This is a genomic window from Streptomyces sp. NPDC101118 (genome assembly GCF_044759445.1).
Taxonomy (GTDB): Bacteria; Actinomycetota; Actinomycetes; order Streptomycetales; family Streptomycetaceae; genus Streptomyces.
In genome coordinates, this window is the sequence record NZ_JBIVZG010000013.1 from 93937 (window position 1) to 150361 (window position 56425).

General features: G+C 73.1%; 50 protein-coding genes, 3 tRNA genes and 1 pseudogene (1 of these 54 cut by a window edge). 30 read left to right on the plus strand and 24 right to left on the minus strand.

Annotation, left to right across the window (positions count from 1 at the left end):
- Nucleotides 1–192 precede the first annotated feature (192 nt).
- Nucleotides 193–861, plus strand: coding sequence for a rhomboid-like protein (locus tag ACIQUQ_RS21400; RefSeq protein ID WP_403978060.1), 669 nt, complete (start codon nt 193–195; stop codon nt 859–861).
- 163 nt (nt 862–1024) lie between these two features.
- Here the strand turns inward: ACIQUQ_RS21400 and ACIQUQ_RS21405 are convergent, their stop codons facing one another.
- From ACIQUQ_RS21405 to ACIQUQ_RS21445, 9 genes are all read right to left on the minus strand, one after another.
- A complete protein-coding gene (locus tag ACIQUQ_RS21405) occupies nt 1025–1831 on the minus strand; it encodes an HAD family hydrolase (RefSeq protein WP_403668326.1) in 807 nt (268 codons plus the stop codon).
- Nucleotides 1828–3105, minus strand: coding sequence for a serine--tRNA ligase (gene serS / locus ACIQUQ_RS21410; RefSeq protein ID WP_403978063.1), 1278 nt, complete (start codon nt 3103–3105; stop codon nt 1828–1830). The genes ACIQUQ_RS21405 and serS overlap by 4 nt, the downstream gene beginning before the upstream one ends.
- Before the next feature lie 571 nt (nt 3106–3676).
- Nucleotides 3677–4612, minus strand: a complete 936-nt coding sequence (pheA, locus tag ACIQUQ_RS21415; RefSeq protein ID WP_399944251.1) for a prephenate dehydratase — start codon at nt 4610–4612, stop codon at nt 3677–3679.
- A gap of 42 nt (nt 4613–4654) precedes the next feature.
- On the minus strand, nt 4655–5917 hold the full coding sequence (gene efeB, locus ACIQUQ_RS21420; RefSeq protein WP_403978066.1) for an iron uptake transporter deferrochelatase/peroxidase subunit: 1263 nt from the start codon (nt 5915–5917) through the stop codon (nt 4655–4657).
- 5 nt (nt 5918–5922) lie between these two features.
- Nucleotides 5923–7971: a copper resistance CopC/CopD family protein gene (locus tag ACIQUQ_RS21425; RefSeq protein WP_403978069.1), complete on the minus strand. Its 2049-nt coding sequence runs from the start codon at nt 7969–7971 to the stop codon at nt 5923–5925.
- A gap of 22 nt (nt 7972–7993) precedes the next feature.
- Nucleotides 7994–8479, minus strand: coding sequence for a copper chaperone PCu(A)C (locus ACIQUQ_RS21430; protein WP_403978072.1), 486 nt, complete (start codon nt 8477–8479; stop codon nt 7994–7996).
- Entirely contained in the window at nt 8476–9126 is a 651-nt protein-coding gene (locus ACIQUQ_RS21435; protein WP_403978075.1) for an SCO family protein, read from the minus strand. The genes ACIQUQ_RS21430 and ACIQUQ_RS21435 overlap by 4 nt, the downstream gene beginning before the upstream one ends.
- Nucleotides 9127–9208: 82 nt before the next feature.
- Nucleotides 9209–9946 carry a YcnI family protein gene (locus tag ACIQUQ_RS21440; protein ID WP_403668308.1) on the minus strand — a complete coding sequence of 246 codons (738 nt, stop codon included), beginning with the start codon at nt 9944–9946 and terminating at the stop codon, nt 9209–9211.
- Between the two features lie 108 nt (nt 9947–10054).
- Complete coding sequence (locus tag ACIQUQ_RS21445) at nt 10055–10849, minus strand: hypothetical protein (RefSeq protein ID WP_403978078.1); 795 nt, start codon at nt 10847–10849, stop codon at nt 10055–10057.
- Nucleotides 10850–11068: 219 nt separating this feature from the next.
- Between ACIQUQ_RS21445 and ACIQUQ_RS21450 the strand changes: the two genes are divergently transcribed.
- Nucleotides 11069–11512: an ATP-binding protein gene (locus ACIQUQ_RS21450; protein WP_403978081.1), complete on the plus strand. Its 444-nt coding sequence runs from the start codon at nt 11069–11071 to the stop codon at nt 11510–11512.
- 101 nt (nt 11513–11613) lie between these two features.
- On the opposite strand, the gene ACIQUQ_RS21455 is transcribed toward ACIQUQ_RS21450, so the two are convergent.
- Complete coding sequence (locus ACIQUQ_RS21455; RefSeq protein WP_403978084.1) at nt 11614–13080, minus strand: aminopeptidase P family protein; 1467 nt, start codon at nt 13078–13080, stop codon at nt 11614–11616.
- A gap of 114 nt (nt 13081–13194) precedes the next feature.
- On the minus strand, nt 13195–14610 hold the full coding sequence (locus ACIQUQ_RS21460) for a PP2C family protein-serine/threonine phosphatase (RefSeq protein WP_403978087.1): 1416 nt from the start codon (nt 14608–14610) through the stop codon (nt 13195–13197).
- Between the two features lie 513 nt (nt 14611–15123).
- Between ACIQUQ_RS21460 and ACIQUQ_RS21465 the strand changes: the two genes are divergently transcribed.
- Both ACIQUQ_RS21465 and ACIQUQ_RS21470 read left to right on the plus strand, forming a co-directional pair.
- Nucleotides 15124–15816, plus strand: a complete 693-nt coding sequence (locus tag ACIQUQ_RS21465; RefSeq protein WP_403978090.1) for a bifunctional DNA primase/polymerase — start codon at nt 15124–15126, stop codon at nt 15814–15816.
- Between the two features lie 175 nt (nt 15817–15991).
- Complete coding sequence (locus ACIQUQ_RS21470; protein WP_403978093.1) at nt 15992–16549, plus strand: hypothetical protein; 558 nt, start codon at nt 15992–15994, stop codon at nt 16547–16549.
- Between the two features lie 182 nt (nt 16550–16731).
- Here ACIQUQ_RS21470 and ACIQUQ_RS21475 read toward each other — a convergent pair whose 3' ends face one another.
- The 3 genes from ACIQUQ_RS21475 to ACIQUQ_RS21485 all read right to left on the minus strand — a co-directional run bounded on the left by ACIQUQ_RS21475 (nt 16732) and on the right by ACIQUQ_RS21485 (nt 19390).
- The gene (locus tag ACIQUQ_RS21475) at nt 16732–17721 is read right to left on the minus strand and encodes a DUF5926 family protein (protein ID WP_403978096.1); all 990 of its coding nucleotides are present in this window, start codon (nt 17719–17721) and stop codon (nt 16732–16734) included.
- 131 nt (nt 17722–17852) lie between these two features.
- A complete protein-coding gene (locus ACIQUQ_RS21480) occupies nt 17853–18485 on the minus strand; it encodes an ATP-binding protein (RefSeq protein WP_399944287.1) in 633 nt (210 codons plus the stop codon).
- Between the two features lie 74 nt (nt 18486–18559).
- Nucleotides 18560–19390 carry a glycerophosphodiester phosphodiesterase gene (locus ACIQUQ_RS21485; RefSeq protein WP_403978099.1) on the minus strand — a complete coding sequence of 277 codons (831 nt, stop codon included), beginning with the start codon at nt 19388–19390 and terminating at the stop codon, nt 18560–18562.
- Between the two features lie 196 nt (nt 19391–19586).
- Here ACIQUQ_RS21485 and ACIQUQ_RS21490 point away from each other — a divergent pair, with 196 nt between their 5' ends.
- From ACIQUQ_RS21490 to ACIQUQ_RS21515, 6 genes are all read left to right on the plus strand, one after another.
- Complete coding sequence (locus ACIQUQ_RS21490; protein WP_403978102.1) at nt 19587–21065, plus strand: S1C family serine protease; 1479 nt, start codon at nt 19587–19589, stop codon at nt 21063–21065.
- A gap of 101 nt (nt 21066–21166) precedes the next feature.
- Entirely contained in the window at nt 21167–22072 is a 906-nt protein-coding gene (locus ACIQUQ_RS21495; protein ID WP_403978105.1) for a LysR substrate-binding domain-containing protein, read from the plus strand.
- Between the two features lie 91 nt (nt 22073–22163).
- Nucleotides 22164–22736, plus strand: coding sequence for a cysteine dioxygenase (locus ACIQUQ_RS21500; RefSeq protein WP_403978107.1), 573 nt, complete (start codon nt 22164–22166; stop codon nt 22734–22736).
- The gene (locus ACIQUQ_RS21505) at nt 22736–23791 is read left to right on the plus strand and encodes a YeiH family protein (RefSeq protein ID WP_403978110.1); all 1056 of its coding nucleotides are present in this window, start codon (nt 22736–22738) and stop codon (nt 23789–23791) included. Before ACIQUQ_RS21500 ends, ACIQUQ_RS21505 begins: the two co-directional genes overlap by 1 nt.
- Nucleotides 23792–23971: 180 nt before the next feature.
- Nucleotides 23972–24925: a trypsin-like serine peptidase gene (locus ACIQUQ_RS21510; protein WP_403978113.1), complete on the plus strand. Its 954-nt coding sequence runs from the start codon at nt 23972–23974 to the stop codon at nt 24923–24925.
- A 63-nt stretch (nt 24926–24988) separates the two neighbouring features.
- A tRNA-Ser gene (locus ACIQUQ_RS21515) sits at nt 24989–25076 on the plus strand.
- A 61-nt stretch (nt 25077–25137) separates the two neighbouring features.
- Here the strand turns inward: ACIQUQ_RS21515 and ACIQUQ_RS21520 are convergent.
- Nucleotides 25138–26607, minus strand: coding sequence for an MFS transporter (locus ACIQUQ_RS21520; RefSeq protein WP_403978116.1), 1470 nt, complete (start codon nt 26605–26607; stop codon nt 25138–25140).
- Between the two features lie 383 nt (nt 26608–26990).
- Here ACIQUQ_RS21520 and ACIQUQ_RS21525 point away from each other — a divergent pair, with 383 nt between their 5' ends.
- The 9 genes from ACIQUQ_RS21525 to ACIQUQ_RS21565 all read left to right on the plus strand — a co-directional run bounded on the left by ACIQUQ_RS21525 (nt 26991) and on the right by ACIQUQ_RS21565 (nt 35542).
- The gene (locus ACIQUQ_RS21525; protein WP_403978119.1) at nt 26991–27311 is read left to right on the plus strand and encodes a DUF6344 domain-containing protein; all 321 of its coding nucleotides are present in this window, start codon (nt 26991–26993) and stop codon (nt 27309–27311) included.
- A gap of 361 nt (nt 27312–27672) precedes the next feature.
- Entirely contained in the window at nt 27673–27990 is a 318-nt protein-coding gene (locus tag ACIQUQ_RS21530) for a hypothetical protein (RefSeq protein ID WP_399944316.1), read from the plus strand.
- 180 nt (nt 27991–28170) lie between these two features.
- Nucleotides 28171–29334, plus strand: coding sequence for an acyl-CoA dehydrogenase family protein (locus ACIQUQ_RS21535; RefSeq protein ID WP_403978122.1), 1164 nt, complete (start codon nt 28171–28173; stop codon nt 29332–29334).
- A gap of 17 nt (nt 29335–29351) precedes the next feature.
- Complete coding sequence (locus ACIQUQ_RS21540) at nt 29352–30356, plus strand: bifunctional MaoC family dehydratase N-terminal/OB-fold nucleic acid binding domain-containing protein (RefSeq protein WP_403978328.1); 1005 nt, start codon at nt 29352–29354, stop codon at nt 30354–30356.
- Nucleotides 30356–31393, plus strand: a complete 1038-nt coding sequence (locus tag ACIQUQ_RS21545) for an acyl-CoA dehydrogenase family protein (protein ID WP_403978125.1) — start codon at nt 30356–30358, stop codon at nt 31391–31393. Before ACIQUQ_RS21540 ends, ACIQUQ_RS21545 begins: the two co-directional genes overlap by 1 nt.
- The gene (locus tag ACIQUQ_RS21550; RefSeq protein ID WP_403978128.1) at nt 31390–31773 is read left to right on the plus strand and encodes a MaoC family dehydratase; all 384 of its coding nucleotides are present in this window, start codon (nt 31390–31392) and stop codon (nt 31771–31773) included. Before ACIQUQ_RS21545 ends, ACIQUQ_RS21550 begins: the two co-directional genes overlap by 4 nt.
- Nucleotides 31770–32936, plus strand: a complete 1167-nt coding sequence (locus ACIQUQ_RS21555; RefSeq protein ID WP_403978131.1) for a lipid-transfer protein — start codon at nt 31770–31772, stop codon at nt 32934–32936. Before ACIQUQ_RS21550 ends, ACIQUQ_RS21555 begins: the two co-directional genes overlap by 4 nt.
- 132 nt (nt 32937–33068) lie before the next feature.
- On the plus strand, nt 33069–33590 hold the full coding sequence (locus tag ACIQUQ_RS21560) for a SigE family RNA polymerase sigma factor (protein ID WP_403978133.1): 522 nt from the start codon (nt 33069–33071) through the stop codon (nt 33588–33590).
- Nucleotides 33591–33889: 299 nt separating this feature from the next.
- Complete coding sequence (locus tag ACIQUQ_RS21565; RefSeq protein WP_403978135.1) at nt 33890–35542, plus strand: long-chain fatty acid--CoA ligase; 1653 nt, start codon at nt 33890–33892, stop codon at nt 35540–35542.
- 49 nt (nt 35543–35591) lie between these two features.
- Here ACIQUQ_RS21565 and ACIQUQ_RS21570 read toward each other — a convergent pair whose 3' ends face one another.
- From ACIQUQ_RS21570 to ACIQUQ_RS21580, 3 genes are all read right to left on the minus strand, one after another.
- Nucleotides 35592–36230: an antibiotic biosynthesis monooxygenase gene (locus ACIQUQ_RS21570; protein WP_403978138.1), complete on the minus strand. Its 639-nt coding sequence runs from the start codon at nt 36228–36230 to the stop codon at nt 35592–35594.
- 13 nt (nt 36231–36243) lie between these two features.
- Nucleotides 36244–40077: a PAS domain-containing protein gene (locus ACIQUQ_RS21575; protein ID WP_403978142.1), complete on the minus strand. Its 3834-nt coding sequence runs from the start codon at nt 40075–40077 to the stop codon at nt 36244–36246.
- Between the two features lie 125 nt (nt 40078–40202).
- Nucleotides 40203–40622 carry an SSI family serine proteinase inhibitor gene (locus ACIQUQ_RS21580; protein WP_403978144.1) on the minus strand — a complete coding sequence of 140 codons (420 nt, stop codon included), beginning with the start codon at nt 40620–40622 and terminating at the stop codon, nt 40203–40205.
- Nucleotides 40623–40857: 235 nt separating this feature from the next.
- Here ACIQUQ_RS21580 and ACIQUQ_RS21585 point away from each other — a divergent pair.
- The 10 genes from ACIQUQ_RS21585 (at nt 40858) to ACIQUQ_RS21630 (ending at nt 50466) form a co-directional block, all read left to right on the plus strand.
- Nucleotides 40858–40948: transfer RNA gene (locus tag ACIQUQ_RS21585), tRNA-Ser, on the plus strand.
- A 346-nt stretch (nt 40949–41294) separates the two neighbouring features.
- A tRNA-Arg gene (locus tag ACIQUQ_RS21590) sits at nt 41295–41370 on the plus strand.
- A 116-nt stretch (nt 41371–41486) separates the two neighbouring features.
- A complete protein-coding gene (locus ACIQUQ_RS21595) occupies nt 41487–42359 on the plus strand; it encodes a DUF2797 domain-containing protein (protein WP_403978147.1) in 873 nt (290 codons plus the stop codon).
- Nucleotides 42360–42436: 77 nt separating this feature from the next.
- Nucleotides 42437–42775 carry an antibiotic biosynthesis monooxygenase family protein gene (locus ACIQUQ_RS21600; RefSeq protein ID WP_403978150.1) on the plus strand — a complete coding sequence of 113 codons (339 nt, stop codon included), beginning with the start codon at nt 42437–42439 and terminating at the stop codon, nt 42773–42775.
- Between the two features lie 73 nt (nt 42776–42848).
- Nucleotides 42849–43721: an amidohydrolase family protein gene (locus ACIQUQ_RS21605; RefSeq protein WP_403978331.1), complete on the plus strand. Its 873-nt coding sequence runs from the start codon at nt 42849–42851 to the stop codon at nt 43719–43721.
- Nucleotides 43722–43789: 68 nt separating this feature from the next.
- The gene (locus ACIQUQ_RS21610) at nt 43790–44542 is read left to right on the plus strand and encodes a response regulator transcription factor (RefSeq protein ID WP_403978153.1); all 753 of its coding nucleotides are present in this window, start codon (nt 43790–43792) and stop codon (nt 44540–44542) included.
- 68 nt (nt 44543–44610) lie between these two features.
- Nucleotides 44611–46125 carry an ATP-binding protein gene (locus tag ACIQUQ_RS21615; protein ID WP_403978334.1) on the plus strand — a complete coding sequence of 505 codons (1515 nt, stop codon included), beginning with the start codon at nt 44611–44613 and terminating at the stop codon, nt 46123–46125.
- Between the two features lie 25 nt (nt 46126–46150).
- A complete protein-coding gene (locus ACIQUQ_RS21620) occupies nt 46151–47434 on the plus strand; it encodes a glycosyltransferase (RefSeq protein ID WP_403978156.1) in 1284 nt (427 codons plus the stop codon).
- Nucleotides 47431–49611: an ArnT family glycosyltransferase gene (locus ACIQUQ_RS21625; protein ID WP_403978159.1), complete on the plus strand. Its 2181-nt coding sequence runs from the start codon at nt 47431–47433 to the stop codon at nt 49609–49611. The genes ACIQUQ_RS21620 and ACIQUQ_RS21625 overlap by 4 nt, the downstream gene beginning before the upstream one ends.
- Nucleotides 49612–49842: 231 nt before the next feature.
- Entirely contained in the window at nt 49843–50466 is a 624-nt protein-coding gene (locus ACIQUQ_RS21630; RefSeq protein ID WP_403978162.1) for a TetR/AcrR family transcriptional regulator, read from the plus strand.
- Between the two features lie 30 nt (nt 50467–50496).
- On the opposite strand, the gene ACIQUQ_RS21635 is transcribed toward ACIQUQ_RS21630, so the two are convergent.
- The 4 genes and pseudogenes from ACIQUQ_RS21635 to ACIQUQ_RS21650 form a co-directional block, all read right to left on the minus strand.
- On the minus strand, nt 50497–52284 hold the full coding sequence (locus ACIQUQ_RS21635) for a caspase domain-containing protein (protein ID WP_403978165.1): 1788 nt from the start codon (nt 52282–52284) through the stop codon (nt 50497–50499).
- Entirely contained in the window at nt 52281–52670 is a 390-nt protein-coding gene (locus ACIQUQ_RS21640) for a hypothetical protein (RefSeq protein ID WP_403978168.1), read from the minus strand. The genes ACIQUQ_RS21635 and ACIQUQ_RS21640 overlap by 4 nt, the downstream gene beginning before the upstream one ends.
- A 69-nt stretch (nt 52671–52739) precedes the next feature.
- Nucleotides 52740–54323, minus strand: a pseudogene (locus ACIQUQ_RS21645) (MDR family MFS transporter); the annotation flags it as partial.
- Nucleotides 54324–54349: 26 nt separating this feature from the next.
- Nucleotides 54350–54769, minus strand: coding sequence for a MarR family winged helix-turn-helix transcriptional regulator (locus ACIQUQ_RS21650; RefSeq protein WP_403978171.1), 420 nt, complete (start codon nt 54767–54769; stop codon nt 54350–54352).
- Nucleotides 54770–54923: 154 nt separating this feature from the next.
- On the opposite strand from ACIQUQ_RS21650, the gene ACIQUQ_RS21655 reads away from it, so the two are divergent.
- On the plus strand, nt 54924–55127 hold the full coding sequence (locus ACIQUQ_RS21655) for a hypothetical protein (RefSeq protein WP_399944411.1): 204 nt from the start codon (nt 54924–54926) through the stop codon (nt 55125–55127).
- 33 nt (nt 55128–55160) lie between these two features.
- Here ACIQUQ_RS21655 and ACIQUQ_RS21660 read toward each other — a convergent pair whose 3' ends face one another.
- Entirely contained in the window at nt 55161–56093 is a 933-nt protein-coding gene (locus tag ACIQUQ_RS21660) for a hypothetical protein (protein WP_403978174.1), read from the minus strand.
- A 60-nt stretch (nt 56094–56153) separates the two neighbouring features.
- Nucleotides 56154–56425, minus strand: the end of a protein-coding gene (locus tag ACIQUQ_RS21665; protein WP_399944415.1) for an RNA polymerase sigma factor SigF. It continues 568 nt past the right edge of the window; 272 of the gene's 840 nt are visible here — the last part of the coding sequence; its start codon lies beyond the right edge, outside the window; its stop codon occupies nt 56154–56156.

Genomic DNA, 56425 nt, shown 5'->3' on the forward strand with positions numbered 1-56425 from the left:
CGGGGGGCCCCCCTTCCGGCGGGGCGCCCCGGGGCCCCCCGCCAACCCGGGGCCCCCCCCCCCCCCCGCGGGGGGGGGGGGGGGGGGGGGGGGGCGGGGGGCGCCCCCCCCCCCCGCCCCCGCGGCCCGGGGAGGTGACCCTCCCCGTCTGCGTACCGGGCGGAGCACAGGGTCCGGAGTGATGATCGGATCATGACGTCTCACTCCGGACCCGAACCGTCCCGGCCCGTGCGGTCCTGGATCCGGTCCTCGCCCGGTACGCACGTATGGCTCGCGGTCATCGCGTTCACCAGCCTCGTCGTGGTGATCGTGCCCGACCGGACCGAGCACTTCCTGCTGCACCGTCACAGCAGCAACATCCACGAGCTGGTCAAGCACCCGGTCGAGGCCCTGGTCGGCAGCGCCTTCTGGATCGAGAACCCCGCCTCACTGCTGCTGTACGCGGTGCTCTTCGAGATCTTCCACGCGAACGTGGAACGCTGGCTCGGCACCCTGCGCTGGCTCGTGATCGTGGCCACCGCCCACGTCGTCGCCACCCTGGTCAGCCAGGACGTGGTGCTGATGGCCATCCGGGACGACCGCGCCCCGCGCAGCATGGCCCACGTGGTCGACATCGGAGTGAGCTACGGACTCGCCGCCGCCGTCGGCGTCCTGACGTACCGGCTGCCCGGCCCCTGGCGCTGGTTCTACCTCGTCGGGGCGGTCGCCTTCTTCGCCGTACCGCTGCTGACCGGCGGCACCTTCACCGACCTCGGCCACGCCATCTCGCTGGCGATCGGCCTGCTGTCCTGGCCGCTCACGCGCAGCCCTGCCCACCCGCACCCGGACATCCTCGCGCGCGAGGACGAGCCCGCCCCCTGACGGGCGCCAGGGGGCCGGTGGGGCCCGGAAATTCGCTGGTACGTACGGGCCGCCGACGGCAGAGTGAAACCCGCGGGGGAACGACCCGGGTCCGGGGCAGCCGCTTCGAGCGCGCCGCAAGGCGCGGGCGGCCCCGGACGCCGGTGAGCGCGTCCGGTCCGGGTCAGGCGGCGCCGAGCAGGCGCTCCAGCACCACCGCGATGCCGTCTTCCTCGTTCGAGGTCGTCACCTCGTCGGCGACGGCCTTGAGCTCGTGGTGCGCGTTGGCCATGGCCACGCCGTGCGCGGCCCAGCCGAACATCGGGACGTCGTTCGGCATGTCGCCGAACGCGATCGTCTGGTCCTTCTTCACACCCAGCCGCCGGGCGGCCAGCGAGAGCCCGGTGGCCTTGGTCAGCCCCAGCGGGAGGATCTCCACCACGCCGGGACCGGCCATCACGATGTCGACCAGCGAGCCCACGACCTGCCGTGCGGCCGTGGCCAGCGCGTCGTCGTCCATGCCGGGGTGCTGGATGTAGAGCTTGTTGAGCGGCGCCGTCCACAGCTGGGCCAGGTCGTCGAGGAACACGTGCGGGAGGGGACCCTCCTGCACGCGGTAGCCCGGACCGACCAGCACCTCGCCGTCGATGCCGTCCCGGCTGGCCGCCAGCGCCACCGGGCCCAGCTCCGCCTCTATCTTGGCGAGCGCCAGCCCGGCGAGCTGCCGGTCGAGCGTCACCGAGGTGAGCAGTTTGTGCGCGCCGGCGTCGTAGACCTGCGCGCCCTGGCCGCACACCGCGAGCCCCTGGTAGCCCAGGTCGTCGAGGATGTGGCGGGTCCAGGGCACCGAGCGTCCGGTCACGACGATGTGCGCCGCGCCCGCCGCGGTGGCCGCGGCGAGCGCCTCGCGCGTCCGCTCCGAGATCGACTCGTCGGCCCGCAGCAGGGTGCCGTCGAGGTCCGTCGCGATCAGCCGGTACGGGAAACTCACTTGGAGATCGGCTCCAGGAACTCGCGGCCGCCGAGGTAGGGGCGGAGGACCTCGGGCACCCGCACCGAGCCGTCGGCCTGCTGGTGGTTCTCCAGCAGCGCGACGATCGTGCGCGGAACGGCGCACAGCGTGCCGTTCAGCGTCGCCAGCGGCTGGATCTTCTTGCCGTCACGGACGCGCACCGACAGGCGGCGGGCCTGGAAGCCGTCGCAGTTCGAGGCGGAGGTCAGCTCGCGGTACTTGCCCTGGGTCGGGATCCACGCCTCGCAGTCGAACTTGCGCGAGGCGGAGGCGCCGAGGTCGCCGGTGGCGACGTCGATGACCTGGAAGGGCAGCTCCAGGGAGTTCAGCCACTGCTTCTCCCAGGCGAGCAGCCGCGCGTGCTCGGCCTCGGCCTCCTCCGGCGCGATGTACGAGAACATCTCGACCTTGTCGAACTGGTGGACGCGGAAGATGCCGCGGGTGTCCTTGCCGTAGGTGCCGGCCTCGCGGCGGAAGCACGGGGAGAAGCCGGCGTAACGCAGCGGCAGCTTCTCGGCGTCGATGATCTCGTCCATGTGGTACGCGGCGAGCGGGACCTCGGAGGTGCCGACCAGGTAGTAGTCGTCCTTCTCCAGGTGGTACACGTTCTCCGCGGCCTGGCCGAGGAAGCCGGTGCCCTCCATCGCGCGCGGGCGGACCAGCGCCGGGGTGAGCATCGGGATGAAGCCGGCCTCGGTCGCCTGGGCGATCGCGGCGTTGACCAGGGCGAGCTCCAGGAGCGCGCCGACGCCGGTCAGGTAGTAGAAGCGGGAGCCGGAGACCTTGGCGCCGCGCTCGACGTCGATGGCGCCCAGCGCCTCGCCCAGCTCCAGGTGGTCCTTCGGCTCGAAGCCCTCGGCGGCGAAGTCGCGGATCGTGCCGTGGGTCTCGAGGACGGTGAAGTCCTCCTCGCCGCCGACGGGCACGTCGGGGTGCACGACGTTGCCGAGCTGGAGGAGCAGTCGCTTGGCGGCCTCGTCGGCCTCGTTCTGCTCGGCCTCGGCGGCCTTGACGTCGGTCTTCAGCTGCTCGGCACGCTTCAGGAGCTCGGCCCGCTCCTCCGGGGAGGCCTTGGGGATGAGCTTGCCCAGCGACTTCTGCTCGTTGCGCAGTTCGTCGAAGCGGACGCCGGAGGACCTGCGGCGCTCGTCGGCGGAGAGCAGTGCGTCGACGAGTTCGACGTCCTCTCCACGGGCGCGCTGCGAGGCGCGGACACGGTCAGGGTCTTCACGGAGCAGCCGGAGGTCAATCACCCCACCAGGCTACCGGCCTGGGCTTCCGCGCCGGACACCGATATCACGCTGCGTGTCGCTATGTCCTAATTGCCGTGAATGGAAAACTGGGGGCGTGTGGCCGGAACCGATCCCTCCGCCGACGTCGATAAAAGGGTGCCCTTTCCTCGAAAAGGGGCGGGACGGGACGCGGGGGTGGCGGCCGCCCGGCTGCCGGACCCCTTGGGAGGAGCGGGCCGCCGGGACCTGGTTGTCCACAGGAATTCACAGGAAGGGTGCGTTATCCACAGGCTGTGGGGGTGGGCTGTGGATGTGAATTGCGATCTTTCTCCAGCGCTTCGCGAGCCGAAGGAATCTCGGCTCAAACCCCCATCACACACTCATTCGGGTGGGAATGGCTCGCCCCAAAGAGTTGATCAATGGTGCGAGGGTGACGGCGTTCATCTCCCGGGAGCCGGGACGCCACCCGGCTCCGTCGGCCGATTTGTCGACGATGTCGCGCTCGGATGTCGACTTGTCCCCAGGTCGAGAAGCTTCCCTGTGGATAACTCTGTGGACAATCCTGTGGGTGGGGACGGCGCCGCCGGACCGGTCAGGCGCGGCCGTCGAGGCAGCGAGTCAGCCAGTCCGAGGCGGCCGTGAAGTCACCGTCCGAAGTCCCGGGCCGCGGCGCGCGCACGTCGGCCGCCGAGACGCCCGCCCGTGGGTACGACCCCAGGAAGCGGACGTTCGGGCAGATCCGCTTGAGGCCCATCAGCGCCTCGCCGACCCGGCGGTCCGAGATGTGGCCCTCGGCGTCCACCGCGAAGCAGTAGTTGCCGATGCCCTCGCCCGTCGGCCGGGACTGGATCAGCATCAGGTTCACCCCGCGCACCGCGAACTCCTGGAGCAGTTCCAGCAGGGCGCCCGGGTGGTCGTCGCCGAGCCAGATGACCACGGAGGTCTTGTCGGCACCGGTCGGCGCCGAGGGCCGGGCCGGCCGTCCCACCAGGACGAACCGGGTCTCGGCGTTCTCGGCGTCGTGGATCTCGGTGACCAGTGGCTCCAGGCCGTACGTCGCCGCCGCGAACTCGCCCGCGAAGGCCGCGTCGTACCGGCCCTCCTGCACCAGCCGCGCGCCGTCCGCGTTGGAGGCGGCCGACTCCCAGACGGCGTCCGGCAGGTTGGCCCGCAGCCAGTTGCGGACCTGCGGCTGCGCCACCGGGTGCCCGGTGACCGTCTTGATCTCGGACAGCTTCGTGCCCGGCCGGACGAGCAGCGCGAACGCGATCCGCAGCCGCACCTCGCGGTAGATCATCAGCGGCTCGCCGGCGGCCAGCTCGTCGAGGGTCGCCGTCACCCCGCCCTCGACCGAGTTCTCGATCGGGACGAGCGCCGCGGCAGCCTCGCCGTTGCGCACCGCGTCGAGCGCGGCGGGCACCGACACCATGGGGACGAGCTCCCGGGTGGCGGCTTCGGGCAGCGTGCGGAGGGCGGCTTCCGTGAAGGTGCCCTCGGGACCGAGATACGTGAAGCGGGTGGCCGACATGCGATCAGCCTAGTGCTCCCCGTGACCGGCGGCCGGAGCCGTTCACGCTTCGAGAAGCCGCTGGCCCACGTACTCACCGGGCTTCGGGCCGCCCGGTACCGCGTACAGTCCGCTGGCCTCGTGCCGGACGAACGCCGACAGGGCGTCCCCCCGGTCCAGCTTCCGCTGCACCGGCACGAAGCCGCGCAGCGGGTCGGCCTGCCAGCAGATGAACAGCAGGCCCGCGTCCGGGGCACCGTCGGCCCCGATCCCGTCGTGGTACGAGAAGGGCCGGCGCAGCATCGCCGCGCCGCCGTTCTGCTCCGGCGCCGAGATCCGTGCGTGGGCGTTCGACGGGATCACGGGCTTCCCGTCGGCGCCGATCCGGTCCAGCTCCATCTCGGTGGTCTCCGTGCCGCCGGTCAGCGGCGCGCCGTCGGCCTTCTTCCGGCCGATGACCTGCTCCTGCTTCGCCAGGGACAGCTTCTCCCAGTCGTCGAGCAGCATCCGGATCCGCCGGACCACGGAGTACGAACCGCCCGCCATCCACGCGTGCTCGGCCGGCCCCGGACCGGCGGCCGGCACGAAGACCCGGCGGTCGAAGTCCGGCTCGGAGGGCTTCGGGTTGCCCGTGCCGTCGATCTGTCCCATCAGGTTGCGGGCCGTCATCGGCCTGCCCGTGGCACCGGGGGAGCGGTTGAAGCCGTTCATCTGCCACCGGACCGAGGCCGCGTCCCCGGCGTCCTTCTGGATCGCGCGCAGCGCGTGGAAGGCCACCAGGCCGTCGTTCGAGCCGATCTGCACCCAGAGGTCGCCGTTGCTGCGGCGCGGGTCGAGCTGGTCGGAGGAGAACTCCGGCAGCGGGTCGAGCGCCGTCGGCCGCCGTGCGGCCAGGCCCGTGCGGTCGAAGAAGGTGCGGCCGAAGCCGAAGGTGACCGACAGCGAGCTGGGGCCGGCGTCCAGCGCGATCCCGGTGTCCCCGGAACCGGCCGGGGCCCCGGCCATCAGCAGCCGTGCCGTCTCCGACCAGCGGCGCAGCAGCGCGGCCGCCTCCTTCCGGCCCGCCCCCGGCTTCAGGTCGAAGGCCAGTACGTGCCCCTTCGCCTGCATCGGGGTGGTGATCCCCGCCTGGTGGTCCCCGTGGAAGGGGACCTCGGTCGCGCCCAGCGAGGCCAGGGCCCCGGCCGCGCCGCCGCCCGTGCCCTCGCCGTCCGCGAGCGCGGAGGCGCCCAGCGCCCCGCCCGCCGCGCCCAGCGCGAGCCCGGCGGCTCCCGCGGCACCGACGGTGCCGAGCAGCCGCCGCCTGGAGATCTCGATGTCGGTCACGCTGGTCAGCCGATCTTCACTGTCTTCTGCACGGTCACTTGGTCGATGTCGGAGGTGCGCACGGTCACGTCGATGCGCCACGTCCCGGCGAGCGGGAGCTGGACCCCGGAGGCGGTCCAGTGTCCGGTGCTCGCGTGGTCGGGGACCAGGGGCAGCGGGCCGATGTCCTTGGCGGGCAGCGTGAACGCCACCTTCACCTCGGGCGCGTCCAGCGGCTTGCCGTTCGTCCGGGCCAGCCACAGGTGCAGGGTGTTGGACCCGGTGCGGCCCGGGTCGAGCTCCAGCCGCGCCGACCCCTGGCCGTCCTCGCCGCCCGTGTCGAACGGGAGGGTGACCTTGATGGGCCGGTTGGGCACGGCCGTGGAGTTGGTGGCCGTGCTCCGCCCGGCCTCCTGCTCCGCGGCCCGGCCGGGCTCGGTGCTGGTCAGCACGGTGGTGACGGCCAGCAGGACCACGGCCACCCCGGCCTCGGTCAGGACCGAGCGCCGCAGCCCCGCCCGTCCGGGGTCCGCGTCGCGGACCTTCTTCTCCCGGGCGGTGGCCAGGGCCGCCCGCTGACGGGCGAGCTGCGCGGCACGCTTCGGGTCCTCGGGCACGGTCACCGGCTCGGGCTCGGGCTGGGACCCGGAGAGGGGCACCGCCTCCGCCTCGGGTCGTGTTTCACGTGAAACATCCCCCTGGTCCGCGACCAGGCCCTGCTCGCCCGCGGCCGGGCCCTCGCCCAGCCGTGCCGTCCACTTCCGGGACAGGTAGGCCACGCCCACCAGGACCGCGACCAGCCCGACCTTCACCAGGAGGAGCTGCCCGTACGTCGTCCCGGTCAGGGCCGACCAGCTGCCGAGCTGCCGCCAGGACTGGTAGACGCCCGTCGCGGCCAGTACGGCCACGCTGACGAACGCCACCCGGGAGAACCGCTGCACGGCGGCCCGCTCGATGCCCGGCACCCGGTACAGGGCCACCAGCAGCGCGACCAGACCGCCCAGCCAGGCGGCGACGGCCAGCAGGTGGACGATGTCCACCGGCATCGCGATGCCGGGCTGCACGCCCGTCGAGGCGTGCTCGGACAGCGCCCAGGTGGCCGCGATGCCGCCGGCCACCACCGCGCCGCCGACGCCGAGACCGAAGGTGAGGTCGCCGGTCTCCTTGCGGAGCTGCTCCTCCGTCTCGGCGTCCGCCGCCGCTTCCTGGGCCGCCTGCCGGCGCGCGTACGCCCCGAAGAGCACGGCCAGGAAGAGCGCAGCGGCACCGAGCAGCAGCAGCCGCGACACCAGGGAGGCGCCGGTCTTGGTCTCCAGCACCGCCTTCAGCCCGGAGAGGTCGAAGGCGTCGGCGAACTTCCCCGATCCCGTGTACGGATGACGCAGCGCCAGCATCGCGAGCGTCGCCGCGGTCAGCGTCACCCACCCGTGCAGCACCACCCGCTGGACCGGCCGCACCCCTGCCCCACGGCGCCAGCACAGCAGCACGAAGGCCGCGCCGCCGACCAGCAGCACGAAGCCCGCGTAGGCGGCGTAGCGCGCGACGCCGTAGGCGAAGCCCACCGGACCGCCGCCCGCCTCCTGCTCCGGCAGGGACACCGTGGTGGTGGAGGGTGCGCCGACGGAGAAGGTGAACGCACCGGAGATCGGGTGGCTGTCGGCGGACACGGCCTGCCAGGCCACCGTGTACGTGCCGTTGGGCAGGCCGGCGTGCAGCTGGACCCCGTACCTGACGGTGGTTCCGTCGCACAGGTCCCGCTGTTCACCGGTGTCGACCCGCTTGCCGCTCGGATCCATGACCCGGATCGAGTCCTCGCCCATCGCCACCTGCTCCGAGAAGGAGAGCGTGACCTGGGCGGGGGCCGTGGCGACCACCGACCCGTCCTTGGGATCGCTCGCGGTCAGCGCGGCGTGCGCCACGGCCGGCGCGGCGGTGGCGGACAGCGAGCCCAGCAGGGCCGCGACGACCAGCAGCAGCCGGAGGAGCTGCCGTGGGCGCAGTGGCTGCCGGAGCACCGGCTGCCCGGGCGGCCGGGGCCTGAGCGATCGGGCGGGGGCGGGGGCGGTGGCCGTCATGGCGTGTCAGTCCCTCGGTCCGTCAGTGGTGCTTCGGGTTGTAGGTCCGTTCCTTCACGTCCAGCTCGACCTTGACCGGGTCCGCCTTCTCGAAGTGCAGTTCGACCGCGACCTTGTCGCCGACCTTCGGCTTGCTCTTGAGGCCCATGAACATCATGTGGCTGCCGCCGCGCTCCAGCCGGAGCTCGCCGTTGGCCGGCACGTCCATCGACCGGACCTGCTGCATCTTCTGGTTCTTGGTCTCGTGGATCTGTACGTCGTCCGAGAGCGTGCTGGTCACCGAGGTGAGCTTGTCGGCGGTGTCCGAGCCGTTCTTGACGACCAGGAAGCCGCCCGCCATGTCGCCGTTGACCGGCTCCGGCATGAAGGCCCCGCTGACGCTCAGGGCCGGCTTGCCGTCCGAGCCCCCGGCCGGGGAGTCCTCGGCGGCACAGCCGGCTATCGCGAAGGACGCGGTCAGGGCGGTGGCGGCGAGGAGGGCGGTGCGGAGGGTGGTGCGGCGGTTCACGGGTTCTCTCCCTTGATGAGCTTCGGCAGGTCCTGGGTGTAGTCCTCGGCGGTGGTGTCCTCGCCGTACAGGACGTACCCCTCGTCGGACTTCGGGGAGAACGCGATGACCTGGGCCCCGTGCATGGAGACGACGCTGCCGTCCTTCTCCTTCTTCGGGGGGTCGATGCCGATGCCGATGCTGCGGGCGCCGGCCTGGATCTTGTTGAAGTCGCCGGTCAGCCCGATGAAGGCCGGGTCCTGGGCCTTGAGCCACTTGCCCAGCGAGTCGGGGGTGTCCCGCTCCGGGTCCGTGGTGACGAAGACGACCTGGAGCTTGTCCTGGTCGGCCTTCGGGAGGGCCTTCCTGGCGATGGCGATGTTGCTCATCGTCAGCGGGCAGACGTCCGGGCAGTTGGTGTAGCCGAAGTAGATCAGCGTCGGCTTGCCCTTGGTCTGCTCGCGCAGGCTGTACTGCTTGCCGTGCGTGTCCGTGAGCACCAGGTCGGGCTTCTCGAAGGGCCGGTCGAGGACGGTGGCGGCCTTGGTCTTCGCCGAGGCGCTCACCTCCGCGACGGGAGAGCCCTTGTCGGAGTCGCTGCCGCAGGCGGACAGCGTGAGCGCGGCCGCAACCGCGAGAGCGGCGGCCGTCACACGTGTGGTGTGCATGGGGGAGTCGTCCCTGTGGATCGGGGTTGGAAGTGCTTGCGGTGCGACGGCCCGTACGGGCGTACCGGCGGCCGCACCGGGATCAGGAGGTGCGGCGGCGCGACAGCACGCCGAACGCCACGCCCGCGGCGCCGACGAGGATGCCGGCGATGCCCAGCGCGCGGGCCGTGGTGTCGGAGGAGCCCGACGCGCTCGCGTGCTCGTCGCCGTGGGCGCCGTCCTTCCCGTCCTTCGCGTCGGTCTGCTTGGCGTCGTCCTTGCCGCCCGACGCGCCGCCGTGGTGGCCCTCGCCGGTGGGCTCGGTCAGCTTGAGGACCGGAGCCGGGTTCTGCGGCTCGTCCGCGCCGTCCTTGGGCTCCTCGATCCAGCGGACGACCTCGTTGTTGTCGTACGTCTGGATCGCCTTGAAGACCATCCGGTCGGCGTCCTCGGGCAGCTGGCCCACGGAGAGCGGGAACTGCTGGAAGCGGCCCGGGGCGATCTTGCCGCCGGTCCAGGTGACCTTGGTGACGGCCTCGGTGATCTGCTTGCCGTGGATGGTCAGCGGCTTCGCCAGCTTGCTCTTGGTGACCTCGACCTGCCAGCCCGGCACGTCCTGCGGCATCACGGACGCGAGCGGGTGGTCGGCGGGGAAGGTGACCTCGAGCTTGTTGGTCGAGGCGTTGTCGCGCTCGTTCGGGACCTTGAAGTTGATCGTGGCGTAGCCGCCCTTCTCGGCCTGCCCGGGCTGCACGCTGACGTGCGCGAAGGCGGTTCCGGAGAGCAGCAGGACGGAACCGGCGGCGAGGGCGGCGACGAAGGAGACGCGAGAGGTCTTCATGGCAGAAAGCTCCACTGGCAGTGGGAACGGTGGACTGCGCGCGGGTGCGCGCGGACGCCGCGGCACCACCGCTCCCGGGTGGATCGTCCCGGGGAGCCGGGTACCGCGTCAGGCTGCGAGTGCGTACGCCGCGGGCGGCCCGCGCCTGATCACCGTGTGCTGGAGCGCCTCCCGCCCCACCGGGACCCGCCGCGCCTCCTCGCCGCGCGGCAGCTCCGCCGTACGGACCTCCGCGCCGGGCAGTCCCCGGCGCAGCGCGCGTACGAAGGCCAGCGCCGCCCGCAGGGACCGCACGGACCCCGCCTCGGCCGACAGCCGGACCAGCCGCAGCAGCGCCGCGTCCCCGCGCCCGAGCAGCCAGCCGGCGGCGAGCGCGGCCAGCAGGTGCCCGAGCAGCATCGGCAGCGAGAACAGTCCGGTGTCCGGGGCCAGTACCGGCGCGACGGCCTCCGCCGCCCCGCCTGCGTGGGTGTGGAGGTGGCCGCCGGCCGTCGCGGGGTCGATGCCCGCGACGAGCAGGACCTGCCTGGCCTCGGCCGGGCTCAGCGGGACGGTGTTGCCCCCGCAGACCAGCCGCGCGGCGAGGGCCGCGAGCGACTCGTCGGGGGAGGGCACCGGCTGCGGGACGGCCCTGTGCTGGCCGAGGCCGAAGAGTGCGTGGAGTGCCAGCTGTCCGCCGGCCAGCGCGCCGGCGATCCCGGGCAGCGAGCGCCGCCGTCCCGCCAGCGGGGCCGCGCAGGCGAACACCGCGAGGAACCCCGCGCAGAGCGCCCACAGCGGGACGGTCGCGCAGGAGGCCAGCGCGTGTCCCGCGCCGGACAGCACGACACAGACCGCGGTGAACACCGCGGCCCTCAGGAGCCGGAGACCGGTTCCGGTGCGCGTCGTGCGGGGGTGAGGCATGGCCGGGCCATCATCGCACTGCGCCCCGGCCCTCCATACGGCAGGTCCGGAAGGTCCCGTTGGTGCGTGCTCGTCGCTTCCCCCTCCTGGCCCACATACACCGCCGTGAAGGGGACGCGCATCGGCCGAACGGGCGCTCCGGCGTCGCTCAGGGGCTTATCGCGTGCCGTGTGCGGCAATAGGTAACGGTATGTCGAGCCGCGGCCAGGAGGCTGGAGCATGAGCATCTGGTGGTCCCTGCATCTGCGCCGCGAGGCTGCCAGCGTTCCCCTCGCCAGACGGCTGCTCCTGGGGACCATGGAGACCGCCGGAGTGGACCCCGACATCTCCTACGACCTGTCCGTGGCACTCACCGAGGCCTGTGCCAACGCGGTCGAGCACGGCGGCCTCATCGGTGCCGCGCCGGACACCGGGGCGTACCGCGTCACCGCGTACCTCGACGGCGACACCTGCCGCATCGAAGTCACCGACTCCGGCCCGGGCTTCCCCGAGCACCTGGGGACGCCGCGCAGGTCCGCGCTCGCCGAGAGCGGGCGGGGCCTGTGCCTGATCGAGCAGCTGGCGGACCACGTGCGGTTCCGGAACCGGCCGGGCCAGGGTGCGGTGGTCAGCTTCGACAAGATCCTCAAGTGGCGGGAAGGCGCGCTGCTGAAGGCCTCCTGAGCCGCGGACGACGGTGGGCGAGGACCGCGTACGGTCCTCGCCCACCGTCATGTCCGGGTGTCACCGGAGCGGACCGGCCGCTCCCGGCCGGCCCTCCGGGGTCAGCCCTTCAGGCGGGCCATCCAGGCCTCGACCTCGTCGGCCTGGCGCGGCAGGCCGGCGGACATGTTCCGGTTGCCGTCCTCGGTGACCAGGATGTCGTCCTCGATCCGGACGCCGATGCCGCGGTACTCCTCCGGCACGGTCAGGTCGTCGGCCTGGAAGTACAGGCCCGGCTCGACGGTCAGGCACATGCCCGGCTCCAGCGTGCCGTCGACGTACGCCTCGGTGCGCGCGGCGGCGCAGTCGTGGACGTCCATGCCGAGCATGTGGCCGGTGCCGTGCAGGGTCCAGCGGCGCTGCAGGCCCAGCTCCAGGACGCGCTCGACCGGGCCCTCCAGCAGGCCCCACTCGACGAGCTTCTCGGCGAGCACGTGCTGCGAGGCGTCGTGGAAGTCGCGGAACTTGGCGCCCGGCTTCACGGCCGCGATGCCGGCCTCCTGGGACTCGTACACCGCGTCGTAGATCTTGCGCTGGATCTCGCTGTACGTGCCGTTGATCGGCAGGGTGCGGGTGACGTCGGCGGTGTAGAGGCTGTGCGTCTCCACACCGGCGTCGAGCAGCAGCAGGTCGCCGGAGCGGACCGCGCCGTCGTTGCGGACCCAGTGCAGCGTGCAGGCGTGGGCGCCGGCGGCGCAGATGGAGCCGTAGCCGACGTCGTTGCCCTCGACGCGGGCGCGCAGGAAGAAGGTGCCCTCGATGTAGCGCTCGCTGGTGGCCTCGGCCTTGTCGAGGACCTTCACGACGTCCTCGAAGCCGCGGACGGTGGAGTCGACGGCCTTCTGCAGCTCGCCGATCTCGAACTCGTCCTTCACGGCGCGGGCCTCGGAGAGGTAGACGCGCAGCTCCTCGTCGCGCTCGGCGGTGACCTTGTCGGTCAGCGCCTCCTCGATCACGGCGTCGTGGCCGCGGACGTTGCGGACCGGGCCGGTGGCCTCGCGCAGCTCGTCGGCGACGTTGCGCACGTCCTTCACCGGGATGCCCAGCAGCTGCTCGGCCTCGGTCAGGGAGTGTCGGCGGCCGACCCACAGCTCGCCCTGGCCGGACAGCCAGAACTCGCCGTTCTCGCGGTCCGAGCGCGGCAGCAGGTAGACCGTCGCGGTGTGGCCGTCGGTGGTGGGCTCCAGGACGAGCACGCCGTTCTCGGTCTGGTCACCGGTCAGGTACGCGTACTCGGTCGAGGCACGGAACGGGTACTCGGTGTCGTTGGAGCGCGTCTTCAGCCGGCCCGCGGAGACGACCAGGCGCTCGCCCGGGAAGCGTGCGGACAGGGCGGCGCGGCGGGCGGCGGTGTGCTGCGCCTGCGCGATCGGCTCCAGGCCGTGCAGCTCGGTGTCGGCCCAGCCGGTGCGCATGCTCTCGGCCAGCTCGTCGGAGACGCCCGGGTACAGACCGTTCTTCCGCTGCTTGTGCTTCTTCGGCTGCTCTTCTTCCGGGGTCTCCGGGGTGAGCGAGAGCTCTTCCGACACGGTCCGCCTCCTCTTGGTACGACACTGAACCCCGTCCATCGTACGGTCGTGCGGAAGGGGTCCCAGGGCCTTAGGACCCATTACCAAGATCGTCGGATGCCGGGGCGGGCCGGGTCAGTCGAAACGGGCCGCCAGCAGCACGATGTCCTCCGCCGAATCGGCCTCGTCGCGGCCCTCGGGCAGCACCGTGCGCAGCACGTGGTCGCAGATCCCCGCCGGGTCGTCCCGGACGGTCCGCGGGACGCTCGCGGCGGCCGCGTGGAGCCGCGCGAAGGCCCGGTCCATGGAGTCGCCGGTGCGGTGCAGCAGCCCGTCGGTGTACAGCAGCACCGTTTCTCCGGGTCCGGGTTCGATCTCCACGCTGGGGGCCTCCCAGCAGGAGAGCATCCCGAGCGGGGCCGAGAGCGAGGTCTCCACGTACTCCGTGCGGCGCTCGCCGATCAGCAGCGGCGGGGTGTGCCCGGCGCCGGCCAGCACGATCTTGCGGCGCGCCGGCTCGCAGTACGCGAACAGCGCGGTGGCGGACCGCGCGGGCTCGGTGAGCCGCAGCAGCAGTTCCAGGTCGGACAGCACCGCGACCGGGTCCTCGCCCTCCATCACGGCGTACGCGCGGAGGGAGGCCCGCAGTCGGCCCATGGCGGCGATGGCGCTGGGCCCCGAGCCGGTGACGGAGCCGACGGCCAGACCGAGGGCGCCCTCGGGCAGCGGCAGCGCGTCGTACCAGTCGCCGCCGCCCCGCGGGCCGGTGCGGTGGCGGGCGGCCAGCCGGACGCCGGATACCCGGGGCAGGCGGCTGGGCAGCAGTTCCTCGGCGATGGTGCGCACCTGGGTGCGGGCCCGCTCCACCTCGACGACGCGGGCCAGGTGCTCGCCCGCGTAGCGGACGTACAGCTCGATCAGGTGGCGCTGGCGCTCGCTGGGCTCGGCGTGCTCGTCGTACAGCCAGACGGCGGCGCCGAGCCGGCCCATGGCCTGCGTGGCGAGGGGGAGGGCGTAGCTGGCGGCGTAGCCGAGGCGGGCCGCGACCTCGCGGAGGCGGGGGTCGACGGGGACGGAGTGGCCGCCCTGGCCGGCGGTGGCGTCCGGGTCGGGCAGCTGCTCGGTGCCGCCCTGCGCGTCCGGCAGGCCGTCGAGGATGCGGCCGTACGAGGTGGCGCTCCGCGGCACGGTCTCGATGTGCCCGAGGTCCGCGTGACCGAGTCCGAGGCCGATGGTGCTGGCCGGACCGAGGCCGTCCGAGGGTTCGAGGACGACGAGTCCGCGGCGGGCGCCCACCAGTGCGGCGCCTGCGCGCAGCAGTTCCTGGAGGGATTCCTCGAGGTCAGCGGCGCGGGTGAGGCGCTCGGTGAGCTCGTGGAGCGTGGTGAGGTCCGAGACCCAGCCGGCCAGGCGGTCCTGGATGACGGTCCCAGGGGCCGGTGCGGCGGGCGCGGGGGGCGTCGCGCGGGCGGGCGAGGGCGCGACAGTGTGCGGGGGTGCCGGAACCGCTGGATCGATTCCAGCCACTTTCGGCAGGTGCGGGATGCTCATGGCAGCCGCCTTTCCACCTGGTGCGATTCGCCATAAAACATCGCGACCCCCAGATCCCTCTGCGCCGCCGTCAATGGATCCACATCTACACGCAGATGTGGATCGATGTCCAGCATTGCCCAGGTGGGAATCCTGGTGTCCGTGGGACGACAACTCGCCGTACACGTAAGGCTCAAAGTTGGCTGAAAAATGCCCGGAGCGGACGTCTTTTGCGGTCGACTGAACTGGTTCAGCAGAGCGTCATATCGTGCGTGATGGGTACGTAATCGGTGATGGCCAGGGTCAGTTGGGCGGACCCGTGGAACCAGGCGGCGCGAGTCGCGCGTCGGCCACACCTGGGGGCTCCCCGGCGGTTTGCCGGGGGAGTTGCCGGCCCCGTAAGCCAGTAAGAACTGCACGAACCGCGTAAACCTCATCAAAGCGGACAGTGACGCGAAACGTGTACGTGTGGTGAAACACCGGATACATGGTGTGATGTGGCCCTCGACGTTCAACGGAAAGGAACGAGCGCTCATGCGCGAGATCCTCGGAAGGCGTCTCCAGCGGCTTCGGCTCTCCCGGCGCGGCGGATCCCCCGCCCTCCTCGGCGCGGCGCTGACCTGCGCGACCGAATGGCAGTGGCCGGTGATCCCCGGCGTCGGCCAGGCCCGCGCCGCCGACGGCCGCCCGGCCGATGACGCGCGGTGCGCCTGCCCCGACCCCGACTGCGTGGTGCCCGGAGCGCATCCCTACGACCCCGGCCTGCTGGCCGCCACGACCGACGCCCGCATGGTGCGCTGGTGGTGGACGAACCGCCCGACCGCCCCGGTGATCCTCGCGACCGGCGGCACCGCGCCCTGCGCCGTCAGCCTCCCCGTCGCCGCCGGCGCCCAGGCGCTGGCGCGGCTCGACCGGATGGGCATGCGGCTGGGGCCGGTCGTGGCGACGCCCACCCGGATGGCGCTGCTCGTGGCCCCGTACTCGATGGAGACGCTCGGCGAGCTGCTGTACGCGAAGGACTGCGTGCCGGCCTCCCTGCGGTTCCACGGTGAGGGCGGCTACCTCCTGCTGCCGCCCTCGGAGGCGGCCGGCGGCCGGGTGCGCTGGGAGCGCGCTCCGCTGGCCGGCTCGGCGCGGCCCTGGCTGCCGGACGTCGAGGCCGTGGTCGACGCGCTCGTCGAGGCGAGCAGCGGGGCGCCGGGCGGCGGCAGCCGGCTCGCGTACTGAGCCGCGCACCGGGTCGGGCGCCGGGCCACCCGGGTGCTGTGCCTGTGCCTGTGCCTGCGTCCCGCGTCCTGGTGCGCGCGTGCCGTCACTCGAACGGGTGTGAGCGGGGCGCCGTTCCAGGGCAATTGGGCGCGCGGCCGGCCGGCGTCCGTTCCCGCATCGCTATGTTCGCCGGATGAACCTCCGCTTGACCGGCATCGGCGTCGGTGTGCTGATCGCCCTGGCGCTGCCGCTCGCCGCGGCGACGGCAGGGCCGCTGTCCGACGAGGGGCGGGGCGGGCTCCTCACCTCGCTCGGGCTGCGCGACGACGAGCGCGGGGGCGGGGCCCGGGCGGACGGTGCCCGGCCGGAGCCGAAGGCCCCCGAGACCGACACCCGGTGCGGACCGGAACTCTCCTCCCCCGAGGGCGTGGAGGCCCAGACCTGCGTGCTGGGCGAGGCGGGCCGGGTCTGGGCGCGAACGTACTACCGCAACGCGACGGGGCACCCGCTGGACGCCGTACTCACGCTGATGGGTCCGGTCGGGCGGACCGTGCAGATCCGCTGCCCGCTCACCGCGGGGGACGAACCGGGGACCTGCGAGACGCCCAAGGAGGCTCCGGCCGGGACGGCGCAGGCGCGCGGGCGGGGGCTGGAGGAGTACTCGGCGGTGGCGGAATTTGCCGTACCGGATGTGAACGGCCCGCTGTTGCTCCGGGCCGGCAGCAACTCGGAACCCGTGACCGAGCGTTGAAATGGAAGGGCCCGGTCGCTGGCGACGGGGGATGCACCAGCGACCGGGCTACAAGAACGGTAACAAGAGATCGCGTGTTCGCAAATTCGATCTCGGATATTCGGACACCGATTTGCCGACCATTAGCGGGAGTTGTGACCCGAGTCACCAAACCGGCTGGTCGGACTGCTGACGCCCGCTGATCAGCTGAGCGTCACCTGGCGGTTGGTGAGTCCGCCGCGCGCCCGGCGCTCCTCGGGAGTCAGCGGGGCGTCCGTGGCCAGGGCGTTCGCCAGCCGCTCCGCGAACTCGGCCGCCGGCTTCTCGACGTCCGCCGCAGTGACCCCGGTGGGCAGGTCCCACACCGGCACCATCAGGCCGTGGGCCCGGAAGGAGCCGACCAGGCGGGTGCCCTCGCCGATCGAGGTCTCGCCCGCCGCGTGCAGTCGCGCCAGCGCGTCCAGCAGCTTCTCCTCGGCGTGCGGCATGACCCAGCGGAGGTGGTTCTTCTCCGGCGTCTCGCACCAGTAGGCGGCGTCCACGCCGGTCAGCTTGACGGTGGGGATGGCGGCGGCGTTGGCGCGTTCCAGCGAGGCGGCGACCTCAGGAGAGGCGTTCGTGGCGTTCTCCGTGTCCGGAATCCAGAATTCGAATCCGGTGTGCACAACCGGCTCGAAAACGCCCTCGGGGTCGAGGAGATCCTGAAGTCGGGGCCCCTCGGCGGGCACGCGCCGGGGAGAAACCGGATTACCCGGTTCCGTGGCGAGAGCGCGCTCCAGGGTGTCGGCGAGATCCCGTCCGAGGTCACCCGAAGACGTGTCGTTCTGCAAACCGAGCAGCACCGAACCGTCCTCGCGGCGCAGCGCGGGCCACGCCATCGGCAGTACCGTCGCCAGCGTCACCGACGGCACGCCCTCGGGCAGCCCGCCCTTGAGGGAGAGCGGCACGGTCGCGGCCGGCACCAGCTCGCGCAGCGCGACCCAGTCGCACTCGCCCGGCAGTCCCTCGAACGGGCGCTGGACGAGCTCGGTCACGGCGTGTGCCGCGGCCCGCCCGTGACAGGCCTTGTAGCGGCGGCCGGAGCCGCACGGGCAGGGCTCCCGGGCGCCCACCACGGGGATCTCGCCATCCGTGAGCTGCGGCTTTCCGGCCGTGGACTGGGGTCCCTTGGTCTGCGGGCGCTTCTTGGCCATCGTGGGTGTCTCCCGGTTGTGGCGTCGTGCTGAGGCTCTGTCGGCGCGAGCCTAGCCGTTCGTGCCGGGATCTCCGGGATGGCTGGAAGCGGAACGCGTGCCTCGGGTCCGGTCCCGTACCGGGTCCGTCGTCAGCCGTCCCGGGTCAGCGGACAGGACTCCAGATCTTCCAGGGCCGCGATGGCCGATATGAAGTCCAGCGCCGGCGCGGTGACGCGCGTAGCGAAATCCTCGTGACGGTGTCCTGCCGCGACGGTCACCCACACCGTGACCTCGCCCGCCGCACCGTCGCGCACGCCCCAGTCCTGGGCGAGCGCACTGATGATGTTCAGCCCGCGGCCGCCGCGCGCGGTGACCGAGGGCGTCGAGGGAACGGGCCGGGTGGGACCGCCCCCGTCCGTGACCTCGACCGTCAGACGGCCCCGGCCGTCGACCCGCCAAGCGGCCCTTACGTCGCCGTCTCCGACCTCGCCCGAGCCCAGCGGCCTGCCGTGCCGGCAGGCGTTGCTGAGCAGTTCGGAAAGGATCAGGACTGCATCGTCGACGACCGATTCGGACACCCCGCTGAGGCGCAGCTGTGCGCGCATCCGGTGTCTCGCCTCTCCCACGCCCGCAGGACCATGGGGTACGGCCATGCTCGACGACGTGGGCACTTCCTGTGCCACCACCAACGCCACCCCCGGAACCTCCTTAGCCCCACGCCATGGTCTGGATGCCCCAATGGCCTGGACCGGAAACCGCGCAGGCGGAGGCCTCTGACGCATTCATGACGACCGAATGCGGAGCGGATGCGCCGGGGCACACCCCGTCACGGAAGTGGGGGGTGCAACCCATGTGATTAGCGCCCGAGTTGGGACAGAACCCGCCCGGGGCGATTCGTAATGATCGCTTCTACACCCAGATCAGCGCAGAGCTGAACGTCTTCCGGCTCGTTCACGGTCCAGACGTGCACCGAGTGGCCCTGTGCCTGGAGCCGCTTCACGAACCCGGGGTGGTTCCGCACGATCCGCATGCCCGGGCCGGCGATCCGTACACCCGCGGGCAGCCGGCCGTCGCGCATGCGCGGCGAGATGAACTGCATCAGGTACACGGTGGGGATGGTCGGTGCCGCCGCCCGCACGCGGTGCAGGGAGCGGGCCGAGAAGCTCATGATCCGGACCGGCGAGTGGCCGCCGGCCGGGGGCGCGTCCAGGCCGAACCGCTTGAGCAGGAAGAGCAGCCGCTCCTCCACCTGACCGGCCCAGCGCGTCGGGTGCTTGGTCTCGATCGCCAGGTCCACCGGCCGCCCCGCGTCCGCGACCAGCTCCAGCAGCCGCTCCAGGGTGAGCACCGACGTGCGCTCCGGGTCGGGCTCCCCCGCCTCCTCGGCGTCCCAGTCCGGCGACTCCTCACGGTCCTTCCACGACCCGAAGTCGAGCGCGGCGAGATCCGCGAGCTCCAGCGCGGAGACCGCTCCGCGGCCGTTCGAGGTGCGGTTGACGCGGCGGTCGTGGACCAGCACGAGGTGGCCGTCCGCGGTCAGCCGCACGTCGCATTCCAGGGCGTCGGCACCCTGCTCGACGGCCATGCGGTACGCGGCCAGCGTGTGCTCGGGAGCCTCCTCCGAGGCGCCGCGGTGGGCGACGACCTGGATGGGCCGCGTGTCGGTCGGGTGCGGTGCGTGGGTCACCGCGTCATGGTGCCATCAGAGGGGGGTGCGGCGCGGCCCCGGACGGGGGACGGTGCCGGAAATGCCGGAGATAAAGATCGGCGTCGGATGCACAGGTCCGGCTTACAGTGCTCTGACAGACCATGGGAAAAGCTTTGCCCGGGAACGTGCGCAGCCTGACCGTACCCGACAGACCGTGTTTGACGAGGAGAGAGCCGTGAGCACCGAGAACGAGGGCAACGCGGCCCAGCAGCCCCCCGCGGCCCCGTCCGCACCCCCCGTGCCGGCCGCTCCTGCCCCCGAGCCGGCACCGGAGGCTCCGACGCAGCAGCTGCCGCCCAGCCCGGCACCGGAGGCTCCGACCCAGCAGATGGCACCCACCCCGGCGGCGACCCAGCAGATGCCGCCCACCCCGCCCACCCCCGTCGCGCCGGGCGCCCCCGCGGCGCACGCTGCTCCGGCCGCCCACAATGCCGCGGGCTGGCCGCCGCCTCCCCCGGCCGTGCCGGCGTACGGCGCCGGAGGCGCGGGCGGCGGAGCCCCCGTCTGGGGCGTCCACCCGGCCCCCGCCCCCAAGCCCAAGGGCCGCGGCGGCCTGGTCGCGGCGGTGCTGGCTGCGGCCCTGCTCGCGGGCGGCATCGGCGGCGGCATCGGCTACTGGGCAGCCGAGCGCAACGACGGGGAGATCACCTCCACCACCATCGCGGCCGGCGAGACCCCCAAGGACCTCAAGCGCGAGCCGAACTCGATCGCGGGCCTGGCCGCCCGGGCGCTGCCGAGCGTCGTCACGATCGAGGCGCAGGCCGGTGACGGCGAGGGCGGCACCGGCACCGGCTTCATCTACGACCAGCAGGGCCACATCCTCACCAACAACCACGTGGTGGCCTCCGCGGCGAACGGCGGAAAGCTTTCCGCGACCTTCTCCAACGGCCGTAAGTACGACGCCGAGGTGATCGGCCGGGCCCAGGGCTACGACGTCGCCGTGCTCAAGCTGAAGAACCCGCCCGCCGGGCTGGCCCCGCTCCCCCTGGGTGACTCCGACAAGGTCGCGGTCGGCGACTCCACGATCGCCATCGGCGCGCCCTTCGGCCTCTCGAACACGGTGACCACGGGCATCGTCAGCGCCAAGAACCGGCCGGTGGCCTCCGGCGACGGCGGTGGCGGCAAGAACTCGTACATGAGCGCCCTGCAGACGGACGCCTCGATCAACCCCGGCAACTCGGGCGGCCCGCTCCTCGACGGCCGTGGCGCGGTCATCGGCATCAACTCCGCGATCCAGTCGGCGGGCAGCGGCGGCTTCGGCGCGTCCCAGTCGGGCTCGATCGGCCTCGGCTTCGCCATCCCGATCAACCAGGCCAAAAACGTCGCGCAGCAGCTGATCAAGACCGGCAAGCCGGTCTACCCGATCATCGATGCCTCGGTGGACCTCCAGGCCCGGGCCGACGGCGCGAAGATCTCGGAGCAGGGTGTGGGCGGCGCCGCCCCGGTGGGCCCCAACGGTCCGGCCGCCAAGGCGGGTCTGAAGCCCGGTGATGTGATCACGCAGCTCGACGGCAAGCCGATCGACAGCGGCCCGACCCTGATCAGCGAGATCTGGACCCACAAGCCGGGCGACACCGTCAAGGTCACGTACGTCCGCGACGGCCGGAGCAGCACCGTCGACCTGGTCCTGGGAGCCCGGGAGGGCGACAGCTAGGCGCTCTCCTCCGGCCCCGGGCCGGAGCCGGTCCTGAAGTGGAGGGGCCGTGGGCGGGAATCCGCCTACGGCCCCTCCCAACGTCCGCTTATGCTTCGGGCGTGTTCGATTCGCGGCACATCAGGACATTCCACGAGGTCGTGACGGCCGGCTCCTACTCGGCGGCCGCCCGTGCGCTGGGCTATACCCAGCCTGCGGTCACCCAGCAGATGAAGGCTCTCGAACGCGCCGTCGGCACCCCGCTGTTCACCCGGGTCGGCCGGCGGATGCAGCTCACGGACGCCGGACAGTCCCTGGCCCGGCACGCGGAGACCATCCTCGGCAGCCTCTCCGCCGCCCAGCAGCAGATGAAGGCGTACGCGCGCCTGCGCACCGGCCGCGTGCGCCTGTGCGGCTTCCCCAGCGCCAACGCCACCCTGGTGCCGGAGGCCCTGAGCCGGTTGGCCAAGGACCATCCCGGCATCACGGTCGAGCTGCTGGAGGGCGAGCCGCCGGACTCCCTGCACCGGCTCCAGCGGGGCGAGTGCGACATCACCCTGGCCTTCACCTACCCCGGGCTGCACGAGGAGGTGCCGGAAGAGGTCACCGAGGTCCGGCTGCTGGAGGACCAGCTGACCGTCCTGCTGCCGCACGGGCACCGGCTGGCCCGGCGCAGGACCGTGCACCTCGCGGACCTCGCCGAGGAGAAGTGGATAGCGGGCTGCCCGCGCTGCCGCGCGAACCTGCTGCACGAGTGCGCCGAGCTGGGCTTCGTCCCCGACATCGTGTTCGCGACGGACGACAACCTGGTGGTGCAGAGCCTGGTCGCCCAGGGGCTGGGCGTGGCGATGACCCCGGCCCTGGTCCTGCCGTCACTCTCGCTGAGCAGGGTCTGCGGGCGTGCGCTCCAGCCCGCCGCGCGCCGGCACATCTCCGCATACGTCCACGCCGACCACCTGAAGATCCCCGCGACCTCGGTGGTCCTGGAGGAGCTGCGCCGGGTGGCGTCGAACCGGGTCGGCTGCTGAGCCCGGGCGCCCCGGATCCATAAGCACTGCTTGGGACTTCAGGTCAAAACTGGCGTTGGACGTGATGGAAGGGCCGCAGGACGCTGCCCTCATGACCATCACCACGGCATCCCCGGCCTACCGGCCCGCGGCCCGCGTCACCGCGCGGATGGCCGCCCTGATCGGTGAGATCCGCACGGTCGCCGACCGCGGCCTGGCCCCCGACCTCACCGCGTACCTGGTCGGTGAGCGGCTGGCGCCCCACCTGGGCGCGGAGGACCTGCTCACCACGGAACAGCAGGAAGGTGACCCCGACCGCTACCGGCAGCACATCGTGCACGCCGAGGCGGACGGCAGCTTCTCGGTGGTGGCGCTGGTCTGGCTGCCCGGTCAGGAGACCGCGATCCACGACCACGTGTCGTGGTGCGTCGCCGGGGTCCATCAGGGCCAGGAGAGCGAGCGGCGCTACCGGCTGGCGCCCGGGGCGGGCACGGCCGCCCGGCTGGTCGCGACCGAGGAAGTGGTCAACGGTCAGGGCGAGGTCTGCGGCTTCGCGCCGCCCGGTGACATCCACAAGGTGCGCAACTCCTGTACGTCGACCGCGATATCCATCCACGTGTACGGCGCCGACATAGCCCGCCTGGGCAGCAGCGTCCGCCGCGTCTACACCCTCCCGGCCGACTGATGGCGCTGCTGAACCGTCCGCGCACCGAAGCGTCCGGCCGGTTGCCCGCGGTTGTTTCACGTGAAACACGAAGCTGGCCAGGGCTGTTGACCGCGGTGCTGGGCGCGGCGCTGGCCTTCGGGGTGCACGAGCTGGTGCCCGCCGTGCCGATGCTGACCGCTGCGGTGGTTCTGGGGATCGCGGCCGCCCATCTGCCGCGGGCGCGGGGCTTCGTACGGGGCCGTGGCAGGCCCGGGCTCTCCCTGGCGGGGCGCCGGCTGATGCGCATCGGCATCGTGCTGCTCGGCCTCGGGCTCGGGCTGGACCAGGTGCTGCGGCTCGGGTGGGGCACGGTCGCGATGGTGTTCGCGGTGGTGGCGGCCACCTTCTTCGGCACCCTGTGGCTGGGCCGGCGGCTCGGGCTGCGGGGGGACCAGCCGCTGCTGATCGCGACGGGGTACTCGATCTGCGGGGCCTCCGCCATCGGTGCGGTGAGCGAGGTGTCCGGGAGCGATGAGGAGGACGTGGCCGCGTCCGTGGCGCTGGTGACGCTGTGCGGGACCCTGGCGATCGCCGTACTGCCGCTGCTCCAGGCACCGCTGGGGCTCGGGGACCTGGCCTTCGGCCGGTGGGTGGGGGCCAGCGTGCACGACGTCGGCCAGGTGGTGGCCACGGCGCAGACCGCGGGGGCGGGGGCGCTGGGGGAGGCGGTGCTGGTCAAGCTGATGCGGGTGGCGATGCTCGCCCCGCTGGTGGCCGCGGTGGCCTTTGCGATGCGGGCCCGGCGGGCAGGGGTGCGTACGGCTTCGGGCAAGCGTCCGGCGCCGGTGCCGCTGTTCGTGGCGGGCTTCCTGGTCGCCGCGCTCGTCCGGGCGACGGGAGTGCTGCCGCCGCTCGCGCTGGAGGTGGCCCACCGTGCCCAGGAGGGGCTGCTGGCCGCCGCGCTGTTCGGGCTGGGGAGCGCGGTGCACCTGCCGACGCTGGTGCGGACGGGTGGCCGGGCGGCGCTGCTGGGGCTGAGTGCCTGGGTGGTCGTCGCCGGGGTCTCGTACGCGGGCGTCCTGCTGACCGTATGACCACGGAGATCCGGCCAATCCCTGGCCGGATCTCAAAGACTGAGACGACGCGCACCTGACAAGCGGCGCGTCGCCGTGGCACGCTGCCGAGCGCAGTACCGCACGCCGATCCGCACCGCTCTTCATCCCCCACCCTGCCCGGACCGCTCCGGCCACCGGGCACGGCCGAAGGAGTCATGCGTGAGACGCCATCGCACTGCCGCATCCGTCCTGCTCGCCGCCGGCGCACTGATCGCGGGCATCGTCTCGGCCGCGCCGGCCGGTGCCGCCGATGCGCCCACGTCCTTCCGCCCGCAGCACACCGCGGGCTTCTGGACGGCCGAACGGATGCGCGCTGCAAAGCCGCTGGACCTGACGCTCGCGCCGGGGACGGCCCTCAGGACCCCGAAGACCACGGGCGTACCGACCACGATCGCCCCCACCCCGGCGACCGCCGTCGCCTCTCCGACCGCGTTCCCGCAGGCGGGCGGCGCGTGGACGGGCGGCGGGGCGGTCGTACGCACCTCGGGCCGCGTGTTCTTCACCTTCCAGGGTCGTACGGCCTCCTGCTCGGGCGACTCGGTCACCAGCCAGAACGGCAGCACGGTGATCACCGCCGGGCACTGCGTGAAGTACCAGGGCGCGTGGCACACCAACTGGGTCTTCGTGCCGGCGTACGACAACGGGAACGCGCCCTACGGCCAGTGGTCGGCGACGAAGACCTTCGCGACCCCCCAGTGGGTGGCCAGCGAGGACATCAACTACGACGTCGGCCTGGCGGTGGTCGCGCCGCTGAACGGACAGAAGCTCAGCGCGGTCGTCGGGGCCCAGGGCATCCAGTTCAACGGCGGCTACAACAAGCCGATGTACGCCTTCGGCTTCCCGGCGGCTTCCCCGTACGACGGGTCCAAGCTGGTCTACTGCTCGGGCAGCAGCGGCAAGGACTTCCTGTTCTCGAAGGACCACAGCCTGGGCTGCAACATGACGGGCGGCTCCAGCGGCGGCCCCTGGTTCTCGAACTTCAACGAGTCGACGGGCACCGGCCTCCAGGTCTCGGTGAACAGCTTCGGCTACACCTTCCTCCCCAACCGCATGTTCGGCCCGTACTTCGGCGCCGAGGCGCAGGCGATCTACAACACGGCCCAGACCTCCTGAGCCCCCAAGACCCTCCCCGGACCCGTTAGGCTGTAGCCCGCTCCGCCCCACCGGCGGCGCACGGGTGGGTTGCCCGAGCGGCCTAAGGGAACGGTCTTGAAAACCGTCGTGGCGCAAGCCACCGTGGGTTCAAATCCCACACCCACCGCCACAGGTCACCGAAGTGGCTGGTCAGAAGGGGTGCCCCTCGCGGAGGGGCGCCCCTTCTTCGTTCAGGCCGGTGGGGTGTCGGTCGGGCGGTCCGGCGGGCCGGTGGGGATGGTGTGGGCCGTGGCTGCCGCCGCTGCCGCGTAGTGGGCGGGGGTGGTCGGGCCCGTGGGGCGGATGCGGCCGACCAGGAGGGCCAGGGCGACGCCGAACGCGCAGAACAGGGCGAGGCCGATGGCGGCGCGGGAGAACCCGGCCGCGAGGGCGTCCGCCGCGGCCGTGCCGCTCGCGTACTGGTGGGCGTAGACCGAGCTGAAGAGGGCCGCGGTGACGGCGGTGAGGACGGCCGCGCCGACGTAGCGGCCCATGTTGGAGATGCCGGAGGCGGCGCCGACCTGGTCGTCCGTGACGCAGGCGGTGGCCACGGACGACGAGGGACCGTTGGCCAGCCCCAGGCCGACGGCGAGCACGACCAGGGGCACGACGAACGTCGCGTACTCCCAGGACGCGGTCACGAAGGCGAACACCGCGAGTGCCACGGTCGCGATCCCGAACCCGCCCGCGATCACCCTGCGCGCGCCCAGTCTGTCGACGAACCGCGTGATCAGCGGCGCGGTCACCACGATGCCGGCCGCGGCGGGCAGCGTGGCCACGCCCGCCTCCAGCGGTGACATGCCCAGGCCGTCGGGGTTCTGGAAGTAGAGGCTGCACACGTACATGACGGCGTTGATGCAGCCGGCGACGACCAGGATGGCGACGCTCGAACCGACCAGGAACTTGTTGCGCAGCAGCGCCAGGTCGATCAGAGGGGTGCGTACGCGCTTCTCGACCAGCACGAAACCGACGACCGCCACGGCCGAGACCGCGAAGCAGACCAGGGTCGGGAGGCTGAGCCAGCCCCAGTCCGCGCCCTCGGTCACCGCGAACACGAACGGGACGAGGACGGCGGCGACCAGTGCCGTTCCGGCCAGGTCCACGGAGCGGGGACGCGAGGGGTCGCGGGACTCCGGGACGGTGCGCAGGGTCAGCGGCACGCAGGCGGCCGCGATCGCCGCGTCGATCCAGAACAGGCCCTGCCAGCCCGTGACGTCGACGAGCACGCCGCCGAGCAGGGGTCCCGCGGCGGCGCCGGCGGCCGAGGCGGCGCCCCAGAGGGACACCGAGCGCATCTGTGCCTCGCCCGAGGAGTTGGCCGACAGCAGGCTGAGCCCACAGGCCAGGATCGTCGAGCCGGCCGCGCCCTGCACCGCGCGGCCGCCGATCACGGCGCCGGCACCGTCGCCCAGTGCGATCAGCACGCACGAGACCACGAACAGCAGCAGGCCGCCGATGAAGATCCGGCGACGGCCGAAGATGTCGCCCAGCGCCCCCGAGGTGACGATGACGGCCGCGCCGACCAGCGAATATCCCGTCACGGCCCACTGGAGGGTGGCCAGGGAGGCGCCGGTGTCCTCGCTGATGGCGGGCAGGAGGATGCTGACTGCGGAGGTGTTCGCGTTCACGACGAAGGCCGAGACGCAGGTCGCCGTCAGCACGCCCCTGGCCGTCGCCGCGGGGCCCCCGCCAGTGGACCCGCCGCCCCCGCCCGCGCTCATCTGACGCCCCGGCCGCTGACGAGGAGTCCGTCCACCATCGATCTCTCCAGGCACATACGACCATCCGCCCGCCCGCAGCCCTGCTGCCGTTCCGACGCCACCGACTCCATTCGATGATCGCCGCAACGCCCCGGATCCGCCTGCCCAGCCGGGTCCCGGTCCGAGCGCGGAGACCGCGGGCAGGGGCCGGAGGGGCGGGTGGGGCCAGGCGGGTGGTGTTTGTCGGAAGATCGGGGTGGTGGCAGGAGGGCTGCGGGTTGCGGGCACATCATGACGAATGTATGCAGATCCGCCCGTCGGAATTTGGGACCCGAGGAGCAGTCATGACCAGCAGCCGTGCCACCTCGTTCTGGACCGCCTTCTTCGCCGCCGTCGCCGCCGTTCTCCTCGGTCTCTTCCGAGGACGGTCGCGCAGCGCGCAGGCGGCAGCCGTCGCCCCGGCCCCCGCGGCCCGCGCCGCCGCCGTCCCCTCCGTACGGTTCCCCTCCTCCCGGCGCTCCCGCCGCTCCCGCGCCGGCCGCACCGCGCTGCCCCCGACCATCAAGCAGCGGATCCGCGCCGAGGCCCACGGCGCCTCCCCCGCGGTGCGCCGCAGCAGCTCGGGTGTGTCGTCCGACGCGGAGCGGTACGAACTGACCGCCTAGCGGTGCGCCGGGGCGCACAGGGGGCGCATCCCTGACGGGACGCGGTCGGCAGGCGGTCGCCCGGAGCCATGCCGGGGCGAGCGCCGAGGCCCTGGGAGCAGGACGCCGGCGGAACGCTTCACCTCTTGCGGCACAAGGGTTTCGAGGTCTCGACCGCCCAGGAAGTGCCGGTTTGGGGGCGTGACCGGGGTTTATCCGATGTTGCTCATGCTTGAGAGGGAATCAGGGACAACGGGGTGGTTCGCCGGGGATTCGGTGGGCAACTCTGGTCTCGCGACGTCGTCAGCACGGAAAGACGGCAAGGCGGTCGGCCAACTGCCTTGTGCCACACCGTACTTACGCTCCCTGGAGGATCAAGAACATGGCAAGCATCCGTACCGCCCGCGTCATCGCCGCCGTAGCCTCGCTGCCCCTCGCCGCCGCTCTCTTCACCGGCGTCGCGCAGGCCGACATCGGCGTCGGCTCGTACGCGGACAACGGATCGAACGCGAGCGTCGCGGGCATCCTCGGCAGTGGCGTGGGTGGCGACAACAACGGCAACTCGTCCACCTCGCAGCAGGTCGCGACCGGCTCCGGTGCCTCCAACCAGAACAACACGGCTCAGGTGAACGGTTCCGCGTTCACCGCGATCCACCAGAACAACTCCAACGTGGCGGTCAACTTCCACCCCTGGTGGTAGCCCTGTCCCAGTCGTGAGCGCCTGCGGGACCGGACTGGCTGGGGTCCGGTCCCGCGGGCGTTTCCGCGTACCCGTTCCCGCATGCTCCGGGGCTGCCGGACGGGGAGACTCCTTGACAGTCGTACGGGATCTGACGGAGAGTCAGAAACCCACACCCGTACGTCCGGGAGGCCGCCCGCCGTGCACCTCGCCCCGACCGAGCAGCAGCTGTCCCTGCGCGCGGAACTGCGCTCGTACTTCCGTGAGTTGATGCCGGAAGGCCCCCCTCCGGCCGACGACCCCGAGCGCCAGCGCGCACTCCTGCGCCGGATCGGCGCGGACGGGCTGCTCGGCCTCGGCTGGCCCGTGGAGTACGGCGGCCAGGGTCGCGGCCCCGACGAGCAGTTCGTCTTCTTCGACGAGGCGTACCGCGCGGGCGCGCCCGTCTCGATGGTCACGCTCAACACCGTCGGCCCGACCCTGATGAAGTACGGGACCGACGAGCAGAAGGCCTACTTCCTCCCCCGGATCCTCAGGGGTGAGATCGTCTTCGCCATCGGCTACAGCGAGCCCGAGGCCGGCACCGACCTCGCCTCGCTGCGCACCAGGGCCGTCCGCGAGGGGGAGAACTGGCTGGTCGACGGCCAGAAGATCTTCACCTCCAACGCCCAGAACGCCGACTGGATCTGGCTCGCCTGCCGCACCGACCCCGACGCGCCCAAGCACAAGGGCATATCGATCATCCTCGTCCCCACCGAGGACCCAGGCTTCTCCTGGACCCCGATCGACACCGTCGGCGGCCTCACCACGACCGCCACGTACTACGACGGGATCCGCGTCCCCGCCACCAACCTCGTCGGCGCCGAGAACCAGGGCTGGGGCCTGATCACCAACCAGCTCAACCACGAGCGCGTCGCACTGGCCGCCATCGGGATGCAGTCCGAGGAGTTCTACGAGGCCGCGCTCGCCCACGCGCGCACCCCCGACCCGGTCACCGGCGAGCGCCCGGCCGACCGCCCCTGGGTGCGGTCCCGGCTGGCGGAGGCGCACGCCCGGCTCGCCGCGGTACGGCTGCTCAACTGGCGCCTCGTCCAGGACGTGGGCGCGGGCACCCTGGCCCCGGGGGACGCGAGCGGGGTGAAGTTCCTGGGCACCGAGTCCACCGTCGAGGTCTACCGGATCTGCCAGGAGATCACGGGCGAGGCCGGCCTCATCCGGGCCGGATCACCGGGGTCGACCGCCGACGGGGAGCTGGAGCGCATGAACCGCGCCGCCCAGATCAACACCTTCGGCGGCGGAGTGAGCGAGGTCCAGCGGGAGATCGTCGCCATGATGCGGCTCGGCATGAAGGGGAGGAAGCGGTGAGCGGCGGGGAGCGCGCGGTGTACGCGCAGGAGGGAGAGGGCGGCCCCGACGGCCTCCACGACCTCCTCAAGGAGTTCGAGGGCAGGCCCGCGGCGGAATCGGGCCGGGGCAAGGACCCCGTCAACCCGGCCATGATCCGCCACTGGTGCGAGGCGATGGGCGACACCAACCCCGCGTACACCGGGGCCGACGCCATCGCCCCGCCCACCATGCTCCAGGCCTGGACGATGGGCGGGCTGTCCGGCCACACCGACCGGTCCTCCGCCTACGACGAGCTGTTCGCGCTGCTGGACGCCGCCGGTTACACGTCGGTCGTCGCCACCGACTGCGAGCAGGAGTACCTGCGTCCGCTGCGGCCCGGAGACGAGATCACCTTCCACGCGGTGATCGAGTCCGTGTCCCCGCTCAAGACGACCAAGCTGGGCAGCGGGCACTTCGTGACCACCCGCACGGACGTCCGCGCCGGCGGCGAACCGGCCGGCACCCACCGCTTCCGCATCCTCAAGTACGCCCCCGCACGCCCGAAGGCCCAGGCGGCCCAGGCGGCCCAGGCCACCGGGACCGCCCAGACCGGGACCGCCCAGACCGGGACCGCCCAGAACGCCCCGGAGGACGCGGCCCGGCCCCGCCGCCCCCGCCCCGTCGTCAACCGCGACAACCAGGGCTTCTGGGACGGGGTCCGGGAGCACCGGCTGCTCATCCAGCGCTGCACCGGCTGCGGGACCCTCCGCTTCCCCTGGCTGCCGGGGTGCAACGCCTGCGGCTCCCCGGACTGGGACACGGTCGAGGCCGGAGGCGCCGGCACGGTGTTCTCGTACGTCGTCATGCACCACCCGCCCTTCCCGGCCTTCGACCCGCCCTACGCGGTGGGCCTGGTCGAACTCGCCGAGGGCGTCCGGATCATCAGCAACATCACCGGCGTCCCCTACGACAAGGTCCGCATCGGCATGCCCGTCCGGCTGGAGTTCCTGCGCGTGGACGACGACCTCGAACTGCCCGTCTTCCGAGGGAGCGAAGGCTGATGGACTTCACGCCGACCGAGGAGCAGCGCGCCGCCGCCGAGCTCGCCGCACAGATCTTCGGCGACCTCTCCACCCACGAGCGCCTGGGCGCCGCCGGCACCGCCACCGACGCGGAGCTCTGGAAGGCCCTGTGCACCTCCGGGCTCGTCGCCGCCGTCGAGGAGGTAGGCCTGCTCGGCCTGGTCCTCCTGCTGGAGGAGCAGGGCCGCACCACCGCCCAGGTCCCCCTCGCCGCCACCGCCGTCTACGGGATCCTCGCCCTCACCCGCCACGGCAGCGCGGCGCAGCGCGCCGAGCTGCTGCCCGCCCTGGGCGAGGGCACGGCCGTGGCCACCGGCGCCTTCCCCGCGCGGGGCACGGTCCGCGCCGCCGACGGCCGGCTCACCGGCACGGTCCCAGCCGTGCCCTGGCTGCGTGACGCGACGCACGTGCTGGTCCCGGACCACGACCGGGCGCTGTGGCTCGTACGGACCGCCGACGCGCGGACCGAGCCGGTGGAGACGACCGCCCCCTGGGCCGCCGGACGGCTCACGCTGGACGGCACCGCGGCGGAGCCCTTCGGCGCCCCGGGCGCGTACGACGAGGTGCTCGCGACCGCCCGCACCGCATTCGCAGGCCTCCAGGCGGGCGTGTGCGCCGGCTCGCTGGCCCGGGCCGTCGCGTACACCTCGACCCGGGAGCAGTTCGGCCGCCCGCTCTCCACGAACCAGGGCGTCATGCTGCGCGCCGCCGACGCCTACATGGACACCGAGGCCATCCGGGTCACGGCGTACGAGGCCGGCTGGCGCACCGACGCGGGGTTGCCGGCCCGGGAGCACGCGCTGACCGCGGCCTGGTGGGCGGCGGAGGCGGGCGTCCGCGTGGTCCACGCGGGCCAGCACCTGCACGGCGGCATGGGCGCCGACCTGGACCACCCGGTCCACCGGCACTTCCTCTGGGGCCGCCAGCTGGCCGCCCACCTGGGCTGCGGCGCCGAGCTGCTGGCTGAACTCGGCGCGGTCCTCGCCGCCCCCACCCCCGCGAAGGAGCAGGCATGAAGGTCGGCGACACCCTGCCGCCGCTGGAGATACCGGTCACCCGCACGCTGATCGTGGCCGGCGCGATCGCCTCCCGCGACTACCAGGACGTGCACCACGACGCGGAGCTCGCCAGGGAGAAGGGCTCCCCGGACGTCTTCATGAACATCCTGACGACGAACGGCCTGGTCGGCCGGTACGTCACCGACCACCTCGGCCCCCGCGCCGTGCTCCGCAGGGTCGCGATCCGCCTCGGCGCCCCCAATTACCCCGGGGACACGATGACGCTCACCGGCACGGTCACCGCCGTCCAGGACCGCACGGTGGAGATCAGGATTGTCGGCGCGAACGGCATCGGCCACCACGTCACCGGTACCGTCACGGCCGAGGTGAGCGCATGAGCGTCCGCAACCGCGACTCCCTCGGCGGTCGCGCCGCCATCGCCGGGATCGGCGCCACCGAGTTCTCCAAGGACTCCGGGCGCTCCGAACTCAAGCTCGCCGTCGAGGCCGTGCACGCGGCGCTGGACGACGCCGGCCTGACGCCCGGCGACGTCGACGGCATGGTCACCTTCACGATGGACACCAGCCCCGAGATCACCGTCGCCCAGGCTGCCGGGATCGGCGAGCTGTCCTTCTTCTCCCGCATCCACTACGGCGGCGGCGCGGCCTGTGCCACCGTCCAGCAGGCCGCGCTCGCCGTCGCGACCGGAGTCGCCGACGTCGTGGTCTGCTATCGGGCCTTCAACGAGCGCTCGGGCCGCCGCTTCGGTTCGGGCGTGCAGCACCGGGAGGCGTCGGCGGAGGGAGCGGCACTGGGCTGGTCCCTGCCCTGGGGACTGCTCACCCCGGCCTCGTGGGTCGCCATGGCCGCACAGCGCTACCTGCACACCTACGGCCTGACGCCCGAGGCCTTCGGGCACGTCGCCGTCACCGACCGCCGCCACGCGGCCAACAACCCCGCCGCCTACTTCCACGGGAAGCCGATCACGCTCGCCGACCACGCCGCCTCGCGCTGGATCGTGGAGCCGCTGCGGCTGCTCGACTGCTGCCAGGAGACGGACGGTGGCCAGGCCCTGGTCGTCACCTCGGTCGAGCGCGCCCGGGACCTGCGCCAGAAGCCGGCCGTCATCACCGCTGCCGCCCAGGGCGCGGGCCGCCGGCAGGAGGGCATGACCAGCTTCTACCGCGACGACCTCACCGGCCTGCCGGAGATGGACGTGGTCGCGCGTCAGTTGTGGCGGACCAGCGGGCTGCGGGCCTCCGACATCGACGTCGGCATCCTCTATGACCACTTCACGCCGTTCGTGCTGATGCAGCTGGAGGCGTTCGGCTTCTGCGGCCCGGGCGAGGCGGCCGACTACGTCGCCGCGGACGCCCTCCCCCTCAACACCCACGGCGGGCAGCTCGGCGAGGCGTACCTCCACGGCATGAACGGCATCGCCGAGGCCGTCCGGCAGCTCCGGGGCACCTCGGTCAACCAGGTCCGGGGCGCCGCCACCACCCTGGTGACCGCGGGCACGGGCGTCCCCACCTCGGGCCTGATCCTGGGCGCGGACGGCTGACGGCACCGGGACCCTCCCGGCCTCCTCCACCTTCAGGAGGTCGGGAGAGCCCCACCCCTACAACCTGAGACGGACACGGCTTCGGCACTTCGGGCCGATCCCCGCGCGCCCGCCCGCTCCTAGCGTTGAGACATGACCACCCCTGTCTGCACGACCGCCTCCTACCCGTCGTTCTCGTCGTACGTACGAACCCGGGGCACGGCGCTGATGCGGACCGCGCGCTCGCTCACCGCCAACCCGTGCGACGCCGAGGACCTGCTCCAGACCGCGCTCACCAAGACGTACGTGGCCTGGGACCGCATCGAGGACCACCGCGCCCTCGACGGCTACGTCCGCCGGGCCCTGGTCAACACCCGGACCTCGCAATGGCGCAAGCGCAAGGTCGACGAGTTCGCCTGCGACGAGCTGCCCGAGCCCGAGGTGCTGCCCGCCGCCGATCCGGCCGAGGCCCAGGCGCTGCGCGACGCGATGTGGCGCGCGGTCACCCGGCTGCCCGACCGGCAGCGCGCGATGGTCGTGCTGCGCTACTACGAGGACCTCAGCGAGGCACAGACCGCCGAACTGCTCGGGGTCTCCGTCGGCACGGTGAAGAGCGCCGTCTCCCGCGCCCTGGTCAAGCTGCGCGAGGACCCGGAGCTGACGCCGGTCCGCTGAGTCGGTCCGCCGATCCGCTCCGGCGGCCACGTTCGCCGACTCCGGGGCCGCCTGGCCCACACGGGTGTTTCACGTGAAACACCCCAGCCGGGTCGAACGGACGTTTCACGTGAAACATCTGTGACGTGACGTCCCCCGCTGTGCGCCGTGCACCGTCTGAGCAGGCCGGATCTGTGCACGGAACCACACATGCTTTCCCGTCGCCGTTTGTACTCCCGGGTAGTGACAGGCCGCGCGCCGCGTGCGCAGAATCGGCAGCATCCACTCTGCCGCCCGCGCAGCGCCCACGGGAGGACGCTTTGCTGAGCACCATGCAGGACGTACAGCTGACGGTGACCCGCATCCTCAAGCACGGGATGACGATCCACGGCCGTTCCCAGGTCACCACCTGGACCGGTGAGGCGGAGCCGCACCGCCGCAGCTTCGCCGAGATCGGCGCCCGCGCCGGACAGCTCGCCCACGCCCTGCGTGACGAGCTCGGGGTCCAGCAGGACGACCGCGTCGCCACCCTGATGTGGAACAACGCGGAGCACGTCGAGGCCTACTTCGCCATTCCCTCCATGGGTGCGGTGCTGCACACCCTCAACCTGCGGCTCCCCCCGGAGCAGCTGGTCTTCATCGTGAACCACGCGGCCGACAAGGTCGTCATCGCGAACGGCACCCTCCTGCCGCTGCTGGTCCCGCTCCTCCCCCACCTGCCCACGATCGAGCACGTCGTGGTGGCCGGCCCCGGCGACCGCTCCGGCCTGGAGGGACTCAACGTCCGGGTCCACGACTACGAGGAGCTCCTGGCCGGCCGCCCGGAGGCGTACGCGTGGCCCGAGCTGGACGAGCGCCAGGCCGCGGCCATGTGCTACACCTCCGGCACCACCGGTGACCCGAAGGGCGTGGTGTACTCCCACCGCTCCATCTACCTGCACTCCATGCAGGTCAACATGGCCGAGTCCATGGGTCTGACGGACGCCGACACCACCCTGGTGGTCGTACCGCAGTTCCACGTCAACGCCTGGGGCCTGCCGCACGCGACCTTCATGACCGGCATCAACATGCTGATGCCCGACCGTTTCCTCCAGCCGGGCCCGCTCGCCGAGATGATCGTCGCCGAGCAGCCCACGCACGCCGCGGCCGTACCCACCATCTGGCAGGGGCTGCTGGCCGAACTGTCCGCCAACCCGCGCGACATCTCCTGCATGAAGCAGGTCACGATCGGTGGCTCGGCCTGCCCGCCCTCGCTGATGGAGGCGTACGACCGGCTCGGCGTCCGCCTCTGCCACGCCTGGGGCATGACCGAGACCTCGCCGCTCGGCACCATGGCCCACCCCCCGGCCGGGCTCGGCGCGGACGAGGAGTGGCCGTACCGCATCACGCAGGGCCGCTTCCCGGCCGGCGTCGAGGCGCGCCTGATCGGCCCGGGCGGCGACGTCCTGCCCTGGGACGGGGAGTCGGCCGGCGAGCTGGAGGTCCGCGGCACCTGGATCGCAGGCTCCTACTACGGCGGGGCCTCCGGGGAACCGCACCGGCCCGAGGACAAGTTCAGCGCCGACGGCTGGCTCAAGACCGGTGACGTCGGCGTGATCAGCACCGACGGCTATCTGACGCTGACCGACCGGGCCAAGGACGTCATCAAGTCCGGCGGCGAGTGGATCTCCAGTGTCGAGCTGGAGAACGCGCTGATGGCCCACCCCGAGGTCGCCGAGGCGGCGGTCGTCGCCGTCCCCGACGACAAGTGGGGCGAGCGCCCGCTGGCCACCGTGGTCCTCGCCGAGGGCGCCACCGTCGACTACAGCTCCCTGCGCACCTTCCTCGGCGAGTCGATCGCCAAGTGGCAGCTGCCGGAGCGCTGGGCCCTCGTCCCGGCCGTCCCGAAGACCAGCGTCGGCAAGTTCGACAAGAAGGTGATCCGCAAGCAGTACGCGGACGGCGAGCTGGAGGTCACGCTGGTCGAGGGCTGACCGCCGGGCACAGGGACGAGGCTCGGCCCGACGGTCCCGCGGACCGGGGTCACGAAGGGCTGAGCCAGCCCCGCAGCAGTCTGCTCACGGCCGGCATGGCCACATAGGTCATCAGGGTGCTGAACACGGCGGCGAAGGCCGCCGTGCGCAGCACGAAGTGCAGGTCCACCAGCACCGGGCCGAGCACCGCGTTGCCCACCAGCGAGATCGGGAAGATGGCCAGCCCCGAGCTGATCGCCATCTTCCAGCGGGGCGGCGCGGGCCGGGTCGTGCCCGGCTTCGCGAACCAGGTCTCCATGCCGGTCAGTTCCCGCCGGGCTATTTCGGTGTGGTGGTGGCCCTCGCAGTTCGCGAACCAGCGCGCCCGCTCGGGGGACTCCTGCCACCGCTCGAAGGCCGCGTCGTCCACGAACCGGTGGACGAGGAACCAGGGCGCGCCCTCCGACGCCGGGCGGAACAGCCCGTACCCCAGGTGTCCCTCGAAGTGCGTCGCGGTCTCCAGGATCCCGCGCGCCCACTCCTCGAAGGCCGCCTCGTACCCCGGCTCCACCTGCCGCGCGATCAGCAGCGTCACCTCGCCGTTGTCGGCGGGCACGGTCGTGGGCAGCTCCTCCCGCGACCCGGTCCGTGCCGTGCCGCGGGCTCCGCCCGGTACGCCGTCCTGCGTCTTGCCCAAGGTCTTCGCCATGGGAGCAGGGTGGCTAATTCGTACCGATCTTGGCCAGCAGGTCCACGATGCGGCCCTGAACTTCGGCGGTCGTCGACCGCTCGGCCAGGAAGAGCACCGTCTCGCCGGAGGCCAGGCCCGACAGGTCGTCCTTGTCGATGCCGACGGAGGTGTAGACGACCAGCGGGGTGCGGTTCAACTGCCCGTTCGCCCGCAGCCAGTCCACGATCCCGGCCCGGCGGCGGCGCACCTGCATCAGGTCCATCACCACCAGGTTCGGCCGCAGCTGCGTCGCCAACTGGACCGCGTCGGTGTCCGCCCCGGCCCGAGCGACCTGCAGGCCGCGCCGCTCCAGCGCGGCCGCCAGGGCCCCGGCGATCTCGTCGTGCTCCTCGATGAGCAGCACGCGCGACGGGTGCTGCTCGCTGTCACGCGGTGCCAGCGCCTTCAGGAGTACGGCCGGGTCCGCGCCGTACGCGGCCTCGCGGGTGGCCTGACCGAGGCCGGCCGTCACCAGCACCGGAACCTCCGCGGCCACCGCGGCCTGGCGCAGCGACTGCAGCGCGGTACGGGTGATCGGCCCGGTGAGCGGGTCGACGAACAGCGCGGCGGGGAACGCGGCGATCTGCGCGTCCACCTCCTCGCGGGAGTGCACGATCACCGGCCGGTAGCCGCGGTCGCTGAGCGCCTGCTGCGTCTGCACGTCGGGCGCCGGCCACACCAGGAGGCGGCGCGGGTTGTCCAGCGGCTCGGGGGGCAGCTCGTCGTCCACGGGCTGCGGCACGGGCCGGTTGACCACCTCGACGGCCCCGCCGGGCCCGTCGAGCGGCTCGGGGCCCTCGGCCGCGCCCGCCTCCGGTGCTCCTATGGCGAAGGCGCGCCCGGGCTCGGACTGCTCGGCCAGCCGGCGGCGCCGGCCCGACCCGGTGTCCTGGGCGCCGGCGGGGGCCGGGGTGTCCGCGGCGGCCGGCTGGGCCAGGGCCACGCCCTGCCCCAGCGTGCGCACGCTGATGTGACCGGCCGGGGTGTCCTGCGCCTGCCGGGCGCCGGGCAGCGGTACGGGACCACTGGCGTGGGCGTCCTCGGGGGCGGTACGCGCGGCGGGCACCGGCCAGGCCGGGGTGGCGGGCAGCGCGCGGCGCCGCCCGGTCGCCGGGGCCGTCCCCGCCTCGGGCAGCGGATGCGGCTGCGGGGGCGTGTGGTCGTCCTCGGCCGCCGTGGTGCCGTGGCTCTCCTGGTCCGGGCTGCCCAGGGCACGGCGGGCCCGGCGCCCGGAGGGCTGCCCGGCACCGGCGGCGACCGGCGCGCCCCGGTCGGCCTCGACGGCCTCGGCGGTCGGCTGCGTCGGCACCGGGATGCCGCGGGCGGGGGTGCCGTCGGCCGGGACGCCCGGAACCGGAACGCCCGGCGCGGGGGTGCCTCCGGCGGGCGCGGCGGGCGTACCGGCGGCCTGCTGGGCGGGCAGCGCGAAGCCCCCGCCGGGCGGCACCTGGGCACCGGGCGGTACGGGCGTTCCGGGCGGTACGGGAACACCGGGCGGTACGGGAACACCGGGCGGCACCGGAGCGCCGGCGGGCCCGGACGCGCCCGGAACCGGAATGCCGGCCGGGGGCACCGGAGCGCCCGGCGGCACCGGGCCGAGGGGCGCCTGCGGCGCGGGGGCGGCCGCCGGGCCACCCGCGTTCCGGACGTCGGGAGTTGCAGGACCACCGGGCACCGCGAGGCCGGGCGGTACGGGAACACCGCCGGCCGGACCCACCGGCGCGCCCGGGGCGTTCGTACCGTCGGCGCCCTCAACGCGGGGCGCGTTGTAGCCGGCCGGCACCCGCGTGCCGGGGCCGACACCGTTCGGCGGCACCGGGCCGACACCGTTCGGCGGCACCGGCCCCACACCGTTCGGCGGCACCGCCGTCGGAGCGGCGGCGGCAGGCCCGCCCGGCAGCGCGAAGCCGCCCGGCGGAGCCACCGGCTGCGGAGGTTCGGGCCGCTGCGGCGGAGCCAGGGCCCGGCGACGGCCACGGGGTTCGTCCTGCGGCGCCTCCGGCTCACCGGAGGACAGGGCCAGCGCCCGGCGCCGCCCGCTGCCACCGGCGGGCACCGCGTCGCCGCCGGCCGCCGGGAGCGCGGGCAGCTGCGGTCCCGCCTCGGCCTCGTCACCGGCGCGGCCCCGGCGCCGGCCGGTCGCCAGACCGGCGGGGTTCACGGGCGACTGGGCCAGCTCGGCCGGACCGGAGGCCGGGGCCGGCGCGGCTGCCGCCCGGCGGCGGCCGGACGGCAGCTCCAGCGCACCGCCCTCGGCGGGGGCCGGCGGCTCGTCCTCCAGGAAGGCGTCGACGCCCCGCCGCGCCCGCTTGCCCTTCGGCTCCTCGGGAGCGGCGGGCTCGGGCTCCGGATCGGGCAGCGTGACGGTGCCCGCGCCGGCGCCCAGCGGGACCTCCAGCACGTACGCGCCGCCCGGCGCACCCGGCACCTCGACGGTCTGCAGCACTCCGCCGTGCGCGGCGACGATGCCCCGCACGATCGGCTCGTGCACGGGGTTCCCGCCGGAGTAGGGGCCGCGGACCTCGATCCGTACGACCTTGCCGCGCTGCGCGGCGGCCACGACCACCGTGGAGTCCATGTAGCCCCCGGCGGCCACCGGGGCCTTGCCGGTGGAGTCCACCCCGGCCACGTCCGCGACCAGGTGGGCGAGGGCGGTCGCCAGCCGGTCCGCGTCGACCTCGGCCTCGATCGTCGGCGCGTGGACGGCGAACTGGGCCCGTCCCGGCCCGATCAGCTCGACGGCACCCTCGACACCGGCCGCGACGACCCCGTCGAGCAGCACCTTCTTCTTGGCGAGCCTCTCCGTGCCCGCGTCGAGCCGCTGGAAGCCCAGCACGTTGTCGACCAGGGTCGTCATCCGGGAGTAGCCGGCGGCCAGATGGTGCAGCAGCTGGTTCGCCTCGGGCCACAGCTGTCCGGCGTCGTCCGCCGCCAGCGTGGCCAGCTCTCCGCGCAGTTCCTCCAACGGGCCGCGCAGCGCGTCGCCGAGGACGGCCAGCAGCTGGGCGTGCCGGGCGGCCAGGGCGTCGTAGGGGCGCCGGTCGGTGAACGTCATCACCGCGCCGACCAGCTGGTCCCCGTCCCGGACGGGCGAGGTGGTCAGGTCGACGGGCACGGCCTGCCCGGCCTTGTTCCACAGCACCTGGCCGCGCACCCGGTGCTTGCGACCGGAGCGCAGGGTGTCGGCGAGCGGGGACTCCTCGTACGGGAACGGCGAGCCGTCGGCGCGCGAGTGGATCGCGAGCGAGTGCAGCTCGCGGTTGCCGAGCTCGGTGGCGCGGTAGCCGAGGATCTGCGCGGCGGCCGGGTTCGCCAGGACGACGCGCCCGTCGGTGTCCGTGCCCACGACGCCCTCGGCCGCGGCGCGCAGGATCATCTCGGTCTGCCGCTGCGAACGGGCAAGCTCCGCCTCGGTGTCCACGGTGCCCGAAAGGTCCCGTACGACCAGCATGAGCAGTTCATCGCCGGTGTAGCGGTGCTGGTCGGCGTACGCGTCCCGGCCGTCCTCCAGGCCCGCGCTGGTGACCTCGACCGGGAACTCGCTGCCGTCCGTGCGCCGCGCGGTCATCCGCTTCGGCTTGGTGCGTCCGGGCTCCTCGTCGCCGGGGCGGCGCATCGAACCGGGGATCAGCTTGGAGTCGAACTCGGGCAGCAGCGACAGGAGCCCGCGCCCGACCAGACCGGTGCCGGGGGACTCGAAGACCTCGAGCGCGATGGAGTTCGCGTTGACGACCGTGCCGTTGGCGTTGACGAGCAGGAGCGCGTCCGGCAGTGCGTCGAGTATCGCTGCGAGGCGAGCAGCGCCTCGGGATGGCCTGCTGCTCACGTGGACGGTTCCTCCCTGACTACCGGCATGTCACGGGAGGAGTCTAAGGGCACCCGCCCGGCGGGCGGCGGCGGATGAGGGGGAGCTCTCACCGGATCGGGCTGCCTTCCGCGCGCCGTGCCTGGTCAGGAGCGCGCCGTCGGAAGGACAGGTTCCAATTCCTTCCACCGATTGATCTCGCAACCGTTCTTCCGGTCGTACGAGGCGTCGATCCGCTTGCCCCGCCAGGTGCCGGTGATCCGGGCCCGGGCCGGCCCGCCGTCGACCATCGTGCAGAACTGACGCTTCGAGACGGGGGCGAAGGGGTCCTCCTTCTCGCCCGACAGCCGGTCGAGCCGCGCACAGGCCTCGGCGGCCTTGGGGTGGCTGCCCCCGGGCGGGGCGCATTCCAGGGTGTACGTGCCGTCCAGCGAGCTCCCGCTCCCGGAGACGGCGACGGTCAGCTCGTCGGGCGGCGGCTCCAGCAGCCCGAGCGACGGCAGCGGCGGCAGGGGCCCGGCGGCTACGGCGGACGCGAAGGCGGCGAGGGCGAGGTGGCGCAGCATGACGCTCCCGGAGGGCAGGCGGTCGTACGCGTGCCCAACGAGCCGGCGCGGCGGACGTTGCGCGGCGCCGCGCCGCACGCCCCGCCGCGCTTCCGCACCGCCCGGGCCCCGCCCGCACTCACCGCGCTAAGGCTTTGCTCTGATCGGCCCGCGCCTTGTACCGTGGGGGTGGATTGGTGACCAGCCAGTGAGCTGTGTCATCATCTGCACGCACCCCCGTACGCGAGGGTGAGCTGGAGGCGTCGCCTAGTCCGGTCTATGGCGCCGCACTGCTAATGCGGTTTGGGTCTTAAAGCCCATCGAGGGTTCAAATCCCTCCGCCTCCGCGCTGTGATCACCGAAGCCCCGGTCCCCAGGACCGGGGCTTCGGTCGTTCCCGGCTCGGCGAGGCGGGTCGTTCCCGGCGCCGGAGGCCGCCCGCGGCTCCGCCGGCGTTCACACCCTGAGGCCGCCCGCCGCTCCGCCGGGGTTCACACCTTGACGCCGCCCTGCGGCGCAGCCGACCCCGTCCCGTCACCCGTCCGGCGGCGGGCCCGGCCCGCCCCCACATCCGCCCCATTTGGCGTTTCCGCAGGTCAGGGGCGGTTTGGATAACGGATTTCGCGTCCCGGCGAGGTCCATGTATTGTTGTTCTCGCAAGGCCAACGGGGCGAAAAACCCCGGGAAGCACAAGCACTCGTAGCTTAACGGATAGAGCATCTGACTACGGATCAGAAGGTTGCAGGTTCGAATCCTGCCGAGTGCACCAGCCAGAGGGCCCCGGACGAAAGTCCGGGGCCCTCTGTCGTTTCCTCGGCGTGGAGGGGGATTCGGGGCGTCCCGTGGCGCCCTGGGTCCTGACCGCCGGACGGGAGAGGGATCCGCATGTGGTGGTGCACCGGGATGCGCTGGACGGCGGCCGGACCGGTTCTGACCTGGTCCGCTCCGGGGCGCGGCACCCGCGAGAGCCCGCTCGCCGCCGGACGGCGGCTGGCCTTCACCGCCGAGGGGGCCCGGCGCTGCGTGGGGGTCCGGCGGGCCGGACGGTGGACGTCCTGCCCGGGCGCGCGGGAGATCCCGGCGGGGGCGGGGCGCGACCAGTGCACCGAGTGCGCGCGGCTGGACCGGTCCTTCTCCGTGGCGGCGGACACCAATGCCGCGGACCCGCGGACGTACCGCGTCTACCTGGCCTGGTTCGGCCCCGGCATGACCAAGGTCGGGATCACCGCGGAGGAGCGGGGCGCCGCCCGGCTGCTGGAGCAGGGCGCCGTCGCGTACACCTGGCTCGGGCGCGGCCCGCTGATGGCGGCCCGGCGCACGGAGGAGCTGCTGCGGGCGGCCCTCGGGGTGCCGGACCGGATCCCGTACGCGCGCAAGCGGGCGGTACGGGCGGTGCTGCCGCCGTTCGCCGAGCGGGCGGCCGAGGTCGCCGGCCTGCACGGGCGGGCCACCGCGTTGCCCGGCTGGGCCGAGACCCTGGAGCGGCTGCCCTGCGAAGTGGCCGACCACACCGCCGCGTTCGGGCTCGACGGGCTGCCGCGGCCCACCGGGGTCGTGGCGGGGCTGGTGCCGGGTGGAGCGGTCGCCGGGCTGCTCGCCGGTGCCGCCGGGCCGGACCTGCACCTCGCGGACGGGCTCGTCGTGGACACCCGGCTGCTCAGCGGCTGGGTGCTGGCCGCGGCCGGGGAGGGGGCGCGGACGTCCGTACCGGTGCGGCCCGCCGAGGAGGCGAGGGAGGAGCCGGAAGGGCTGTTCTGAGCGGCAAGGTCAAATCTTGGATCCCTTCGGGCGGCGGCCGTGGACACCGGGATCTTCCGCACCGGAAGGTGGTCGGCATGAGCATCCAGCCGCTTCCCGCCTTCGAACCCCCCTACCTGATGGCCGTGTTCACCTCGGTCCGCACCGAGGAGCCCGCCGGCTACGCCGAGACCTCGACCCGGATGGGCGAACTGGTCAGGGCCATACCCGGCTACCTCGGCCACGAGAACGCCCACACGCCCGGCGGCCTCAGCATCACCGTCGGGTACTTCCGCGACGAGCAGGCGCTGCAGCAGTGGCGCACGGACCTGGAGCACCAGCAGGCGCAGAAGCGCGGCCGCGACGAGTGGTACGAGAGCTACACCCTGCACGTCGGCACGGTCGAGCGGAGCCACGGCTTTGTGCGGGAGCGCTGAGCCGGCGGACGGCCCGGCGCGCGTCACCCCGCCGGCCGCAGAGGCCGACCCCGCCGGGACCACCGCCGAGGCGGTGCGCCGCTTCCGCGACCGCCTCGGGATCCCCGGCCTGGTCGACGTCCACACGCACTTCATGCCCGAGCGGGTGCTGGCCAAGGTCTGGGACTACTTCGACTCCGCCGGGCCGCTGACCGGCGTCGAGTGGCCCATCACCTACCGCCACGAGGAGGAGGAACGCGTCGCGCTCCTGCGCCGGTTCGGGGTGCGCGCCTTCACCTCCATGCTCTACCCGCACAAGCCGGACATGGCGGCCTGGCTGAACTCCTGGGCCGCCGGGTTCGCCGCCCGGACCCCCGACTGCCTGCACACCGCGACCTTCTTCCCGGAGGCCGGGGCGGCGGCGTACGTGCGGGGAGCCGTGGAGCAGGGCGCCCGGGTCTTCAAGGCACACCTCCAGGTCGGCGGTTACGACCCCAACGACGACCTGCTGGACCCCGTCTGGGGCCTGCTCGCCGAAGCCGGCCTGCCCGTCGTGATCCACTGCGGTTCCGGCCCGGCCCCGGGCAAGCACACCGGACCCGAGCCGGTCGCCCGGCTGCTCGCCCGCCACCCGAGGCTGCCCCTGGTGATCGCGCACATGGGCATGCCGGAGTACGAGGACTTCCTGGCCCTCGCCGGGGCGTACCCGGAGGTCAGGCTGGACACCACCATGGCCTTCACCGACTTCGCCGAGCGGCTGGCCGGCTTCCCGCCGGGGGCGCGGGACCGGCTGGCCGACCTGGGGGACCGGATCCTGCTCGGCACCGACTTCCCCAACATCCCGTACCCGTACGAGCACCAGCTGGAGGCCCTCGAACGCCTGGGGCTCGGGGACGACTGGCTGCGCGCCGTCTGCCACGACAACGGCGCCGGCCTCTTCGGCCTGCCCGGGGCAGGAGACCGCTGAGGGCTTTCTCAGGAAATTCACAGACTGGCGCAAGAGGGCTCTCAGCGGCCCCGGCCAGCCTGGGCACCATGACCGCGACCACTCACACCACGTCCGCGTCCCGCGCCACGCAGTTCGTCCGCCCCGACGGCGGGCCCTGCAGGGTCCTCGTCGTCGACGACGAGGCCGCGCTCTCCGAGCTGCTCTCCATGGCCCTGCGCTACGAGGGCTGCGACGTGCGAAGCGCCGGGGACGGAGCGGGCGCGGTACGGGCGGCCCGTGAGTTCCGGCCCGACGTGGTGGTCCTGGACATCATGCTGCCGGACATGGACGGCCTGACGGTGCTCGGCAGGCTGCGCCGGGAGCTGCCGCACGTCCCGGTCCTCTTCCTGACCGCCAAGGACGCGGTCGAGGACCGCATCGCCGGCCTGACCGCCGGCGGCGACGACTACGTGACGAAGCCCTTCAGCCTGGAGGAGGTCGTCGCCCGGCTGCGCGGCCTGGTCCGGCGGTCGGGCGCGGCGGCCGCGGCCCGCAGCGAGTCCGTGCTGGTCGTCGGGGACCTGACGCTGGACGAGGACAGCCACGAGGTGACGCGGGGCGGGGACGAGATCCACCTGACCGCCACCGAGTTCGAGCTGCTGCGCTACCTGATGCGCAACCCGAGGCGCGTGCTGAGCAAGGCGCAGATCCTCGACCGGGTGTGGTCGTACGACTTCGGCGGCCAGGCCAACGTGGTCGAGCTGTACATCTCCTACCTGCGGCGCAAGCTGGAGACCGGACGCACGCCCATGATCCACACCAGGCGCGGGGCCGGCTATCTGATCAAGCCGGGGGAGTAGTGGCCGCGAAGCGCCGTTCCCGCACGTCACAGGGCCGCCGGGCCGCGCGTACCCGGCGGCCCTCGCCGCTGCGTGCCCGGGGGCCCTGGTCCCTGCGGACCCGGCTGGTGGTCTCCGCCGTGGCGCTGATCGCGGTGGTCGGCGCGGCCATCGGCACGGTCACCACCCTCGCCCTGCGCACCTACCTGGAGGGCCGGCTCGACGAGCAGCTGCGGACCGCCGTGGAGATGTCGTCCCGCGACCGGGACCCCGACCGCCCCCCGCTCCGCTTCGTCTCCGCCCCGGGCAGTCCCCTGGACACGGTGGGCGCACGCCTGGCGGCCGACGGCACGGTCGCCGAGGACGGCCGCAGCGTGGCCCGGGGCCCTGCCCCCGGCAGCCTGGTGGCCCTGACCCGGGCCCAGGCCGATGCGCTCGGGGAGGCCGCGGACCCGGCCGCCACCCGGGCGGCCACGGTCAGCCTCCCCGGACTGGGCGACTACCGGGTGCTGACCGCCGCCGACGGCAGCTTCGTGCTCGGCTTCCCGCTCTCCGGCGTCCAGTCCACCGTCACCACGCTCATCGTGGTCGAGGTGTGCGTCACGGCCGCTGGTCTCCTCGCGGCGGGGCTCGCAGGCCAGGCCCTCGTCTCCGTCGCCCTGCGCCCGCTCCGCCGGGTCGCGGCCACCGCCACCCGAGTCTCCGAACTACCCCTGCACAGCGGCGAGGTGGCGCTCCACGAGCGGGTCCCGGCTGCCGAGGCGGATCCGCGCACCGAAGTGGGGCAGGTCGGCGCCGCCCTCAACAGGATGCTGGGACACGTCGGTTCGGCCCTCGCCGCGCGCCAGGAGAGCGAGACCCGGGTGCGCCAGTTCGTCGCGGACGCCTCCCACGAACTGCGCACGCCCCTGGCCTCCATCCGCGGATACGCCGAACTCACCCGGCGCGGACGCGAGGAGGTGGGCCCGGACACCCGGCACGCCCTCGGGCGGATCGAGTCGGAGGCCACCCGCATGACCGGACTGGTCGAGGACCTGCTGCTGCTCGCACGGCTCGACGCGGGCCGCCCGCTCCAGCACGAGGACACCGATCTCGTGCCCCTGGTCCTGGACGCCGTCAGCGACGCCCGCGCGGCCGGCCCGGAGCACCGCTGGCGCCTGGAGCTCCCGGACGAGCCCGCCGAAGTGCGGGCGGACGCGGCCCGGATCCAGCAGGTGCTGGTCAACCTGCTCGCCAACGCCCGGACGCACACCCCGCCCAACACCACGGTGCTGGCGCGTGTTTCACGTGAAACGACGGTTTCACGTGAAACATCCACCCGGACTCCCGCCGTGCTGCTGGAGATCGAGGACAACGGCCCGGGCATCCCGCCCGACCTGCTCCCCCACGTCTTCGAACGCTTCGCGCGCGGTGACGCCTCCCGCTCCCGCCAGGCCGGGTCCACCGGTCTGGGGCTGGCCATCGTGCAGGCCGTGGTCTCGGCGCACGGGGGCCGGGTCGACGTGCAGAGCGCGCCGGGCCGGACCCGCTTCCAGGTGCGGCTGCCGGCCGCGGACTCCCGCCCGTACTCACAGGCGGGCCACAGTCTCACCACACAGGGGTGACAGCGGGTCTGGCGAGGGTCGGACCATGCGAACCGAACCGGCCGCAGCGGCCCTCTCCCCCGGCACCCTTCCGGCCCGGCGTCACCTGCCCGCCCACCTGCCGGGCGCGCCCGTCCTGGACGTGGTGATCCCGGTCTACAACGAGGAACGGGACCTCGGGCCCAGCGTCCGCCGGCTCCACGAGCACCTGGCGAACACCTTCCCGTACGCCTTCCGGATCACCATCGCCGACAACGCGAGCACGGACAGCACCCCGGAGGTGGCCGCCCGCCTCGCCGCGACGGTGCCCGGCGTCCGCGTCCACCGCCTGGAGCAGAAGGGCCGAGGCCGGGCGCTGCGCACCGTCTGGTCGCAGTCCGAGGCCCCCGTGCTGGCCTACATGGACGTGGACCTCTCCACGGACCTCAACGCCCTGCTGCCGCTGGTCGCCCCGCTGATCTCGGGCCACTCCGACCTCGCGATCGGCACCCGGCTGGCGGCCTCCTCGCGCGTGGTGCGCGGCCCCAAGCGGGAGTTCATCTCCCGGGCCTACAACCTGATCCTGCGCTCCTCGCTCGCCGCCCGCTTCAGCGACGCCCAGTGCGGCTTCAAGGCCATCCGGCGCGAGGTCGCCGAGCGGCTGCTGCCGCTGGTCGAGGACTCCGGCTGGTTCTTCGACACCGAGATGCTGGTCCTGGCGGAGCGCGCCGGGCTGCGGATCCACGAGGTCCCGGTCGACTGGGTGGACGACCCCGACTCCACCGTCCACATCGTCCGGACGGCGACCGAGGACCTGAAGGGCGTCTGGCGGGTGGGCCGGGCCCTGGCCGTCGGCGCGCTGCCCCTGGACCGCCTCGCCCGGCCCTTCGGGGACGACCCCCGCGACCGGGCGCTGGAGGGCGTACCGCGCGGGCTGGCCCGGCAGCTCGTCGGCTTCTGCGTGGTCGGGGTCCTGAGCACGCTGGCCTACCTGCTGCTGTACTCCGCCTTCCGCACCGCCCTCGACCCGCAGGCCGCCAACGCGGCGGCCCTGCTGCTCTCGGCCGTCGGCAACACGGCCGCCAACCGCAGGCTCACCTTCGGCGTCCGCGGCCGGGAACGCGCCGTACGCCACCAGGCCCAGGGACTGGTCGTGTTCGGCATCGGCCTGGCCCTCACCAGCGGCTCCCTCGCCGCGCTCGGCGCCGCCACCAGCACCCCCGCCCACGGCACCGAACTGGCCGTCCTCATCACGGCGAACCTCGCCGCGACGGTCCTGCGCTTCCTGCTCTTCCGCGCCTGGGTCTTCCCGGAGCGCCGCACCACCGACGTGAAGGACTCGATCCGATGACCGCAGTGCTCACCGCACCCCTGCCCGTCCGGGCCGCCCCGGCGGCCGCACGGGCCCGCTGGGAGCGGCCGGCGCCGGCCGCGCTCCTGCTGGCCACCGCCGTCCTCTACCTCTGGAACCTCAGCTCCTCCGGCTACGCCAACTCCTTCTACTCCGCTGCCGTCCAGGCCGGCAGCGAGAGCTGGAAGGCCTTCTTCTTCGGTTCCTCCGACGCCGCGAACTCCATCACCGTCGACAAGCCCCCGGCCGCCCTGTGGCCGATGGCCCTGTCGGTACGGCTGTTCGGCCTCGGCTCGTGGCAGATCCTCCTCCCGCAGGTCCTGATGGCCGTGGGCACCGTGGGCGTGCTGTACGCCTCCGTGAAGCGGCAGTTCGGGTCCGCGGCCGGCCTGATCGCGGGCGCGGTCTTCGCGCTGACGCCGGTGGCCGCGCTGATGTTCCGCTTCAACAACCCCGACGCCCTCCTCACGCTGCTGATGGCGGTCACCATCCACTGCGTGCTGCGCGCGCTGGAGGGCGCTCACACGAAGTGGCTGGTCTGGGCGGGCGTCGCGCTCGGCTTCGCCTTCCTCGCCAAGACCCTCCAGGCCTTCGTGATCCTCCCGCCGCTCGCCGTGCTGTACGCCGTGTGCGCGCCCACCCGGCTCCGGCGCAGGCTGGGGCAGCTGGCGCTGGCCGGCCTGGCGATGGTGGCCGCGGGCGGCTGGTGGGTCGCGATCGTGGAACTCTGGCCGGCGTCGTCCCGCCCGTACATCGGCGGCTCGCAGAACAACTCCTTCCTGGAGCTGACCTTCGGCTACAACGGCCTCGGCCGGATCAACGGCAACGAGACCGGCAGCGTCGGCGGTGGCGGCCGCGGCGGCGGTCAGGGCGGCGGCTGGGGTGAGACGGGCATCGACCGGCTCTTCTCCTCCAACATCGGCGGCCAGATCTCCTGGCTGCTCCCGGCCGCCCTGGTGCTGCTGGTGGCCGGCCTGGTGGTGACCTGGCGGGCCAAGCGGGTCACCGACGCGCTCGACTCCATGGCCCGCGCGGCCTTCCTCGCCTGGGGCGGGGCGCTGCTGATCACCATGGCGGTGTTCAGCTTCATGCAGGGGATCTTCCACGAGTACTACACGGTGGCGCTGGCCCCGTACGTCGCGGCGCTCGTCGCGATGGGGGCGAGCGTGCTGTGGGAGGAGCGCGGGGCGCCGGCCGCCCGGCTCACGCTCGCCGGCACCGTCCTGCTGACCGCCGGATGGTCGTACGTGCTTCTCGGCCGCTCCTCCGACTACCTGCCCTGGCTGCGCTGGGCCGTCCTGGTGGGCGGCGCGTTCGCGGCGGCCGGTCTGCTGCTGCGCCGCACCGGCCTGGCCGCCGGCGCGCTGGGCCTGGCGGTGGCGCTGGCGGGCCCGCTGGCCTACACCCTGACCACGGTGAACACCGGGCACACCGGCTCCATCGTGACGGCGGGCCCGGCGGTGGCCGGCAGCCGGGGCGGCCCCGGCGGCTTCGGCGGCCCGCGCGGCGACGACGGCCGCCCCGGCATGCCGAACCTCCAGGGCGGCCCGCAGGGCCAGAACCAGGGCCAAGGCCAAGGCCAGTTCCCCGGCGGCGGCACCGGCGGCCTGCCCCCGGGCATGAACCAGGGCGGCCAGAACCAGGGCGGCCAGAACCAAGGCGGTCAGAACCAGGGCGGCCCGCAGGGCGGCTTCCCGATGGGCCGGCCCCCCACCGGCACCGGCAACGCCACGGGCCCCACCGGCACCTTCCCCGGCACCGCGGAACGCGGCGGCGCCGGAGGCCGTGGCGGCGGCCTGGGCGGCCTGCTCAACGGCGCGAACGTCAGCGCCGCGGCCAAGGCGGCCCTGAGCAAGGACGCCGGGAACCACACCTGGGTCGCGGCAGCCATCGGCTCCCAGAACGCGGCGAGCTACCAGCTGGCCACCGAGAAGCCGGTGATGGCCATCGGCGGCTTCAACGGCAGCGACCCCTCCCCGACCCTGGCCCAGTTCAAGAAGTACGTCGAGGACGGCCGCATCCACTACTTCATCGCGGGCGGCGGGATGGGCGGCGGCATGGGCGGCCCCGGAGGCGGTGGCAGCAGCAGCTCCATCAGCACCTGGGTGACCGAGAACTTCACCCAGGTCACCATCGGCGGCGCCACCTTCTACGACCTGACGGCCCCGAAGGCCTGACGGCACGCGAGGCGCGACGCCCCGGGGCCCGACGGCCCCGACGCCCCGACGCCCGACGGCGGACGGCGCACGGCGGACGGCCCGAAGCCCTAAGGCACCCGGGGCCCGGCCCGAAAGCCGCCCCTTCACCTGGGGCACCCTCTAGCATCAAGACGGGCGGACCGGGCATTCCGGGCCGGGCCGGTCCTCCCCGGACCGGATCCGGGTGACCCGCAGGACGGAGGGTGCCTCATGGTGACCGCGGCCGACCGCACGAGCGTGTGGCTGGCGTCCAAGCCGGCCGCCGGGACCAGACGCCGTAGCGAGCAGCCCACCGGGCTGGACCGCGAGAAGATCACGGCGGCCTCCGTCCGGCTGCTCGACGCGGAAGGCCTCGCAGGGTTCTCCATGCGCCGCCTGGCCGCCGACCTGGGGGTCACCGCGATGTCCCTGTACTGGTACGTCGACACCAAGGACGACCTGCTCGAACTGGCCCTGGACGCCGCCCTCGGCGAGCTCCCCCTGCCCCCCGAGCCGGGGTCCCCCGCAAACCCCGCCCCGAGCGCCCGCAGCTGGTCCGACCGGCTGCGGGCGCTCGCCTGTGGGTACCGCCGCCTGCTGGCCGTACACCCGTGGCTGCCGGCCCTGTCGGCCGAGTACCCCAACATCGGGCCGCACGCCCGCGCCTTCGACACCGCCCTGATGCGGCTGCTCGGCGCGACCGGGCTGGCCGCGCCGCGGCGGTCCGGCGCGCACCTCGCGGTCAGCCGGTTCCTGCACGGCTGCGGCACGGTCCGTCAGGCCCCGGAAGGCGACTTCCACTTCGCCCTGGACCTCCTGGTGGCGGGCATCGAGGCGCACGCGAGACCGGCCTGACCCCGCGTACGGGCACCAGCCGGCACCGGCCTAGGCCCGCCGCATCCGCTGGAGCACCCGCGCGCTCTCCCGCTCGACGGCAACCTTGCCGTACTTGTTGACCAGCGCCAGGTAGAAGAGCCCCGGAGCGGTCGGGGACCACAGTCCCGTCCGCTCCTCGTCGAAGATGAACCGCGTCACCGGATCGATCTCGAAGTCGACCAGCTCGTGCCGGTCGTGCTCCCACTTGTCCGAGACCCCGCGCGAACGGCGGGCGATGAACTCGTCCGAGGTCACCCGCCGCAGTCGCGCCATGAACAGCGCACCCCACTGGTGCGTGCCCTTGTCGATGGTCAGCGCGAGCATGTTCAGCCGGTACTCGTCGGGGCTGAGCGCCAGCTCCTCGCTGAGCCCCCGCCGCGCCACGTTGAAGATGTTCGGCGCCTGCCGGGCCGAGTTGTCCACCACCCGCGACAGCGCCTCGTTCGCCGAGGAGTTCCAGGTGCCCGGGTGCGAGCCGACCATGTTGCTGCGCCGGGAGACGATCAGCTTCTCGTCCCGGGTGATCACGGCGACGTTCGTGCCGAAGGACGAGCCCATGAAGGCGGGCACGTCCAGCGGGTCGTACGGGTCGACGTACTTGGCCCGGACCGTGAGGCCGTCCGGGAGCACCTCGTCGAGCTGCTGCGTGGCCTGGAAGTTGTAGTAGTCGGAGTTCAGCAGCTGGATGTAGATCTCCGGCGCCTCGGACTCCGCGATCCGCCCGATCGTCACGCGGTCGACCGCGTAGTTGAGCCCGTTCCAGAAGTACTGCTCGCCCGCCAGCCGCTTCGCGTCCTGCTCGGCCTCGATCCGGGCCCGCACCGCGTACAGGTCCTCGGGCAGCTCGACGTCCTCGTCGATGGTGCGTACGTGGACCGAGTCCTCCGGGATCACGCTCTCGCCGTCACCCTCGACGATCAGCAGGTCGGTCTGGAGCGGACCCCAGGTGAAGGGCTCCCAGGACGCGCTGCTGCCGAACGGTGCGAACGCCCGCTCCCGCCCCCGGACGAGCGCCGGCACCGGCACGCCCGGCAGGCCGTCCTCGACGGGCCCGTCGAGGGCTCGGTTGCGGACCAGCGCCAGCTGCCCGCCGAGGGCACGGTTGTGCTGGTCCGGCTGCGGATAGCCCTTGGCGACCAGGCTCCGGCTGACCCGCCGGAAGATGGTGTCCATGTCGAGCACCTCGGCGCCGCCCTCGATGCCGCTGTGCAGCGTGTGCACCAGCTCGCCGGTGAAGGCGGTGTACGTGGCCTCCCGTGGGGCCACCGCCAGCCGGGTCGGCGTGGTGGCGGCCCACACGACCGTGCCGTGGACGTCGGTGTTCTCGTCGCCCATCACCACGCCCATCTGCTCGTCGGCCGCCTGGCCGCTGTAGCAGCAGTCGAGGATGACGATCCGCCGGGTGGCGGGGGAGTCGCCCTGGAGCATGGCGCTGCGCACCCACTCGTAGTGCACCGAGTCGTAGCGGGCCGCGAACCGCGGCTTGCGGGTGTTCTTCAGGGCCAGGTACAGCCCGCCCTCGTCGGAGAGGCCGTGCCCGGCGAAGTAGAAGATCAGCGCGTCGGTGGCCCGCTCGGCCGCCGTCTCCAGCACCGTCATCACGTCGTCGGCCCGCTCGGGGTTCCGGATGACGTGGCAGTTCTCCTGGGGCAGCCCCCAGTAGGCGGGGTCGGTCAGGATCCGGCGGAGCGCGTCGAGGTTCCGGTCCACGGACTCGATGTCCGGGTGGAACTCGTACTGCGAGCCGCCCACCAGCACGGCCTGGGAGCGCTCCGGGCGGGGCAGGAGCGAGCTCACCGGGCCTCCTCGGGGCGTGCCCCGTCCTCCAGCACCGCCTGGACCTCCTCCGGCGAGGCGTCCGGGGCCAGCACGGTGTCCCCACCCTCCCGCCGGATCGTGCGAGGGCGCTGCCGTGAGCGCGAGGCCAGCCAGGTGGCGACCGAGACCGCCAGGCCGGCGACCGCGACCGCGTCGTTGATGATCACGTGCACGGCCTCGAGCGCGCCGCCCATGGCCTCCGGGTCGGGCTCGCTCTCCACGAGCCGGATCGTGGTCCTGCCCCGCAGCTCGGGATCCTGCTTGAGCCACTTCAGCAAGGACTGCAGTTCCGTCTCGTCCTCAGGGCCCGTGCCGACGATCTTGAATTCCACCTGGACACCCCCGTCCGGTGTCGCTTCCCCCATGACCAGGACAGGATTCAGTCCTGTCGAGTCCATGGTCAATACCCGTCCCCTGGAGGGGTGTTATTCGGCCGCGGCTGCCTGATCCGGCACGTCGGCCTTCGACTTGAGGGCCACCTCCCGGATGAAGAGGCAGAGCAGCAGCCCGACCAGGGCCGTCGGTGCCGCGTACAGGAACACGTCCGCCACGCCGTGGCCGTACGCCCCTTCGACGATCTCCCGGAACGGGGCGGGCAGCCTGTCGAGGTCGGGGATCCCGCCGCCGGCGGTGCCGCCGTGGCCGAGGGCCGCGCCCTTGGGACCCAGTTCCGCCAGGCCTTCCTTGACGTAGTGCGTCACCCGGCTCGCCATCACGGCGCCCAGCGCGGACACGCCGATCGCGCCGCCGAGGGAGCGGAAGAAGGTGACCACGGAGCTGGCGGCGCCCAGGTCCTCGGGCGCCACCTGGTTCTGGGTGGCCAGCACCAGGTTCTGCATCATCATGCCCAGGCCGAGGCCGGTCAGGGCCATGAAGACCGCGATCATCCAGTACTCCGTGTCGTACCGGATCGTGCCGAGCAGCCCCAGGCCGGCGGTGAGCAGCACACCGCCGGAGACCAGCCACGCCTTCCAGCGGCCGGTCTTGGTGATGACCTGGCCGGAGACCGTGGAGGAGACGAAGAGTCCGCCGATCATCGGGATGGTGAGGATCCCGGACATGGTCGGCGACTCGTTCCGGGCGAGCTGGAAGAACTGGCTGAAGAACACCGTTCCCGAGAACATCGCGACGCCCACGAACAGCGAGGCGGCCGACGCCAGCGCGATCGTCTTGTTGCGGAAGAGCCGCAGGGGGATGATCGGCTCGCTCGCGCGGGCCTCGACGAGCACGAACAGCAGGCCCAGCAGCACGGCGCCGCCGGTCATGGCGTACGTCTGCCAGGACACCCAGTCGTACGAGTCCCCGGCCTGCGTGACCCAGATCAGCAGCAGCGAGACGGCGGCCGAGACCAAGAAGGCACCTGCCCAGTCGACCTTGACGTCCCGCCGCACGACCGGCAGCCGGAGGGTCTTCTGGAGCACGACCAGGGCGATCACGGCGAAGGGCACGCCGACGTAGAAGCACCAGCGCCAGCCCAGCCACTCGGTGTCGGTGATGACACCGCCGAGCAGCGGACCGCCGACGGTGGCGACGGCGAACACGGCGCCGAGGTAGCCGCTGTAGCGGCCGCGCTCGCGCGGCGAGATCATCGCGGCCATCACGATCTGCGCGAGGGCGGAGAGGCCGCCGACGCCGATGCCCTGGACCACGCGGCAGGCGATCAGGGTGCCGGTGTTCTGAGACAGGCCGGCGACGACCGAGCCCAGCACGTAGATCACCAGGGATATCTGGACCAGCAGCTTCTTGCTGAAGAGGTCGGCGAGCTTGCCCCAGAGGGGGGTGGCGGCCGTCATGGAGAGCAGCGCGGCCGTGACCACCCAGGTGTAGGAGGACTGGGTGCCGCCGAGTTCGCTGATGATCTGCGGGAGGGCGTTGGAGACGATCGTGGAGGACAGGATCGCCACGAACATGCCGAGCATCAGCCCGGACAGCGCCTTCATGATCTGCGGATGGGTCATCGCGGGTGCGGTGGCGTCGGACTGGCCTCCCCGCACGTCCGGGGACGTGGTTGTCGCCATGCTCTTGGCTTTCCTTCTCTCGTGTCTCAGAAGCTCGACCGCAGCCGGGCCAGCAGGGTGTTGAGTACGTCGACCTCGTCGTCGGACCAGTCCGCCAGGGCGGTCTCCAGCGCGGCCGAGGCCCGCGCGGACAGCAAGCCCAGCAGTTCGCGGCCGGCCGGGGTGAGCCGCAGGATGCGGCAGCGCCCGTCCGCGGGGTCGGCCAGCCGGTCGAGCCAGCCGTGCTCGGCGGTGTGGGCCACATGGCGGCTGGTGACCGACATGTCGACACCCAGCAGCTCGGACATCCGGCTCAGCCGCATGTCACCGTGCCGGTCGAGCACGGTGAGGACGGCGGCGGAACCGGGCGGGCAGTCGAAGGGGAGGGTGCGGGCGAGCCCGCGTTTGACCGCGCCGATCGCGGACAGCTGGCGGGCCAGTTCCTCGTACCGGGGCCGGGTGGCCATAGGGCGGTCCCCCCATCTTGTTGCTTAGAGCAACCATAGGATCTGTTGGTTGCTACAGGCAAATGAATTCGGTGAGGAAGCGGTAAAGGGATCGGAAAGGTTGGCCCGGGACGGGCTTGGGCGCGGCGGTTCCGGTTCGCTAGGGTCCTTGCCCATGTCACACAACGCTCAGGGCCCCGACGCCCACTACGACCCGGCGGGCAACACCCAGATGTTCCGCGCGTTCGTCGACGAGGGCGAGCCGCACCGCCCGGCCGCCGCGGTGCAGGGCTCCTCCGGCCCCCGCGTGGGCCTGATCATCGGTGTCGTCGCCGTCATCGCGGTGCTGGCGGGAGTCGCCTGGCTCGCACTGGCCTGAGGCCGCGGGGGCGCCCGGCGCCCCCACCGGCCCTCACGCCCAGGTGGCGGTCACGTCCCGGGTCTCGACGTGCATGCCGAGCGGCACCCGCCAGGCCTCCACGCAGACCAGGTACGTCTTCTCCTTCGAGGACCGGGCCGCGACCGGCGCCGGCACCGGCTGCTGCGTCTCGATCGTGGCCCAGTCCACGCCGAGCGCGCCGATGATGTGCGTGTAGAAGGTCACGGTCCCCGAACGCACCGCCGTGCCACCGCTGTTGCGGAAGGTGATGGTGACGTTCTCGCACCACCGGTCCTCCGCCGCCGAACGCTCCGGCGTGCCCAGGGTGAGCCTGGCCGGGCTGACCGGGTCGGTGCTGCCGCCGGTGCTCCCGCCGCTGGTGCCGCCTCCGCCGGAGCCGCCGCCCGAACTGCCGCCGCCGGTGGTCCCGCCGGTGGTCCCGCCGGTGGTCCCGCCCGTGCTGCTCGTGCCGCCGGAGCTGCTCGTGCCGCCCGAACCTCCCGAGCCGCCGGACCCTCCGCCGCCCGAGCCCCCGGAGGCGCCCGAGGCGCCCGAGCCGCCCGTGCTCCCGCCGGAGCCGCCGGAGCCGCCCGTGTCCCCCGCGCCGCCCCCGCTCGTACGGCCGGCCCCGCCGCCCGCGACACCACCGGCCGAGCCGCCGCCCGTACCGCCGGACGCGCCGGGCAGTCCCGTACCCCCGGCCGCCGCCCCGCCCGTGGAACCCGCCGGGCCGGGTGAGACCGACGCCGAGGCGGACGCCGTCGGGCCCGGGGCGCCCGGCAGTGGCTGGAACTCCACCTTCCCCTTGGGCGCCACCGGTACGGACGCCCCCGCGGCGTCGGACAGGGCGACGTACCCCGTACGCCCCTCGGAGCCGCAGCCGGCCAGCGCCGCGCACAGCACGGCCGCCGAGGCGAGCAGTGCGCCCCGGCGGCCGGTCATACAGGCCTTCGACATCGCGGACATCGCGCCAGTGTTGCTGACGGTCCGTCAATTGTGAAGCGCGCGAACGCGGTCGGGGCGGGGTCAGTCCCCGATCAGCCCCTGACGCAGCTGCGCGAGCGTCCGGGTCAGCAGCCGGGAGACGTGCATCTGCGAGATCCCGACCTCCTCGCCGATCTGCGACTGGGTCATGTTGGCGAAGAAGCGAAGCATGATGATCTGCCGCTCCCTGGGCGGGAGTTTGGCCAGCAGCGGCTTCAGCGACTCGCGGTACTCGACGCCCTCCAGCGCCGTGTCCTCGTACCCCAGGCGGTCGGCCAGCGAGCCCTCGCCGCCGTCGTCCTCGGGCGAGGGCG

Coding starts and splice junctions, on each gene's coding strand:
- ACIQUQ_RS21400 (WP_403978060.1), top strand. CDS start 193: ATGACGTCTCACTCCGGACCCGAACCGTCCCGGCCCGTGCGGTCCTGG.
- pheA (WP_399944251.1), bottom strand. CDS start 4,612: ATGTCGGCCACCCGCTTCACGTATCTCGGTCCCGAGGGCACCTTCACG.
- ACIQUQ_RS21425 (WP_403978069.1), bottom strand. CDS start 7,971: ATGACGGCCACCGCCCCCGCCCCCGCCCGATCGCTCAGGCCCCGGCCG.
- ACIQUQ_RS21435 (WP_403978075.1), bottom strand. CDS start 9,126: ATGCACACCACACGTGTGACGGCCGCCGCTCTCGCGGTTGCGGCCGCG.
- ACIQUQ_RS21440 (WP_403668308.1), bottom strand. CDS start 9,946: ATGAAGACCTCTCGCGTCTCCTTCGTCGCCGCCCTCGCCGCCGGTTCC.
- ACIQUQ_RS21445 (WP_403978078.1), bottom strand. CDS start 10,849: ATGCCTCACCCCCGCACGACGCGCACCGGAACCGGTCTCCGGCTCCTG.
- ACIQUQ_RS21450 (WP_403978081.1), top strand. CDS start 11,069: ATGAGCATCTGGTGGTCCCTGCATCTGCGCCGCGAGGCTGCCAGCGTT.
- ACIQUQ_RS21460 (WP_403978087.1), bottom strand. CDS start 14,610: ATGAGCATCCCGCACCTGCCGAAAGTGGCTGGAATCGATCCAGCGGTT.
- ACIQUQ_RS21465 (WP_403978090.1), top strand. CDS start 15,124: ATGCGCGAGATCCTCGGAAGGCGTCTCCAGCGGCTTCGGCTCTCCCGG.
- ACIQUQ_RS21470 (WP_403978093.1), top strand. CDS start 15,992: ATGAACCTCCGCTTGACCGGCATCGGCGTCGGTGTGCTGATCGCCCTG.
- ACIQUQ_RS21475 (WP_403978096.1), bottom strand. CDS start 17,721: ATGGCCAAGAAGCGCCCGCAGACCAAGGGACCCCAGTCCACGGCCGGA.
- ACIQUQ_RS21480 (WP_399944287.1), bottom strand. CDS start 18,485: ATGCGTCAGAGGCCTCCGCCTGCGCGGTTTCCGGTCCAGGCCATTGGG.
- ACIQUQ_RS21500 (WP_403978107.1), top strand. CDS start 22,164: ATGACCATCACCACGGCATCCCCGGCCTACCGGCCCGCGGCCCGCGTC.
- ACIQUQ_RS21505 (WP_403978110.1), top strand. CDS start 22,736: ATGGCGCTGCTGAACCGTCCGCGCACCGAAGCGTCCGGCCGGTTGCCC.
- ACIQUQ_RS21525 (WP_403978119.1), top strand. CDS start 26,991: ATGACCAGCAGCCGTGCCACCTCGTTCTGGACCGCCTTCTTCGCCGCC.
- ACIQUQ_RS21530 (WP_399944316.1), top strand. CDS start 27,673: ATGGCAAGCATCCGTACCGCCCGCGTCATCGCCGCCGTAGCCTCGCTG.
- ACIQUQ_RS21545 (WP_403978125.1), top strand. CDS start 30,356: ATGGACTTCACGCCGACCGAGGAGCAGCGCGCCGCCGCCGAGCTCGCC.
- ACIQUQ_RS21550 (WP_403978128.1), top strand. CDS start 31,390: ATGAAGGTCGGCGACACCCTGCCGCCGCTGGAGATACCGGTCACCCGC.
- ACIQUQ_RS21555 (WP_403978131.1), top strand. CDS start 31,770: ATGAGCGTCCGCAACCGCGACTCCCTCGGCGGTCGCGCCGCCATCGCC.
- ACIQUQ_RS21560 (WP_403978133.1), top strand. CDS start 33,069: ATGACCACCCCTGTCTGCACGACCGCCTCCTACCCGTCGTTCTCGTCG.
- ACIQUQ_RS21570 (WP_403978138.1), bottom strand. CDS start 36,230: ATGGCGAAGACCTTGGGCAAGACGCAGGACGGCGTACCGGGCGGAGCC.
- ACIQUQ_RS21580 (WP_403978144.1), bottom strand. CDS start 40,622: ATGCTGCGCCACCTCGCCCTCGCCGCCTTCGCGTCCGCCGTAGCCGCC.
- ACIQUQ_RS21595 (WP_403978147.1), top strand. CDS start 41,487: ATGTGGTGGTGCACCGGGATGCGCTGGACGGCGGCCGGACCGGTTCTG.
- ACIQUQ_RS21600 (WP_403978150.1), top strand. CDS start 42,437: ATGAGCATCCAGCCGCTTCCCGCCTTCGAACCCCCCTACCTGATGGCC.
- ACIQUQ_RS21610 (WP_403978153.1), top strand. CDS start 43,790: ATGACCGCGACCACTCACACCACGTCCGCGTCCCGCGCCACGCAGTTC.
- ACIQUQ_RS21620 (WP_403978156.1), top strand. CDS start 46,151: ATGCGAACCGAACCGGCCGCAGCGGCCCTCTCCCCCGGCACCCTTCCG.
- ACIQUQ_RS21625 (WP_403978159.1), top strand. CDS start 47,431: ATGACCGCAGTGCTCACCGCACCCCTGCCCGTCCGGGCCGCCCCGGCG.
- ACIQUQ_RS21630 (WP_403978162.1), top strand. CDS start 49,843: ATGGTGACCGCGGCCGACCGCACGAGCGTGTGGCTGGCGTCCAAGCCG.
- ACIQUQ_RS21640 (WP_403978168.1), bottom strand. CDS start 52,670: ATGGGGGAAGCGACACCGGACGGGGGTGTCCAGGTGGAATTCAAGATC.
- ACIQUQ_RS21650 (WP_403978171.1), bottom strand. CDS start 54,769: ATGGCCACCCGGCCCCGGTACGAGGAACTGGCCCGCCAGCTGTCCGCG.
- ACIQUQ_RS21655 (WP_399944411.1), top strand. CDS start 54,924: ATGTCACACAACGCTCAGGGCCCCGACGCCCACTACGACCCGGCGGGC.
- ACIQUQ_RS21660 (WP_403978174.1), bottom strand. CDS start 56,093: ATGTCCGCGATGTCGAAGGCCTGTATGACCGGCCGCCGGGGCGCACTG.